Source organism: Nocardia vinacea NBRC 16497, from assembly GCF_000308835.1.
Classification (GTDB): Bacteria; Actinomycetota; Actinomycetes; order Mycobacteriales; family Mycobacteriaceae; genus Nocardia; species Nocardia vinacea.
Genome location: NZ_BAGN01000069.1, coordinates 1 through 57,494, shown reverse-complemented (window position 1 = coordinate 57,494; position 57,494 = coordinate 1). Strand labels below are relative to the sequence as shown.

At 65.5% G+C, this 57,494-nt stretch carries 53 protein-coding genes and 1 tRNA gene; 26 read left to right on the top strand and 28 right to left on the bottom strand.

What is annotated here, in order from left to right; all coding sequences use genetic code 11:
• Positions 1-325 precede the first annotated feature (325 nt).
• On the top strand, positions 326-1,468 hold the full coding sequence (locus ON44_RS08265; protein WP_040687609.1) for a M48 family metallopeptidase: 1,143 nt from the start codon (positions 326-328) through the stop codon (positions 1,466-1,468).
• Between the two features lie 8 nt (positions 1,469-1,476).
• Here ON44_RS08265 and ON44_RS08260 read toward each other — a convergent pair whose 3' ends face one another.
• On the bottom strand, positions 1,477-2,139 hold the full coding sequence (locus ON44_RS08260) for a mycothiol-dependent nitroreductase Rv2466c family protein (protein ID WP_051181738.1): 663 nt from the start codon (positions 2,137-2,139) through the stop codon (positions 1,477-1,479).
• A gap of 163 nt (positions 2,140-2,302) precedes the next feature.
• Here ON44_RS08260 and ON44_RS08255 point away from each other — a divergent pair, with 163 nt between their 5' ends.
• The 4 genes from ON44_RS08255 (at position 2,303) to ON44_RS08240 (ending at position 5,911) form a co-directional block, all read left to right on the top strand.
• Positions 2,303-3,526 carry an NAD(P)/FAD-dependent oxidoreductase gene (locus tag ON44_RS08255; RefSeq protein WP_040687606.1) on the top strand — a complete coding sequence of 408 codons (1,224 nt, stop codon included), beginning with the start codon at positions 2,303-2,305 and terminating at the stop codon, positions 3,524-3,526.
• 97 nt (positions 3,527-3,623) lie between these two features.
• Positions 3,624-4,022: a YciI family protein gene (locus ON44_RS08250; RefSeq protein WP_040687604.1), complete on the top strand. Its 399-nt coding sequence runs from the start codon at positions 3,624-3,626 to the stop codon at positions 4,020-4,022.
• Between the two features lie 9 nt (positions 4,023-4,031).
• Positions 4,032-5,270: an RNA polymerase sigma factor gene (locus tag ON44_RS08245; protein ID WP_040687603.1), complete on the top strand. Its 1,239-nt coding sequence runs from the start codon at positions 4,032-4,034 to the stop codon at positions 5,268-5,270.
• A 164-nt stretch (positions 5,271-5,434) separates the two neighbouring features.
• Positions 5,435-5,911 carry an NUDIX hydrolase gene (locus tag ON44_RS08240; RefSeq protein WP_040687651.1) on the top strand — a complete coding sequence of 159 codons (477 nt, stop codon included), beginning with the start codon at positions 5,435-5,437 and terminating at the stop codon, positions 5,909-5,911.
• 22 nt (positions 5,912-5,933) lie between these two features.
• Here the strand turns inward: ON44_RS08240 and ON44_RS08235 are convergent, their stop codons facing one another.
• Complete coding sequence (locus ON44_RS08235) at positions 5,934-6,770, bottom strand: phosphoribosylaminoimidazolesuccinocarboxamide synthase (RefSeq protein ID WP_040687601.1); 837 nt, start codon at positions 6,768-6,770, stop codon at positions 5,934-5,936.
• A gap of 139 nt (positions 6,771-6,909) precedes the next feature.
• Here ON44_RS08235 and pepN point away from each other — a divergent pair, with 139 nt between their 5' ends.
• Entirely contained in the window at positions 6,910-9,492 is a 2,583-nt protein-coding gene (gene pepN / locus ON44_RS08230) for an aminopeptidase N (RefSeq protein ID WP_040687599.1), read from the top strand.
• 54 nt (positions 9,493-9,546) lie between these two features.
• Here pepN and ON44_RS08225 read toward each other — a convergent pair whose 3' ends face one another.
• From ON44_RS08225 to ON44_RS08210, 4 genes are all read right to left on the bottom strand, one after another.
• Positions 9,547-10,011, bottom strand: a complete 465-nt coding sequence (locus ON44_RS08225) for a DUF5130 domain-containing protein (RefSeq protein ID WP_040687597.1) — start codon at positions 10,009-10,011, stop codon at positions 9,547-9,549.
• Positions 9,998-10,273 (bottom strand): aa3-type cytochrome oxidase subunit CtaJ, encoded by a 276-nt coding sequence (ctaJ, locus tag ON44_RS08220; protein ID WP_040687596.1) that lies wholly within the window; start codon positions 10,271-10,273, stop codon positions 9,998-10,000. Before ctaJ ends, ON44_RS08225 begins: the two co-directional genes overlap by 14 nt.
• A 207-nt stretch (positions 10,274-10,480) precedes the next feature.
• Positions 10,481-12,085 (bottom strand): glycoside hydrolase family 13 protein, encoded by a 1,605-nt coding sequence (locus ON44_RS08215; RefSeq protein ID WP_040687595.1) that lies wholly within the window; start codon positions 12,083-12,085, stop codon positions 10,481-10,483.
• Between the two features lie 135 nt (positions 12,086-12,220).
• Positions 12,221-12,625 carry a globin gene (locus tag ON44_RS08210; protein ID WP_040687594.1) on the bottom strand — a complete coding sequence of 135 codons (405 nt, stop codon included), beginning with the start codon at positions 12,623-12,625 and terminating at the stop codon, positions 12,221-12,223.
• A gap of 189 nt (positions 12,626-12,814) precedes the next feature.
• Here ON44_RS08210 and ON44_RS08205 point away from each other — a divergent pair, with 189 nt between their 5' ends.
• On the top strand, positions 12,815-13,522 hold the full coding sequence (locus tag ON44_RS08205) for an HNH endonuclease (protein ID WP_174415013.1): 708 nt from the start codon (positions 12,815-12,817) through the stop codon (positions 13,520-13,522).
• A gap of 92 nt (positions 13,523-13,614) precedes the next feature.
• On the opposite strand, the gene ON44_RS08200 is transcribed toward ON44_RS08205, so the two are convergent.
• Entirely contained in the window at positions 13,615-14,175 is a 561-nt protein-coding gene (locus tag ON44_RS08200) for a helix-turn-helix domain-containing protein (RefSeq protein WP_040687593.1), read from the bottom strand.
• A gap of 123 nt (positions 14,176-14,298) precedes the next feature.
• On the opposite strand from ON44_RS08200, the gene ON44_RS08195 reads away from it, so the two are divergent.
• Together ON44_RS08195 and ON44_RS08190 are read left to right on the top strand one after the other, a co-directional pair.
• Entirely contained in the window at positions 14,299-15,003 is a 705-nt protein-coding gene (locus ON44_RS08195; RefSeq protein ID WP_040687591.1) for an AzlC family ABC transporter permease, read from the top strand.
• Positions 15,004-15,061: 58 nt separating this feature from the next.
• Entirely contained in the window at positions 15,062-15,382 is a 321-nt protein-coding gene (locus ON44_RS08190; protein ID WP_245567063.1) for an AzlD domain-containing protein, read from the top strand.
• A gap of 282 nt (positions 15,383-15,664) precedes the next feature.
• On the opposite strand, the gene ON44_RS08185 is transcribed toward ON44_RS08190, so the two are convergent.
• From ON44_RS08185 to ON44_RS08150, 7 genes are all read right to left on the bottom strand, one after another.
• On the bottom strand, positions 15,665-16,330 hold the full coding sequence (locus ON44_RS08185; protein ID WP_040687589.1) for a DUF8185 domain-containing protein: 666 nt from the start codon (positions 16,328-16,330) through the stop codon (positions 15,665-15,667).
• A gap of 323 nt (positions 16,331-16,653) precedes the next feature.
• Positions 16,654-17,076: an acyl-CoA thioesterase gene (locus ON44_RS08180; RefSeq protein ID WP_281005058.1), complete on the bottom strand. Its 423-nt coding sequence runs from the start codon at positions 17,074-17,076 to the stop codon at positions 16,654-16,656.
• 41 nt (positions 17,077-17,117) lie between these two features.
• Positions 17,118-22,055, bottom strand: coding sequence for an NAD-glutamate dehydrogenase (locus ON44_RS08175; protein WP_040687585.1), 4,938 nt, complete (start codon positions 22,053-22,055; stop codon positions 17,118-17,120).
• A gap of 1,005 nt (positions 22,056-23,060) precedes the next feature.
• The gene (gene ettA, locus ON44_RS08165) at positions 23,061-24,737 is read right to left on the bottom strand and encodes an energy-dependent translational throttle protein EttA (RefSeq protein ID WP_040687582.1); all 1,677 of its coding nucleotides are present in this window, start codon (positions 24,735-24,737) and stop codon (positions 23,061-23,063) included.
• 77 nt (positions 24,738-24,814) lie between these two features.
• Positions 24,815-25,342, bottom strand: coding sequence for a single-stranded DNA-binding protein (locus tag ON44_RS08160; RefSeq protein ID WP_245567062.1), 528 nt, complete (start codon positions 25,340-25,342; stop codon positions 24,815-24,817).
• A gap of 158 nt (positions 25,343-25,500) precedes the next feature.
• Positions 25,501-26,448, bottom strand: a complete 948-nt coding sequence (locus ON44_RS08155) for a threonine/serine dehydratase (protein WP_040687580.1) — start codon at positions 26,446-26,448, stop codon at positions 25,501-25,503.
• Positions 26,449-26,489: 41 nt separating this feature from the next.
• On the bottom strand, positions 26,490-28,529 hold the full coding sequence (locus ON44_RS08150; protein WP_040687579.1) for a bifunctional copper resistance protein CopD/cytochrome c oxidase assembly protein: 2,040 nt from the start codon (positions 28,527-28,529) through the stop codon (positions 26,490-26,492).
• Between the two features lie 220 nt (positions 28,530-28,749).
• Between ON44_RS08150 and ON44_RS08145 the strand changes: the two genes are divergently transcribed.
• Positions 28,750-28,826: transfer RNA gene (locus ON44_RS08145), tRNA-Arg, on the top strand.
• Positions 28,827-29,322: 496 nt separating this feature from the next.
• Here ON44_RS08145 and ON44_RS08140 read toward each other — a convergent pair.
• Positions 29,323-30,549, bottom strand: coding sequence for a helix-turn-helix domain-containing protein (locus ON44_RS08140; RefSeq protein WP_040687578.1), 1,227 nt, complete (start codon positions 30,547-30,549; stop codon positions 29,323-29,325).
• A gap of 200 nt (positions 30,550-30,749) precedes the next feature.
• On the opposite strand from ON44_RS08140, the gene ON44_RS08135 reads away from it, so the two are divergent.
• Positions 30,750-31,250, top strand: coding sequence for a hypothetical protein (locus tag ON44_RS08135; protein WP_040687577.1), 501 nt, complete (start codon positions 30,750-30,752; stop codon positions 31,248-31,250).
• Positions 31,251-31,771: 521 nt separating this feature from the next.
• Here ON44_RS08135 and ON44_RS08125 read toward each other — a convergent pair.
• The gene (locus tag ON44_RS08125; protein WP_051181735.1) at positions 31,772-32,656 is read right to left on the bottom strand and encodes a helix-turn-helix domain-containing protein; all 885 of its coding nucleotides are present in this window, start codon (positions 32,654-32,656) and stop codon (positions 31,772-31,774) included.
• 103 nt (positions 32,657-32,759) lie between these two features.
• Between ON44_RS08125 and ON44_RS08120 the strand changes: the two genes are divergently transcribed.
• Genes ON44_RS08120 through ON44_RS08110 form a run of 3 tightly spaced genes read left to right on the top strand, consistent with a single transcriptional unit; the run spans position 32,760 to position 35,070 of the window.
• Entirely contained in the window at positions 32,760-33,803 is a 1,044-nt protein-coding gene (locus tag ON44_RS08120; protein WP_040687645.1) for a zinc-binding dehydrogenase, read from the top strand.
• Complete coding sequence (locus ON44_RS08115; protein ID WP_040687572.1) at positions 33,800-34,246, top strand: nuclear transport factor 2 family protein; 447 nt, start codon at positions 33,800-33,802, stop codon at positions 34,244-34,246. Before ON44_RS08120 ends, ON44_RS08115 begins: the two co-directional genes overlap by 4 nt.
• Positions 34,243-35,070 (top strand): SDR family NAD(P)-dependent oxidoreductase, encoded by an 828-nt coding sequence (locus ON44_RS08110; protein WP_040687570.1) that lies wholly within the window; start codon positions 34,243-34,245, stop codon positions 35,068-35,070. The genes ON44_RS08115 and ON44_RS08110 overlap by 4 nt, the downstream gene beginning before the upstream one ends.
• A 150-nt stretch (positions 35,071-35,220) precedes the next feature.
• Here the strand turns inward: ON44_RS08110 and ON44_RS08105 are convergent, their stop codons facing one another.
• The gene (locus tag ON44_RS08105) at positions 35,221-36,648 is read right to left on the bottom strand and encodes an amino acid permease (protein WP_245567060.1); all 1,428 of its coding nucleotides are present in this window, start codon (positions 36,646-36,648) and stop codon (positions 35,221-35,223) included.
• Between the two features lie 85 nt (positions 36,649-36,733).
• Between ON44_RS08105 and ON44_RS08100 the strand changes: the two genes are divergently transcribed.
• Entirely contained in the window at positions 36,734-37,684 is a 951-nt protein-coding gene (locus ON44_RS08100; protein ID WP_040687568.1) for an FAD-dependent oxidoreductase, read from the top strand.
• 228 nt (positions 37,685-37,912) lie between these two features.
• The gene (locus tag ON44_RS08095) at positions 37,913-38,506 is read left to right on the top strand and encodes a hypothetical protein (RefSeq protein ID WP_040687566.1); all 594 of its coding nucleotides are present in this window, start codon (positions 37,913-37,915) and stop codon (positions 38,504-38,506) included.
• 26 nt (positions 38,507-38,532) lie between these two features.
• On the opposite strand, the gene ON44_RS08090 is transcribed toward ON44_RS08095, so the two are convergent.
• From ON44_RS08090 to ON44_RS08075, 4 genes are all read right to left on the bottom strand, one after another.
• Complete coding sequence (locus tag ON44_RS08090) at positions 38,533-38,928, bottom strand: hypothetical protein (protein ID WP_040687565.1); 396 nt, start codon at positions 38,926-38,928, stop codon at positions 38,533-38,535.
• Positions 38,929-38,968: 40 nt separating this feature from the next.
• A complete protein-coding gene (locus ON44_RS46585; protein WP_157187079.1) occupies positions 38,969-39,577 on the bottom strand; it encodes an Rv1733c family protein in 609 nt (202 codons plus the stop codon).
• 149 nt (positions 39,578-39,726) lie between these two features.
• Positions 39,727-40,206, bottom strand: coding sequence for a DUF4383 domain-containing protein (locus ON44_RS08080; RefSeq protein WP_051181731.1), 480 nt, complete (start codon positions 40,204-40,206; stop codon positions 39,727-39,729).
• Between the two features lie 151 nt (positions 40,207-40,357).
• Entirely contained in the window at positions 40,358-40,732 is a 375-nt protein-coding gene (locus ON44_RS08075) for a VOC family protein (protein ID WP_245567059.1), read from the bottom strand.
• A 118-nt stretch (positions 40,733-40,850) separates the two neighbouring features.
• On the opposite strand from ON44_RS08075, the gene ON44_RS08070 reads away from it, so the two are divergent.
• Entirely contained in the window at positions 40,851-41,510 is a 660-nt protein-coding gene (locus tag ON44_RS08070; protein ID WP_218007535.1) for a L,D-transpeptidase family protein, read from the top strand.
• Here ON44_RS08070 and ectB read toward each other — a convergent pair whose 3' ends face one another.
• Positions 41,511-42,803 (bottom strand): diaminobutyrate--2-oxoglutarate transaminase, encoded by a 1,293-nt coding sequence (gene ectB, locus ON44_RS08065; protein ID WP_051181729.1) that lies wholly within the window; start codon positions 42,801-42,803, stop codon positions 41,511-41,513.
• A gap of 151 nt (positions 42,804-42,954) precedes the next feature.
• Here ectB and ON44_RS08060 point away from each other — a divergent pair, with 151 nt between their 5' ends.
• The 3 genes from ON44_RS08060 (at position 42,955) to ON44_RS08050 (ending at position 45,627) form a co-directional block, all read left to right on the top strand.
• Positions 42,955-43,809: an ABC transporter permease gene (locus ON44_RS08060; protein ID WP_245567058.1), complete on the top strand. Its 855-nt coding sequence runs from the start codon at positions 42,955-42,957 to the stop codon at positions 43,807-43,809.
• 67 nt (positions 43,810-43,876) lie between these two features.
• Positions 43,877-44,635: an ABC-2 family transporter protein gene (locus ON44_RS08055; protein WP_085998497.1), complete on the top strand. Its 759-nt coding sequence runs from the start codon at positions 43,877-43,879 to the stop codon at positions 44,633-44,635.
• A 128-nt stretch (positions 44,636-44,763) separates the two neighbouring features.
• On the top strand, positions 44,764-45,627 hold the full coding sequence (locus ON44_RS08050; RefSeq protein ID WP_245567057.1) for an ABC transporter ATP-binding protein: 864 nt from the start codon (positions 44,764-44,766) through the stop codon (positions 45,625-45,627).
• A gap of 36 nt (positions 45,628-45,663) precedes the next feature.
• On the opposite strand, the gene ON44_RS08045 is transcribed toward ON44_RS08050, so the two are convergent.
• On the bottom strand, positions 45,664-46,338 hold the full coding sequence (locus tag ON44_RS08045; protein ID WP_040687636.1) for a DUF4389 domain-containing protein: 675 nt from the start codon (positions 46,336-46,338) through the stop codon (positions 45,664-45,666).
• A 167-nt stretch (positions 46,339-46,505) separates the two neighbouring features.
• The gene (locus ON44_RS08040; protein ID WP_040687635.1) at positions 46,506-46,826 is read right to left on the bottom strand and encodes a hypothetical protein; all 321 of its coding nucleotides are present in this window, start codon (positions 46,824-46,826) and stop codon (positions 46,506-46,508) included.
• A gap of 399 nt (positions 46,827-47,225) precedes the next feature.
• Between ON44_RS08040 and ON44_RS08035 the strand changes: the two genes are divergently transcribed.
• Positions 47,226-47,762, top strand: coding sequence for a DUF4254 domain-containing protein (locus ON44_RS08035; protein WP_040687554.1), 537 nt, complete (start codon positions 47,226-47,228; stop codon positions 47,760-47,762).
• Here ON44_RS08035 and ON44_RS08030 read toward each other — a convergent pair whose 3' ends face one another.
• From ON44_RS08030 to ON44_RS08020, 3 genes are read right to left on the bottom strand one after another with little or no spacing between them, the layout of a single operon-like run.
• A complete protein-coding gene (locus ON44_RS08030) occupies positions 47,763-48,029 on the bottom strand; it encodes a hypothetical protein (protein WP_245567056.1) in 267 nt (88 codons plus the stop codon).
• A 42-nt stretch (positions 48,030-48,071) separates the two neighbouring features.
• Complete coding sequence (locus tag ON44_RS08025) at positions 48,072-49,220, bottom strand: fatty acid desaturase family protein (protein ID WP_040687552.1); 1,149 nt, start codon at positions 49,218-49,220, stop codon at positions 48,072-48,074.
• Between the two features lie 21 nt (positions 49,221-49,241).
• Positions 49,242-50,300: a ferredoxin reductase gene (locus ON44_RS08020; protein ID WP_040687551.1), complete on the bottom strand. Its 1,059-nt coding sequence runs from the start codon at positions 50,298-50,300 to the stop codon at positions 49,242-49,244.
• Positions 50,301-50,483: 183 nt separating this feature from the next.
• Between ON44_RS08020 and ON44_RS08015 the strand changes: the two genes are divergently transcribed.
• Entirely contained in the window at positions 50,484-51,104 is a 621-nt protein-coding gene (locus ON44_RS08015; RefSeq protein ID WP_245567055.1) for a TetR family transcriptional regulator, read from the top strand.
• A 115-nt stretch (positions 51,105-51,219) separates the two neighbouring features.
• Here the strand turns inward: ON44_RS08015 and ON44_RS08010 are convergent, their stop codons facing one another.
• Entirely contained in the window at positions 51,220-52,611 is a 1,392-nt protein-coding gene (locus tag ON44_RS08010; RefSeq protein WP_051181727.1) for an MFS transporter, read from the bottom strand.
• Positions 52,612-52,716: 105 nt separating this feature from the next.
• Between ON44_RS08010 and ON44_RS08005 the strand changes: the two genes are divergently transcribed.
• From ON44_RS08005 to ON44_RS07990, 4 genes are all read left to right on the top strand, one after another.
• On the top strand, positions 52,717-53,322 hold the full coding sequence (locus ON44_RS08005; protein WP_040687546.1) for a PadR family transcriptional regulator: 606 nt from the start codon (positions 52,717-52,719) through the stop codon (positions 53,320-53,322).
• Positions 53,323-53,331: 9 nt separating this feature from the next.
• Complete coding sequence (locus ON44_RS08000) at positions 53,332-55,362, top strand: NADPH-dependent 2,4-dienoyl-CoA reductase (protein ID WP_040687544.1); 2,031 nt, start codon at positions 53,332-53,334, stop codon at positions 55,360-55,362.
• A gap of 241 nt (positions 55,363-55,603) precedes the next feature.
• Positions 55,604-56,407 carry a mycolate reductase gene (gene cmrA / locus ON44_RS07995; protein ID WP_040687542.1) on the top strand — a complete coding sequence of 268 codons (804 nt, stop codon included), beginning with the start codon at positions 55,604-55,606 and terminating at the stop codon, positions 56,405-56,407.
• 284 nt (positions 56,408-56,691) lie between these two features.
• Positions 56,692-57,494 (top strand): diaminopimelate decarboxylase family protein (locus ON44_RS07990; RefSeq protein ID WP_245567054.1); only part of this gene is annotated, 803 nt, incomplete at its 3' end.

Genomic DNA, 57,494 nt, shown 5'->3' with positions numbered 1-57,494 from the left:
ACACCATCGATTCGGGATTGTGCTCCCTCGTGGCAACGGGCCCGCAACGCGATCGTTGGTGGCAGAAGTTCACCGCCGGTAAAGGACCGGTGCCGACGACCCGCTCGGCCAGCCTGTGCCTGCCCGACCCGGTGATCGTGGCGCCGAACCATTGAGTCGAAACGATGCGGCGTCCGTGCGGATATCGCACCATCGGGCCCAGCATTAACACCACTGGCCGCCACGGCGAATCGACAGGTATGTCAGCGGTGTTCGCGGCCACCGGTTGCCGACCGCACGGCAACAGCCCGAACCTCGTCCCCAGCAAATGAATAGAGTTCTTCGCATGCAGCCGCACGACTCCCAGCCGCCCCAGCAGCCGGGCGGACCCGCCGATCCCTATCCCGCTCTCGGCGGATGGGCGCAGGCTCAGGACGCGACCGGCACACCGAACACTTCGCCGCAGTACCCATCGTCGCCGCAATACCCCGCCGCGCCGTACCCCGGATTCCCCACACCCCACTACGGGCCCGCGCCGTACGGATACGGTGTGGCTCCGGTCCCGCCCGGTACGCCCCCGCAGCGGCAGCCGCGCGGCCTGTCCCCGTACGGCATGCCCGCACGGCACCCGTGGGAGATTCCGCTGCTGGTCGTCGTCTGTGTGATCACCACGTTCGCGATGCTGATCGCGGTGGCGGTGTGCATCGATCTCGTGCTGGATGGGAAGCAGCCGAATATCTACCTGATCATCCTGGTCTTCGCACCGATCGTGGTGTGGTTCCTGCGCGGTATGGGATACGCGGCCATGCGGGTCAACGGCGTCAAGATGTCGCCGACCCAGTTTCCGGAGGGCTATCAGCTGGTGGTCGAGGCGGCGGCCCGATTCGGGCTGGCCAAAGTGCCGGACGCATACGTCGTGCTCGGCAACGGCCAGATCAATGCCTTCGCCTCCGGTCACGGGTTCCGGCGCTATGTCGCGGTCTACAGCGACCTGTTCGAAATCGGCGGCGCCGCACGCGAACCCGAGGCTCTCGCCTTCATCATCGGTCACGAGGTCGGACATATCGCGGCCGGGCATACCTCGTACTGGCGTCAGCTCGGCATGTTCGTGGCACCGTCGCTGCCCATCATCGGCAGCTCGCTGATCCGGTCCCAGGAGTACACCGCCGACAACCACGGCTACTGCAACCGGCACGTCGGCGCACCCGGCGCCATGGGCACCCTCGCCGCGGGCAAGTACCTGAACAAGTTGGTCGGCTTCGATGAGATGGCCGATCGGGCCGCGGTCGAGAAGGGCTTCTTCGTCTGGATCAGCAATGCCATGTCCTCGCATCCGGTGCTGACCTGGCGGATGTGGGCCCTGCGCGACCGCAGCAGGCACGGCAAGCTGTTCTGGCGACCGAACCGACCGACTGGTACGCCATCGGCCGGTCCGTACCCGAGCAGCTACGGCGAGGTTCCGGCGTTGCCGCCGAAACCCGTGCCGTAGGTCCGCGGTCAGTCGAAGGACGGATCCTCGGTCCTGGTCCGCTTCAGCTCGAAGAAGTGCGGGTAGTCGGCCAGCGTGACCGCCGCGTCCCACAGCTTCCCGGCCTCCTCGCCACGCGGAATCCGCGACAGCACCGGACCGAAGAAGGCATTGCCGTTGATATGGATGGTCGGGGTGCCGACATCCGGGCCGACCTTGTCCATGCCTTCGTGATGGCTCTTGCGCAGCGCCTCGTCGAATTCGGCGCTCTCGGCGGCCGCGGCGAGTTCGGCGGGCAGGCCCACCTCGGCGAGCGAATCCGCGATCACCGCGGCGAGGGTTTCCTTGCGCGAGTCGCGCGTGTATTCCTCGCGACGGTTGTGGATGCGGGTGCCCATCGCGGTGTAGAGCGGAGAGAGCACCTTGTCACCGTGCTCCTGGGCGGCGGCGATGGCGACCCGGACCGGACCCCAGCCGGTGGCGAGCAGCTCCTCGTACTGCGGCGGCAGTCCCTCCTTGCCCTCGTTCAGCACCGACAGGCTCATCACGTGGAAACGCGCCTCGATATCGCGGACCTGCTCGACCTCGAGAATCCAGCGGGAGGTGATCCAACACCAGGGGCACAGCGGGTCGAACCAGAAATCGGCAACGTTCTTGGCGGTCGTCTCGCTCACAGACCTGTTCCTCTCCATCGCACGCTCGTAACGCGCGGATTCGCCGCGCCACTATCCGTGGCCAACCACGCGGGCGCGCGATTCGTTCCCGGACCGGACGCCCGATTTTCCGAAAAGGCGGCCCGGGGTCCCAGTAGGGTGACACGCAGGCGTCCGGTTCCCTCCCGAAAAGGAGTCCGTAATGACCTCTGATCAGCATTTCGTCATCGTCGGCGGCGGGCTGGCCGCGGCCAAAACGGCGGAAGCACTGCGCGACAACGATTTCGCCGGAACCGTGACGCTGATCAGCGCCGAGGATTACCTGCCCTATGAGCGACCGCCGCTGTCCAAGGAACATCTGGTCGGTAAGAAATCGCTCGAGGAATTCACCGTCGATCCGGGCCAGTGGTATCGCGATCACCATATCGACGTCCGGCTCGGCACCGAAGTCGGCGCGATCGATCCGAGCGCGAAAACCGTGACGCTGCCGGATGGTTCGACACTCGGCTACGACAAGCTCGCACTCGCGACCGGCTCGACACCGCGCCGCCTGCCGATTCCGGGCATGGATGCGCGCGAGGTGTACACGCTGCGCACCATCGGCGATTCCGACGCTCTGATCGAGCTGTTCGGCTCGGCCCGGCGACTGGTCATCATCGGGGCGGGCTGGATCGGGCTCGAGGTCGCCTCGGCCGCGCGCGCCGCCCAGGTCGAGGTCACCATTGTCGAATCCGCGGAACTGCCGCTGCTGGCGGCGCTCGGACCCGAGATGGGTCGGGTCTTCGCGGATCTGCACCGCGACCACGGCGTCGACCTGCGATTCGGTGCACAGGTCGAGGCGATCACCACTCATCAGGGGGAGGCGGATCTGGCGACCGGTGTCCGACTCACCGACGGCACCGTGATCGAGGGCGATGCGGTACTCGTCGCGATCGGCGCGCGGCCGAATATCGAACTGGCCGCCAACGCGGGACTGGCGACCGACGGCGGCGTACTCGTCGACGCGAGCCTGGCCACCAGTGACCCGGACATCGTGGCGGTCGGCGATATCGCCGACGCGCAGCATCCGGTGCTCGGGCGTCGAATTCGGGTGGAGCACTGGGCGAATGCGCTCAATCAGCCCGCCGTCGCGGCGCAGACCATGCTCGGCAAGTCGGCTTCCTACGAACGCCTTCCGTACTTCTTCACCGACCAATACGACCTGGGCATGGAGTACACCGGATATGCCGCGACCGGTGAGTACGCGCAGGTGGTCGTGCGCGGTGATGTGGGAAAGCGCGAGTTCGTCGCGTTCTGGCTCGATGCCGAGAACCGGGTGCTGGCGGGGATGAATGTGAACATCTGGGATGTGACCGACCGGATCAAGGAGTTGATCGGCCGGCAGGTCGATCCGGAACGGCTCGCCGATACCTCCACGCCACTGTGATGCAGATCACTATCGAGGATGCGTCGGATCGGCGCACCCAGCTCCGACCGCATCACGAGTGCGCCGCCGGGGCGCACCGCAGGCTAGGAGACCGGAAATGAAGTACATGCTGCTCAAGACCTATGGGCCCGCCGCCAACTGCGACGTTCCGATCACCGAGTGGACGCCGGAGGAGATCAAGGCGCATATCGATTTCCAGCGGGCGCTCGGCGCGGAGCTGGCCAAAACCGGTGAACTGGTCGACGCGCAGGGCCTGGCCGGGCCGGACGAGGCACGACTGGTCAGTTCGGACGGACGATCGTCACCGGTTGTCACCGATGGACCGTTCCCGGAGACCAAGGAGTTCCTGGCCGGATATTGGCTTGTCGATGTGGAAAGTCCGGAGCGTGCGCTGGAGATCGCCGCCCAGGCGTCGGCGGGCCCGGGGCCGGGCGGCAAGCCGATCGGCGAGTACATCGAGGTGCGCGCGGTGATGGGTGCCCCGGCAACCGAGTAATAGTTGTCCATGCACGGAGCACTGCCCATCGAGGACCTGTTGCGCGAACTCGCGCCACAGGTCCTCGGCACGCTGGTACGCCGATTCGGTGATTTCGACACCGCCGAGGACGCGCTACAGGAGGCGATGCTCGCGGCGGCGACCCAATGGCCCGACGATGGGCTACCGGATAATCCGCGAGCGTGGTTGATCCAGGTCGCGCAGCGGCGGATGGCCGATGTGGTGCGCGCCGAAGTGGCCCGGCGACGTAGAGAGACAACGGTTTTCGAGCGCGATGTGCCCGATGCCGAGGCCGTCGATCGTGACGATACGCTCGCGATGTTCTTCCTCTGCTGCCATCCGGCGCTGTCGTCCGCGAGTGCCATCGCGCTGACATTGCGTGCGGTCGGCGGGCTCGGCACGGCGGAGATCGCCAATGCCTTCCTGCTGCCGGAAGCGACCATGGCGCAACGGATTACGCGTACGAAGAAGAAACTGTCCACCCTCGACCGCCCGTTCGCCCGGCCCGGTGATGCGCAATGGCATGAGCGGCTCGGTGCGGTACTGCATGTGCTGTACCTGATCTTCAACGAGGGACACACCAGCACCGCGGGACCCGACCTACAGCGGACCGACCTCTCGAACGAGGCGATCCGCCTGACCAGGTCGATCCATCGACTGCTCCCCGACGACACCGAAGTAACCGGGCTGCTCGCGCTCATGTTGCTCACCGACTCCCGGCGCGCCGCCCGCACCGGAGCGCACGGTGAATTGATTCCGCTCGCCGAACAGAACCGCGCACTGTGGGATCGCGAGCTGATCACCGAGGGCATCACCTTGACGACCAGCACACTCACCTCGGGCCTCACCGGCCCCTACCAGATCCAGGCCGCGATCGCCGTACTGCACGCGCAGGCGCTGCGTGCCGAGGACACCGACTGGCGTCGAATCCTGGCCCTGTACAACATGATCGAGCGCATCTCGAAGAACCCGATGGTCACCCTCAACCGCGCCGTCGCCACCGCGATGGTGCACGGCCCGGCCGCCGGGCTCGAACTCGCCGACACCCTCGAAGACCAACTGGCAGACAACCACCGCCTCGACGCTGTCCGCGGCCACCTACACGAGATGGCAGGCGACTTCCCTGCAGCCATAACCTGCTACACCCACGCCGCCAACCACACCACCAGCCTCCCCGAACGCGACTACCTCACCCTCCGCGCCGCCCACCTCCGCCACCAACCGGACCGCTTCTCATCGAAGTCGTGAATCACTTGCCGCACATACGGTTCCGACACCCACATCGACATCGCGATCAGTGGCACCGGCTGCCGCTGAACCGCGGCCTCAGCGCTCTGACGAAATCCCGCGCCCTCGCGGATCGGCCGTGTCTTGTGCGCACCCAGGCGGCGGCAGGCGGCAGACTGCTCGGTGTGGCAGGCAAATTCAGTGCTGGGATTCTGTTGTTCCGTCGGACCGCCGGTGCTACCGAGGTGCTGATCGGGCATATGGGTGGGCCGTTCTGGGCGCGGAAGGATGCGGGGGCGTGGTCGATTCCGAAGGGTGAGTACGAGCCGGAGCACGAGAGCGCCGAGGTGGCCGCGGCGCGTGAGTTCCTCGAGGAACTCGGGCTGCCGGTGCCCGAGGGCGAGCGGGTGCCGTTGGGCGAGGTTCGCTACGGCAGTGGCAAAACCACCAAGAACCTCACCGTCTGGGCTGTCGAGGGCGATCTGGACCCATCCGCCGTTGTCCCCGGCACCTTCGAAATGGAATGGCCGCCCAAATCCGGCCGCCTCGCCACCTTCCCGGAAATCGACCGCGCCGAGTGGTTCGACCTCACCACCGCGCACGACAAACTCGGTGCGGGCCAGCGGCCCTACCTCGACCGGCTGGCCGAACACCTCGCCTGACCGGTCCTGCCCGGCGAACAGATCAGCGGGGAGTGCTACTCCAGGTCTGCCCAGTGATGAGTTCGTATGCCTCCATGTACTTCTGCCGGGTGGCATCGACGATCTCGGCGGGGATCTCCGGCCCCGGATACTCCTTGTTCCAGCCCGTGGAGGTGGACCAGTCGCGGACGAACTGTTTGTCGAAGGAGCGTTGGGGGCGGCCGGGTTCCCATTCGGCGCCGGGCCAGAAGCGGGAGGAGTCGGAGGTCAGTACTTCGTCGCCGAGGGTGAGAATGTCTCCGTCCCAACCGAATTCGACCTTGGTGTCGGCGACGATGACGCCGCGCACGGCGGCGTGCGCGGCACCCCGGGTGTAGATCCGGAGAGTCAGGTCGCGTAGTTGCTCGGCGACCTCGCGGCCCTCCTGATTCACCACATCCGCGAAGGTGATGGGCTCGTCGTGGCCCTCGGAGGCCTTACTGGTCGGGGTGAAGATCGGCTCGGGCAGTATGTCGCCATCGCGCAGACCGCGCGGCAGCGCGACGCCGGAAACCGTCCCGGTGCGCTCGTATTCCTTCAGCCCCGACCCGGTCAGATAGCCGCGCGCGATGCATTCGACCTGCACCATCTTCAGCGGCTTGACCCGGATGCCGCGACCGGCGAATTCCGCGGGCACATCGGTCGCGGAGACCACATGGTTGGGCACCTCGGTGAAGTATTCGAACCACCAGTTGGACAGCTGGGTCAGCAGTGCGCCCTTATCCGGGATCGGCGTCGGCAGCACCACGTCGTAGACCGATACCCGGTCCGACGCCACCAGCAGCAGGGTGTCGCCGTCCTCGTAGAGGTCGCGCACCTTTCCGGCGTGGATGTGCTTCACGTCGCAGCTCCGATCCTGGTCGATAGGGTTCATTGGGAAAAAGTCCCGCGCGGGCAACCTTACCGAGGTGGCATTGTGGTGAGTGCTGTGCCCGCCGGGGGGCCGCCCGTACATGTTCTTCGAACCACGAAGGAGTCCAATGTCCGCACCGAACCTGACTCGCGACCAGGCGATCGAACGCGCCTCGACAGTGCAGGTCGAGAACTATCGCATCGAGCTCGACCTGACCGATGGGGCAGGGCAGCCGGGCGAGCAGACCTTCTTCTCCCGCAGCACGGTCACTTTCACCGCGACCGCGGGCGCGAGCACGTTCATCGATATCGTCGCCCGCGGGGTCCGCTCCGCCGTGCTCAACGGCACGTCGATCGACGTCGCCGACTACGACGAAGCCAAGGGCATCACCCTCACCGGTCTGGCCGAGCGCAACGAACTCGTCGTCGAGGCCGACTGCGAATACTCCAATACCGGTGAGGGCCTGCACCGGTTCGTCGACCCCACCGATGACGCGGTCTACCTGTACTCGCAATTCGAAACCGCCGATGCCAAACGCATGTTCGCCTGCTTCGATCAGCCGGATCTCAAGGCCAGCTTCGATATCAGCGTCACCGCCGCACCGAGCTGGAAGGTCATCTCCAACGCCGCCGCGGTCGATACGCTCATCGCCGATCCCGGTAAGCACCTGTTCCGCACCACCCCGAGGATGAGCACCTATCTGGTCGCACTCATCGCGGGCCCGTACGCGGAATGGACCGACGCCTACACCGACGATCACGGCACCATCCCGCTCGGCATCTACTGCCGCTCCTCGCTCGCCGAACATATGGACGCCGAGCGCCTCTTCACCGAGACCAAGCAGGGCTTCGGCTTCTACCACAACAACTTCGGTGTGCCGTACGCCTTCGGCAAGTACGACCAGCTGTTCGTCCCGGAGTTCAATGCGGGCGCGATGGAGAACGCCGGTGCCGTTACCTTCCTGGAGGACTACGTCTTCCGGTCCAAGGTGACCCGTGCCTCCTACGAGCGGCGCGCCGAGACCGTACTGCACGAGATGGCGCATATGTGGTTCGGCGATCTGGTCACCATGAAGTGGTGGGACGACCTGTGGTTGAACGAATCGTTCGCGACCTTCGCCTCGGTGCTGTGCCAGTCCGAGGCGACCGAATACACAAGTGCCTGGACCACTTTCGCCAATGTGGAGAAGTCCTGGGCCTACCGGCAGGACCAGCTGCCCTCCACTCACCCCATTGCCGCGGATATCCCGGACCTGCATGCGGTCGAGGTCAACTTCGACGGAATCACCTATGCCAAGGGCGCTTCCGTGCTCAAGCAGCTCGTCGCGTATGTCGGTCTGGAGCCGTTCCTCGCGGGTCTGCGCGCCTACTTCACCGAACACGCCTACGGCAACGCCACTTTCGACGATCTGCTGTCGGCGCTGGAACAGGCCTCGGGCCGTGATCTGTCCGGCTGGGGCGCGCAGTGGCTCAAGACCACCGGCTTGAATATCCTCCGGCCGGATTTCGAGGTCGACGCCGAGGGCAATTTCACCTCGTTCGCCGTGGTGCAGGAGGGTGCGGCACCCGGTGCGGGCGAACGTCGCGTCCATCGCCTCGCCGTCGGCGTCTACGACGACCAGGACGGCAAGCTGGTGCGCACCAAGCGTGTCGAGCTCGATCTCGATGCCGCCGAGCGCACCGACGTACCAGAGTTGGCCGGCGTGCCACGCGGCAAGTTCGTGCTGGTCAACGATGACGACCTCACCTACTGCTCGGTGCGCCTGGATGCCGATTCGCTCGACGTGCTGGTCAACCGCATCGCCGATATCGCCGAACCGCTCCCCCGCACGCTGGCCTGGTCGGCCGCCTGGGAGATGACCAGGCAGGCCGAATTCCGGGCCCGCGATTTCGTCGCCCTGGTTCAGCGCGGCATCGGCGCCGAATCCGAAATCGGTGTGGTGCAACGACTCCTGATGCAGGCCAACACCGCGATCGGCAGCTACGCCGATCCGGAATGGGCCACCACCACCGGCTGGCCCGAATACGCCAACCGCCTGCTGGAACTCGCCCGCGAGGCCGAGGCGGGTTCGGACCACCAACTCGCCTTCGTCAACGCACTCACCGCCGCCAAGCTGTCGGATTGGCACACCGAGGTGCTGCGTGAACTGCTCGACGGCGATCCGGCGAAGGTCGGTCTCCCGGGTCTGATCGTCGACACCGATCTGCGCTGGCGACTGGTCACCGCACTCGCCGCCGCCGGTGAGATCGACACCGAAGGGCTCGCCACCCCCACGATCGATACGGAGTTGTCCAACGATCCGACCGCGGCGGGTAAGCGGCACGCCGCGGCCGCGGCGACGGCCCGTCCGATCGCCGAGGTGAAGGAGCAGGCCTGGACGACGGTGATGTCCGACGATTCGGTCCCGAATATCACCGCCCGCTCGATCGTCGGCGGCTTCGCGCCCAATGGCCAGGGTGAGCTGCTGACGCCGTACGTGGAGCGCTATTTCGCCGAGGTCCCCGACGTCTGGGAGCGCCGCTCCAGCGAGGTCGCGCAGACCGTGGTCATCGGGCTCTATCCGGCGTGGGCGATCAGCGAGGAAGCCGTCGCGACGGCGGACAAGTTCCTCGCCGATGACCATCCGTCCGCGCTGCGCCGTTTGGTGAGCGAGGGCAAGGCGGGCATCGAACGCTCACTGCGCGCCCGCACCTTCGACGCCCAGGACTGAAACACAAACGGCGCGTTCACCTCAACCGAGGTGAACGCGCCGGATGTGGAACGATCAGCGACCGATGGCGGCGGCCATCACGCGAACCGCGGAGATCAGGCCGTCGATGAGCTGGCCCTGCCGGAACGAGCTCAGTGCGGCGGTGACGCCGAGCTGGCAGACGCGGTCGTTGGCGCGATCGGCGACCTCGTGGCCGGAGCGCACCTCGATGGCCTTGTCATTGGGCGAAACCGCGATGAGCACCGAATGCGCGGCCTCGGGGGTCGCGGGGAAGACCGCGTCCGCACCGGTGGCCGGATCCGCGCCGAGATCGCCGATGTAGATGTTGAAGCGCACCTTGGTCGCGCGGGTCGCCTCGGTGAGCACGTTGTCCATGGCGAGCCGCTCGTCATCGCTGAACGGGGCTTCCTTGAACACCGCGCCGGCCTCGTGCACACCCGAGACGCGGCCGCTGCTGGTGACCACCGAACCGTGCGGCAGTTCGGATTCGACTACCGCCGGCCAATTAGAACTTGCCACTTGCCCGGCCTCCGATCAGCTCCACGTCGGTGGATTCGATTGCCACATGGTGCCCATGCGACGACTCAGCGTGGTGACCCGATCCGGTCACCTCGTCGGTAGCACTCCACAGCACGGGAGGCTGGGTCCACTTCTGACCGAGATCGAAGTGGACCGGCTTCTCGCCGGGCAGTGGCTTGCCGAGAAACGACAATCCGGCGATCGCGCCGTAGATCACCAGCGGGATGCCGAGGAAGATCAGCACTGTCTCGAGAATGCTCATGCCTGCGCCTCGCTGACGCTCGGCTCCGTCATGCGCATAGCGCGCTGGCTCATGGTTCGCTCGCTTCGCTCACTCACAGGATCAAAGGTAGACGATCCTCTGTAGTAGTTCGCGCTCTGGTCGAACTCGTGTTGTCCGCTCACGACTGCGCCTCGCCGGCGGTCGGCTCCGTCCTGCGCGATGCGCGCTGTGATTCGGGGCGCTCGCTCACACCAGCCAGGCGGCGGCATTCGCGGGCAACTGTCCGTTCACCGGTGGGGCGCTGACGAGCAGTACATCGCCCGGCGGCAGGGAGATCGGCACGGGGGATGCGTTCAGCACGCAGACCAGTCCACCCGGTCTCCGGAAGGCCAGGCAACCCGACGGACTGCCGTACCACTCGATCCGCGGACCCGCGAATTCCGGCCGGACACCACGTAATTCGATCGCCAAGCGGTACAGCGACAGTGTGGAGCCCAACGCCTCCAACTGCGCCTCGACCGAGGACGACGCCCATTCCGGCGGTATCGGCAGCCAGGACTGCTCGGCCGTGGTGAAGCCGAACGGCGGCGCCGAGCCCTCCCATGGAATCGGCACCCGGCAGCCGTCGCGTCCGCGCTCGGTATGTCCTGAGCGTTCCCAGACCGGATCCTGCAGCACCGCCTCGGGCAGATCGTCCACATTCGGCAGTCCGAGTTCGGCGCCGTTGTAGATGAAGACGGCACCGGGCAGCGCCAACTCCACCATGATCATCGCGCGAGCCCGCGCCACCCCGACCGGACCGCCGCCATAGCGGGTGACCTCGCGCTCGATGTCGTGGTTGGACAGGGTCCAGGTGGGCGAGGCACCCACCGGCGCGACGGCCGCGAGCGAATTGTCGATGGCGGCCCGCACCGGATCGGCGGCGAATTCCGTCTCGGCGAGACGGAAATTGAAGGCCAGGTGCAGTTCGTCCGGTCGGACGTACTCGCCGAATCGGGTGTTGTCGTCGACCCACACCTCGCCGATCGAGACCGCGTTCGGATACTCGTCCAGCACCTTGCGGATGCGGCGGTGGATCTCGTGCACATCGGGATTGTTGAAGCGCGGATCGCTGTCGTCGTGCACGAGCATCCTGGTCTCGACGCGCACCATATCGGGCAGGCCGTCCGGTTTCGCCATGCCGTGCGCGACATCGAGGCGGAAGCCGTCGACTCCGCGGTCGAGCCAGAACCGCAGCGTCTGCTCGAAATCGGCGGCGACCTCGGGATTCTGCCAGTTCAGATCGGGTTGCTCACGCGCGAAGATGTGCAGGTACCACTGACCGGGGGTGCCGTCGGCCTCGGTGATTCGGGTCCAGGCGGGTCCGCCGAAGATGCTCGGCCAGTTGTTCGGCGGCGTGGCGCCGTCGGGACCGCGGCCGTCGCGGAAGATGTAGCGCTCGCGTTCATGGCTGCCGGGTGCGGCGGCCAGCGCCGCGGCGAACCACGGATGCTGATCACTGGTGTGGTTCGGCACCAGGTCCATGGTGACCTTGAGATTGCGGTCGTGCGCCTCGGCGATCAACTCGTCCATCGCCGCCATACCGCCGAACAGCGCGTCGATATCGCGCGGATCGGCGACGTCGTAGCCGCCGTCGGCCATCGGCGAACGCATCACCGGACAGATCCACAGCGCGTCCACCCCGAGTAGTTCGAGGTAGCCGAGCTTCTCGCGAACTCCACCGAGATCGCCGATCCCGTCACCGTCGGAGTCCGCGAAGGATCTCGGATAGACCTGGTAGAACACGGCCGACCGCCACCAAGGTTGGGCGGTGCGATCCACCGACGCCGGTACGGCAGGTGTATCAGTCACATCCGCAATAGTGCCAAAGATTTTCGGTAAATTCGCCCAGGCTCAACTGTGTTCTACGACATCCGGCAAATTTTCAGCGTTGCATAACCCGAGCCCGAAACCCTGGCGCTGACCCGGGAACCGGACGAAATGATCTCACCAAGCCGCATTCATCAGCGAATTTGCCGCCATCTCCAAATAGTCGAGCAATGCCTTGCGATGTTCATCGTCCAGAATTTCCGGTTCGATTTCCGCCACGCCGATGTGCATGCAGCGCAGCCACGCGTCGCGCTCCACCGGACCGATTTTGAACGGCATATGCCGCATCCGCAGCCGCGGGTGCCCGCGTTCGTCGGAGTAGGTGCGCGGCCCGCCCCAGTACTGCTCCAGGAACATGCGCAGGCGCCGCTCGGCCGGTCCGAGGTCCTGCTCCGGATACAGCGGGCGCAGCACCTCATCGGCCGCCACCTCGCGATAGAACGCCGCGACGATCCGCTGGAACGTCTCCGCCCCACCGATCGCCTCGTAGAACGACGTGGCTGTCTGCTCGCCGGAACTCATCAGGTCCTCTCGATCGGGGCAATGTGCCGCCGTCCATTGTGCCCGCGTTACGAACGGGCGGCCCTTCAACCACAGTTCATCCGACATTGTGCGAAATCACCGTGCAATAGCAGGCGTTCCATGGTCAACTGGGTGGCAGTCTCTGCCGAGATACCACATGATCTTGAAAACAACGAAACCGGGGTCACCATGAAGCAGCGGCACGGCCGATCACATGAGGCCAGGACGCACCGACAACTCCAGCCCGCCGACGTCCACAATCGTGGGTCGGGGGCTACTCCGCTGCACATCTTGTCCGACCACCATCCGGGTGCCCATCGCACCGGTGAGCCTGCTCACCACATCGCACACCTCACGCCCGTCCAGACCGAGGCCGCCAACTGGTTGAAGCGCCGGGTGCTGCTTCTGAATGCCACCTACGAGCCGCTCACCGCACTGTCCGCGCGCCGCGCCGTCGTACTTCTCATCTGCGATAAAGCCGATACCGTCCACCACGACCCCGAGGGTTCGGTGGTGCATTCCGCCGAATCCGCCGTCACGATTCCGTCCGTCATCCGGCTGCGCAGCTATGTGCACGTGCCTTATCGCGCGCGCGTACCGATGACCCGTGCCGCCCTCATGCATCGCGACCGCTACCGCTGCGGCTATTGCGGTGGGAAGGCGGAGACCATCGACCACGTCATCCCGCGCAGCCGCGGCGGTGAACATTCCTGGGAGAACTGCGTCGCCAGCTGCGCGCCGTGCAATCACCGCAAGGCCGACAAGCTGCTCAGCGAGCTGGGGTGGACGTTGCGTTCGCCGCTGGTTTCGCCGAAGGGGCCGCATTGGCGACTGCTGTCGACCACTGCGGAGCTGGATCCGGTGTGGTTGCAGTATCTCGGTGAAGGCGCGGCCTGAAGCTTCGAGGTATGCGCGGGCCCCGAGTGGCTTTCGCATGGCCTGGGCGAGATATGGCGCGACCGGAGGGATTCGGACGAGCCGACCGGGAATCACGTGTATTCGACGACCAGCGTTGCCCAGGTGTCGCGTTCGAGGGCCTCGAAAATGTGCGGTGCGTCACCGGGGTAGGCGATGTAGTCGCCGGGTGTCAGTTCGACCGGTGCGTCGATCGGGCCGACGAGCGCGCGTCCGCTGGCGAGGAGCACGTGCTCGACCACGCCCGGGATATGCGGCTCCGATTTGCGCGCATGACCGGGTTCGGACGTGATGCGGAACAGATCGCGGCGGGAGTTGGCCGGACCGGCCGCCAGCAGCGTTGCGCGGTACTCGGACTCGGCGGCGGCGACCACCGGCCCCTCCCCCGCGCGGATGACGTGCACGGTGGGCCGCGGCGGGTCGAGCAGCCGCGAGAAGGGCATATCCAGGGCGACGCACAGCGCCCACAAGGTCTCCAGGCTCGGATTGCCGGTGCCGGATTCCAGTTGGGACAGTGTGGATTTCGCCACACCCGCACGGTTGGCGACCTCGGTGAGCGATAGCCCGGCGCGGGTGCGCTCGCGGCGCAGGGCAGCGGCGATCACCGCCTGTGGCGTCGTCGGACTCTGCTCCATTTCCGCTCCCGTCGACTAGGTGAATGGCAGGCCGGCGGAGCCGGCCGGAGTCGGTGAGTACAGCTGACCGCCCAACAGAGAACCATATTGACGAATCGTCCCGCCATGTTCACTATAAGCAACATGCGTTCGATATGGCGAACACTCGATCGGGACACACTCTCCGGAATCGCGGCGGTACTGCTCGCGGTCGGGCTGATCGGTGTTTCCTACGGTGCGACCGCTGTCACCTCCGGTTTTCCACTGTGGGTACCGATCGTGCTCGGGGTCGTGGTGCTCGCGGGCGGCGCGGAGTTCCTGTTCATCGGAATCATGGCCGCCGGTGGCAGCCCGATCGCGGCGGTGCTGGCTGGACTGCTGGTCAATGCCAGGCATCTGCCGTACGGACTGTCGGTGCCCGATGTGGTCGGCACCGGATGGCGGCGGCGCATCGGCGTACACGTGATGAACGACGAATCCGTCGCGCTGGCACTCGCCCAGCCCGATGTAGCGCGTCGGCGGGCCGCATATTGGGTGAGCGGGTTGGGTGTGCTCATCGCTTGGCCGGGTGGTGCGGCGGTCGGTGCGCTGATCGGCACGGTGGTGCCCGATACCGGTGCGATCGGGTTGGACGCGGTGTTCCCGGCGGTGCTGTTATCGCTGATCATGCCCGCCTTGCGAGCCCGCGGCACGCTGCGCGCGGCTCTGATCGGGGCGAGTGCGGCCGTGGCGAGTGCGCCGTTTCTACCCGCGGGAATGCCTGTGCTGGTTGCGCTTTCGGGACTGTTCTTCGCTATCTCGAGGAAAGGCGACAGCAAGGCCGAGCCTGGAGAGACGCAGGCGGCATGAGCAAGCGATTCGTCGGCGGAGCACATCCGGCCGAACCGAGGACCGTGGAGGCGCAGACGTGAATACCCCGATCCTGCTGGTGGCCATGTCCGCACTCTCGGCCGGAACATATGCCTTCCGTTCATCGGGCCCGGCGCTGCGCAACCGCATCCGCTTCCCAGAGCGAGCAACCGAACTGCTGGAGATCGGCGCGGTCGTCCTGCTCGCTGCGATGGTCGCCATCACCACGGTGCCCACGGGCACCGGCCACCTCGGATTCGCCTTACCCGCAGGGGTTTTGGTCGGTGGCCTGCTGGCGTGGCGCAACCAGCCGATGCTGGTGGTCATCCTGGCCGCGGCGGGTACGACCGCCCTGCTGCGCCTGGTCGGCGTCACCTGACCCCGCCACACTGCTGGTCGCGGGTGCACACCCGGTACACAGGGTGCGCATTTACGACAAAGGGTGCGCAGACACGTCTTTCAGGACCATCCATCCAACAGGATCCCGAATCCCAAGCGGGTGAGCGGGATAGCACTGCCTGGTCCGGGACCACCACCGGCAAATGCCGAATGCGATCAGCCGCACCCTCTCTCGGGACCCAACCCGTTTCGGTGCCGACGGTACGAATCCCGACAGGGGCGCCGGACTTCCCACGACCGGCACCGACGGCTGCGGTCGGGGTCAGCGGGGAGTCAGCGGGATGCCGCCGCCGCGACGCCGGGCGACGGAACCGTAGCGGGCGTCGATGCGGAGCCACGTCTTGGTGGCGCGGACTCGGACGATTTCGGCGGGTGCGATGCGGCGCGAGTCGGCCTTGTCACCGGAGTGCGGGATGAAATCCATTGCGGTGAGGGCGAATACGACCCGCATCGGGACCTGCACCTGGGCGAGACCCGCGGAGACGGTGAGCACCGTCTGGTCGAGCAGGGAGGCGGGCGGGCCGTGATTGCTGCCGTGTTCCTTGGCCAGTGCCGCGCCCTGTTCGGCGAGTTCGACGAGAGTGCGCGCGGGCACATCGTCGACGTGTTCGAAGCCCACATCCGGCGGCAGCGCACCGCGCCATGCCGAATCCATCGAGTAGCCGAGGTCGATCGGACTAGCGGACGGCAGACCGGCCAACACCAGATCGGCGCCGACGGTGACATCGTCGACACCGAGCTCGGCGACCACGGTGCGTACCGCGAGTGCCTCGAAACCCGTTGCCACCCAAGCGGATACGTACCGTTCCCCGCGACGGCGCAGACGCACCACCGCCGCGGGGTCCAGCCGAACGGCTCGGCTCAAGAAGGTCGCCAGATTCTCCCGCTCAGCCGGATCGGCAACATCCAGAACGCGCTGTCCCGACATCAGTGCTCCCACATCACCACATCGCAGCCGGATCCGGCCGCCACACGGCGAGCGTGGTCAGCCCTCGCCCCGGCACGACCGCTGTACAGCCGGATTCAGCCATCACCACACGACCGTCGATTCCGAATCCACAGTTCGACGACCGAGACCTGCCACAACTTGCGCGGTTGGGCGGATCTGCATGAGCAGATCCTGGGCCAGGTAGTTCTCGACGAACTCCACGACCGATCCATACCCCCTGCGAGTTCGACCCGAAGACCGAGTCGGCGCGGCTGCCGGTCCCAGCGATCCGAATCCGCCGCCCGAGCGATCCGGGCAAGCGTTCACTCTTTCCACTCGGCGAGGTAATCACGTTCGGTATCGGTGAGCCGACGCAGGCGCTGCGAGCGCATATCGAAGGCCGCGATCTGAGTGGAGGCGATCACCGCGGGCGGCGAGTCCGGGGCCGCGCCATTGGCCCGGACCTCGTAACCGATGGTGAAGTCGACCGCACGCAGCTGCTCGATCCACATGGCGATATCGAGCGGGGTGTCCTCGTGACGCAGCTGGCCACGGTAGCGGACCCGAAGGTCCGCCAGCACGCAGCCCTCACGCAACGGCGCGGTCGGACGTCCGTCCTCGAACAGCCACGGAATCCGCGCCTCCTCCAGCAGCGTCACCATGCGGGCATGGTTGACGTGCTGGAACACGTCCATGTCCGACCACCTGACGTCTACCTTGGCGTGGAAGCGCTTGGGCAGCAGCAGGCTGCCACCAAGCGCGCTCCCATTACCGTTGAACGAACTGGTCAACGCGGTACCTCCGATTGGGCGCCCACCCCGCTCACCATGCTTCGCACTTGCCGCGCTGCAACCGACAGCGTGGCGAGATCGTGGGTTCCGGACTCGAACAACTCCGACAGCGCTGCCCGAGCGCGCCCGAGCCGGGACTGGTTCTTCGACTCCCAGTATGCAATCTTCTCGTCCGCTGTCTCCTCCGGGTCGCCGCCGGAGAGCACATCGAGGGTCAGCGAGCGCAGCGATCCGTACATATCGTCGCGCAGTGCGAGCCGGGCCAGCGCATGCCAGCGATCGCCGCGTTCCAGGTGGCTGACCGCCTGCAACAGCCAATCGATCTTGAGGTGATCGTTGAGCGCGTAGTACAGCGAGCCGACCTCGTCGCCGCTGCGATCGGTGATATCTGCGATATCCAACACATCGAGCAGCGGGAACAGGTTCAGCAGCCCGAAGACCTCGGTGGCGAGGTCGGTCGGCGCGCCGCGCGCGATCACTTCGGCGGACTGATCGGTCAGCGTCGAGACGTGATGCCCGCGCAACCACCCGGGCACCTGCGGCGCCAATTCCCGCACGCCCCGGCTGTACCGGTTGATCTCGGCGCCGACCGCGATCGGCTGCGGACGGTTGCTCAGCAACCAGCGCGAGGCGCGGTCCAGCGTGCGCTTGGTCTCCAGTTCGAGTTCGTCGCGCACCGATACCGGGGCGTCGGTGTCCCGGATCCGCGCCCACATATCGTGCAGATCGAAGATCTCGCTGGCCGCCGCGAATGCGCGCACCGCGTCGGTCGAGCTGGCGCCGATCTCCTCGGTCAGCCGATGGGCGTAGGAGATGCCGCCGTAGTCGACCATCTCGTTCACCACCATGGTGGTGGTGATCTCACGACGCAGTCGGTGCCGCTTGATGGCGGTGCCGAAACGCTCGCGCAACGGTGTCGGGAAGTACTCCGGCAGCCGGGTGGCGAAGTACGCGATATCCGGCAGATCGGTTTCCAGCAGGTCGGCCTTGAGCGAAAGCTTCACATGCGCCATGAGATTGGACAATTCAGGTGACGCGAGACCCGTGCCCTCCTCGAACCTGCGCTTGATCTCCACCTCCGAGGGCAGCGCCTCGAGCTCGCGATCCACCCCGCGACGCGCCTCCAGATCTTCGATGAGCCGCTCGTGCACATTCAGCATCCGGGGCGCCTCGGCCCGGGAGATGCCCATCAAGAAGTTCTGGGAGACATTGTCCTGCAACACCATCTGGGCGACCTCATCGGTCATCGAGGCGAGCAGCGGATTGCGTTCGGCTTCGGGCAGTACGCCCGCGCTGACCACGCCGTCGAGCAGCACCTTGATATTGACCTCGTGGTCGGAGCAATCGACCCCGGCGGAGTTGTCGAGTGCGTCGGTGTTCATCTTGCCGCCGTTGCGGCAGAACTCGATTCGGCCGAGTGCGGTCGCACCCAGATTGCCGCCCTCGCCGATCACCTTGACCCGCAGCTGATTTCCATTGACGCGCACCGTGTCATTGGACTTGTCGCCGACCTCGGCATTGGTCTCGGTACTCGCCTTGATGTAGGTGCCGATGCCGCCGTTCCACAGCAACTGCACCGGTGCGAGCAGGATCGCCCGTACCAACTCCGGCGGTGACAGCGCGACCACATCATCGGCCAGCCCCAATGCCTTTCGCGCCTGCGGGCTGATCGGCACCGACTTCACGGTGCGATCCCAGACGCCACCGCCGGTGCTGATCAGCGAGGTGTCATAGTCGGCCCAGGACGAGCGCGGCAGTGCGAACATCCGCTGCCGCTCCCGGAACGACGTCGCCGCGACGGGATTCGGATCCAGGAAGATATGCCGGTGGTCGAACGCGGCTACCAGGCGGATGTGCTCGGACAGCAGCATGCCGTTGCCGAAGACGTCGCCGCTCATATCACCGACCCCGGCGACCGTGAAGTCGGTTGTCTGCGTATCGATATCCATCTCGGCGAAATGCCGTTTGACGCTCTCCCACGCCCCCTTGGCGGTAATGCCCATCGCCTTGTGGTCGTAACCCGCCGAACCACCGGAGGCGAATGCGTCACCGAGCCAGAAGCCGTAGCGCTGGGCCACATCGTTGGCGATATCGGAGAAGGTCGCGGTGCCCTTATCGGCGGCCACCACCAGGTAGGTATCGTCGCCGTCGCGGCGGATCACCCGCGCGGGCGGCAGTACCGCACCGGTCGCGCGGTCGACATTGTCGGTGACATCGAGCAGTCCGGAGATGAAGGTCCGATAGCATTCGACGCCCTCCGCGCCGAGTGCCTGCCGATCCGCGGTCGGATCACCGGTGGCGGCGGGCGGCTGCTTCACCACGAATCCGCCCTTGGCACCGACCGGCACGATCACCGCGTTCTTCACCGCCTGCGCCTTCACCAGGCCCAGGATCTCGGTGCGGAAATCCTCCAAACGGTCCGACCAGCGCAACCCACCGCGCGCCACCGGACCGAAGCGCAGATGCACGCCCTCGACCCGCGGCGAGTACACGAAGATCTCGAATTGCGGCCTCGGCTTGGGCAATTCGGCGATCTCGCGGGGTTCCACCTTCACCGAGACGTACCCGCGCGAATTGCCCTGGGCATCGGTCACGTAGTAGTTCGTCCGCAGCGTCGCCTTGACCAGCGAGAGGATCGCACGCAGGATCCGGTCGGCGTCCAAGCTGACGACCTCATCGATGCGGCCGCGGACCCGGGTCTCCAACTCGGCGGCGTGCTCGGCCGATTCGGTATCGGGATCGAACCGCGCCGCGAACAGATCGACGAACAGCCGCGCGATATCCGGGTAGGCGAGCAGCACCCTGGTGATATTGGCCTGGCTGTACGGGAAGTCGGCCTGCTGCAGGTACTTCGCGTACATCCGCAGGATCGATACGGCCCGCCACGTCAGCCGGGCGCGCAGCACGAGTTCATTGAGCCCGTCGGCTTCGCCACGCCCGAACCAGACCGCTTCGAAGGCCTCGGTGAACCGGTCGTGCAGCCCACGCTCCTCCGATTCCAGCGCATCGGCTCTCGCCGAAGACTCCAGCAGTTCCGCGTCCAGATCCCGGTCCAATGAACTGCGCAGCAATTCCGGCCTGGCCAGCAAGCCGAAGTCATAGATCCAGCGTTCCCCGCCGTCATCGCCGAGCACCGGATCCAAGAGAATCTGATACGGCCGCTCGTCGACCACCTCGACACCGAGGCTCTGCAGCACCGGCAGCACCTGGCTCAGCGAGATGCCGCTGCCGCCGATGTAGAGCGTGAACCGCCACGAACCCGGCACCGAATCCGCACGGCGATACAGGTGTTGGTCGATGGAACCCGAAGCGAGGCCCTCCAGCCGGACCACATCGGCCAGTGCGCGCTCGGCGGCGAAATCCTGTTTGTACGCCTCCGGAAATGCCTCCGCGTAGCGCTGCACCACCCCGGGATCCAGCACGGTCGAGGTGCTCACCGCATCGTTGAGGCGGTCGTCCCAGGTGTGGGTCGCCTCGGCGAGCAGGTTCTGGATGCGCAGCCGATTGGCTTCGGAGGTGTCGGCCTGGGCCACCGATTCGCGCGGCACCCCGAGCTCGGACTCCGGCATGCGCACCGTGAAATACACACTGGCCAGCTCACTTTCGCTGACCCGCGCGGAGTAGTCGATGGAGACACCGCCCAGTTCGCGCACCAGGATTTCCTGCATCTCCAACCGCACCCGCGTGGTGTAGCGATCCCGAGGCAGATAAACCAGGCACGCGACGAACCGGCCGTAGCCGTCCGCGCGCAGGAACAGCCGAACCTGTCGGCGCAGACCGACATTCAGCACGGCGGTCGCGGTGCGACGCATGGTCTCGACATCGGAGGAGAACAGCTCGGTGCGCGGGAACGACTGGATGACCTCGAGCATGGCCTGTCCGGAGAACGAATCCAGATCGAAGCCGCTCTCCTCGATCACCGAACGCACCCGGCGCTCGATCACCGGGATATCCAGAACGTTCTCGTGCACTGCGGTCACCGTGAAGACACCGATGAACAGGTGTTCGCCGACGATCGTGCCGGCCTCGTCGAAGTCTGCGACGCCGATGAAGTACGGGTACACCGAGCGGTGCACGGTGGCGGGCACCAGGCCTTGGGTGAGCATGAGCAGCGGGCCGTCGCCGGCGTTGATCGGCACCCGGAAGTCGGTGCCGACATCGGGGCGCAGCACGCCGAGGCAGGTGCCGGGCAGCGGGTTCGAGATCGTCTGTCCCTGGTCTGCGCTGAGTTGGTAGCGGGCATAGCCGAGCACGGTGAAATTGCCACTGGCCAACCAGCGCAACAGATTCGCGGTATCGATCAGATCGGTATCGGGGAACGGCGCGTGGCCGGTTTTCGCCGCGACTTCCAGTTCATCGGCCAGATTGCTCTGCACCTGTTTGATGGCCTCGGTATCACCGATGACCTGACGCACGTCCGCGACCACATCCGGCATGGACTGCTCGATCCGGTCCAGCAGGGCCGCGCTGGTCGACGGGTGCAGTTGCAGATGCATCCACGATTCGCGCAGGCCATCGGTGCTGTTGCTGTCGACCTCGTGCGGCGCGGCGCTGGTCAGCCGTCCGTCCGGATCCCGCGTCACCTCGAAGATCGGGTGGATCACCTCGCTCACGCTGACGCCCATCCGGCTCAGCGACGAGGTGATCGACTCCACTAGCAGCGACATATCGTCGGTGACCAACTGCACCGCGGCGCCGAGGCCGGAGCCGTCATCGGGGTGATAGACCCGCACCAGCGCCCGCCCGACGGGGCGAGTCATCGCGAGTTCCATATGCCGCCGGAAAATCTGAGTGATCCCGGTGATCGCGCAGTCCACATCGCCCGCGTCGACGTGGCGGAAATACGCCTCCTCGAGGGTAGCGAGTTCACCGCGCAGCGACTGCGGCAAACCCGCGGCCCACGCCGCGCTGGACAATTCGGACGAGACCGTCATTTTTTCGCCAACTCCTCGGATTCGGTTCCGCAACAAAGTGACGCCGGTCCGAGAGTAGCTGTGCCATGCTGACGCGTGGGTGAAATCCCTTCTAAATGCAGGGTGTTCACCGATACCGCAGCGTTCGCCGCTTGATTGCCGAGGTGGTTGGTCCCGGCACAGCACCCGATCGGACCGACGACGTCAGGTAGACGCAATCGCGGTGGTAGCGACCCAATGCCCGGACTGCGCCTGCGCATGCACGCTCCCCACCATAGTCAGATCTTTGGAAGGGCGTGTGTCGACCGTATTTCCTTCGATGAAGACACTGCGCGATGCGTGTTCGCCGCAATTCCTTCGGCAGAACGACCCTTCGACGTGGTCATGCACAGATGGGATCGCCTCCACCCCGGTCCGCAACCCGGTGCGGTGGCTCGGCGCCGAAGGGTCTTCGGCAAAAGGGAACGTGGATTGCTCGGACTGCGCTTGCGCATGCACGCCGCCAACCGTATCCAGCGCGAGTGCTGCAGTGGCTCAGGCACACGTCACATCGTGACGTCGGATCTGACGCCTTATTCGCAAAGGGGATGAATCGCTAGGTAGTGAGCGCGATGCCTACATCGGCAAACAAGAGGCACGGTGCAGATCGCACCCGAACAACTCGCCGGCGCAACAGGTGTGCTCGGCCACGACCGAGCGGCCGACTCGAATGCCGAGCCCCCCACGGTCGCGGTACGCAAGCGATCGTCGCCGCAGCGGAACAGATCGCGCACCACGATCCAGCCGCCGCCCGCGACCTCATCCAAACCGGAGGCATCTGCCGCTTCGCCCCGACCGAAACATGATGTGGCGGCGCACCCTGCGGTAGTGGCGGAGGCGGCAAATTCAGCGCGGCCGGTGGACTCGACGGTGCCGGAGTGAACATCGGAGGTGGTACCTAGAGCCCAGCGCGGATGGGCGTCGGGCTGTCGCAAAGCCGTCCGACGGGGCAGTGCACTCGGCAACCGCCCCGCCGAACGCCGGGACTCAGTCGCGGGTGAGCTTGCGGTGCGTCACCCGATGCGGGCGGGCCGCCTCCGCGCCGAGGCGCTCGATCTTATTGGCCTCGTACGCCTCGAAGTTGCCCTCGAACCAGAACCACTTGGCCTCGTTGTCGGTATCGCCCTCCCACGCCAGGATGTGGGTGCAGGTGCGGTCGAGGAACCAGCGGTCGTGGGAGATGACCACGGCGCAGCCCGGGAACTGCTCGAGCGCGTTCTCCAGCGAACCCAGCGTTTCCACGTCGAGGTCGTTGGTCGGCTCGTCGAGCAGGATCAGGTTGCCGCCCTGCTTGAGGGTGAGCGCGAGGTTCAGGCGGTTGCGCTCACCACCGGAGAGCACCCCGGCCGGCTTCTGCTGGTCCGGGCCCTTGAAGCCGAACGCGCTGACGTAAGCGCGCGAGGGCATCTCCTGGTTGCCGACCTCGATGAAGTCCAGCCCGTCGGAAACGACCTGCCAGACATTCTTCTTCGGGTCGATGCCCGCGCGATTCTGGTCGACGTAGCTCAGCTTGACCGTATCGCCGACCTTCACCTCACCGCTATCGGGCGACTCGAGCCCGACGATCGTCTTGAACAGCGTGGTCTTACCGACACCGTTCGGGCCGATTACACCGACAATGCCGTTGCGCGGCAAGGTGAACGACAGATCCTTGATGAGCTGACGGTCGCCGAAGCCCTTGTCCAGATGCTCGACCTCGACGACCACATTGCCCAGGCGCGGACCCGCCGGGATCTGGATCTCCTCGAAGTCCAACTTCCTGTGCTTCTCGGCCTCGGCAGCCATCTCCTCGTACCGGCCGAGGCGGGCCTTGTTCTTGGCCTGGCGGGCCTTGGCGCCGGAACGCACCCAGGCCAGCTCTTCCTTCAGCCGCTTCTGCAGCTTCTGATCCTTCTTGCCTTGGACCTCGAGACGCTGGGCCTTCTTCTCCAGGTAGGTGGAGTAGTTGCCCTCGTAGGGGTAGGCGCGGCCGCGGTCGAGTTCGAGGATCCACTCGGCGACATTGTCGAGGAAGTACCGGTCGTGCGTGACGGCGAGGACGGCGCCCTGGTAGGAGGCCAAGTGCTGCTCGAGCCACAGCACGCTCTCGGCGTCGAGGTGGTTGGTCGGTTCGTCGAGCAGCAGCAGGTCGGGCTTGCTGAGCAGCAGCTTGCACAGTGCGACGCGGCGGCGCTCACCACCGGAGAGGTTGGTGACCGGCTCGTCCGGCGGCGGGCAGCGCAGTGCGTCCATGGCCTGCTCGAGCTGGGAGTCGACATCCCAGGCATCGGCGTGGTCGAGGTACTCCTGCAGCTTGCCCATTTCGTCCATGAGCTCATCGGAGTAGTCGGTGGCCATGAGTTCGGCGATCTCGTTGAAGCGATCCAGCTTCACCTTGACCTCGCCCAGGCCCTCCTCGACATTGCCGCGAACCGTCTTCTCCTCGTTCAGCGGCGGCTCCTGCTGCAGGATGCCCACCGTGGCACCCGGGGAAAGGAAGGCGTCTCCGTTGTTCGGCTGGTCCAGTCCGGCCATGATCTTCAGCACGCTGGATTTACCCGCGCCATTGGGGCCGACGACGCCGATCTTCGCGCCGGGAAGGAAGTTCAAGGTGACATCGTCGAGCACGACCTTGTCGCCGTGCGCCTTGCGAACCTTCTTCATTTGGTAGATGAACTCAGCCATACAGGGAAGCCTATCGGTGTGGGTATGGATGGAATGCAGCAGAGCCACCACTGTCGCCGGGGGTATCCGGCCTGCGGTCAAGCGTCGACGGGCTCGGTATCCGTGAGCCGGGGCGGTGCGGAAGTCAGGGACGCCGCGTCCTCCCCCGGTCCCTCCCCATCGACGCGTGCCCGATCATCAGCGCTGGATCGGTCACAACTATTCCGTGCCAGGGTACTGGGTCCCGACGCCGCGCCCGACACCGCGCGCCGGACCACCTGTGCGGTGCAGCGGGACAGGTCCGGCCCGATCGAGGTGGCGCGCATCTCGACATCACGCCGCTCCACGCCATCCCTGGCCCGGTACTCGTGGGTGCGCAGCTGACCGTAGGCGATCACCGGATCGCCGCGCCGCAATGAGGCGTCGACACCGACCACCAGACGACGCCAGCAGCTGACGGTGAGGTACAGGGTCCCGCTGTCGACCCATTCAGCCGTCTCCGGATTGAACCGCCGGGAATTACTCGCCATCCGGAAGCTCACGACCTGCTCACCATTGGCCAGATCGCGCTTGACCGGATGGGTCACCACGGTCCCGATCACGGTAACCATCGATTCGTACATCATTCCGCCCCTTTACATTTCGATCCGTCCGGCTCCCGGGTCCCTCACCGGGACGCCCTTTCAGCCTGACGGCTCCGCGCCCCCTCCGGCCGACCCGATTCCCGAATGTGGACAACCTCGCTACATGTGGACAGTCGCCGCTTCAAACATCCCCGAGCGAGTTAGAACACCCCCAGATCGGTGTTGGCGCCACACAGCACGATCACCGGCCGCTCACCCTCGGCAGGCACATACGCACCGCTCTGCACGGCGGCCAATGCCGTCGCCCCGGCGAGTTCCACCACGACGCGGAACTCGCGCCACAGATATTCGCGAGCGGTCGAGATGGCGTCATCGGTCACCAGCAGCGATCGGACTTCATAGCGTCGCGCGACATCCAGCGCGATATCCCCGATTCGATTGGCGCCCAAGGAATCCGCCGCGATGCTGCGGACGTTCACATCCACCGGACGGTCCGCTTGCAGCGCGGCGTTCAGTGTCGGAATGCCCTCCGGTTCGACACCGACCACCTGCTGGCGCCGCCCCAACGCCGCGGCGACCCCGGCGACCAACCCGCCGCCACCGACCGCGACCAGCACCGGCGGCCGCCCGCGCACCTGCTCCTCCAACTCCAGCCCGACCACACCGGCACCGGCGACCACGGCAGGCAAGTCGTAGGCGTGCAGTTGCAGCGCGCCCCGCTCTTCGGCAAGTTCGGTCGCGTATTTGTAGGCCTCGGCGTAAGTCGTTCCGTGCCACAGCACTTCGGCGCCGTAGGACCACATCGCGGCCACCTTGGTATGCGGCGCCGACTCCGGAACCACCACCGTGCACGTCTTGCTGAGCCGAGCAGCAGCCAGCGCGGCCGCGATCCCGGCGTTACCACCGGAAGCGATCACCACATGGTCGACCTGAGCCGACGACTCCAACAGCGCGTTGAAGCTGCCGCGCACCTTGAATGTCCCACCGTGCTGCAGGTACTCGAGTTTCAGCGTGACCGGAACCGGCCCGTTCGGTCCGACGATCGAGGTGTGGAATACCGGCGTCTTGCGCACCTGACCGGCCAGCCGTCTGCGGGCCGCCCGCACGTCGGATCGATATACCCGCCGGGCGTGCCTGTTCTCGACCATCGCGGTACTCCGCTCACTCACGCTTGCACCTCGATGGGAGCTCAATGACGTATTCCTCGATCACGCTTGGCCAGTTCGGCGAACATGGCATTGTGGGCGGCCAACTCCGCGTCGTGGTCGCGATCGGCGGCCCGGTCGGTCCGTTTCGCGAGTTTCGCATCGCTGCGTGACCACTGTATGAGCAGTGCCAACATCACCACGACCAACGGCACCTCACCGCTGGCCCACGCCAGGCTACCGCCGGTGCGCTGATCACCGAGCAGATCACTGTTCCAGCCGAGGGCAAGACTGCGGAAGAACCAGCCACCCATCACGGTGGTCATGCTCATCAGCGCGATGCCGAAGAAGGCGTGGAAGGGCAGGGACCCGAACACCATGCCCAGCTTGGTCAGCGGCTGCACCTGGCGCGGCTTGGGGTCGATGCCGATGACCACCCAATAGAACAGATAGCCACTGAGCAGGAAATGCAGATTCATCATCAGATGCGCCGCGTGGGAGTCGACGAACGAGTCGTAGATGCCGCCCATGTAGAGGGCGTAGAACCCGCCGACGAAGATCACCGACGCGACGATCGGATGGGTCAGAAAACGCGAGACCGGATTGTGCACCGCGGCCAGAATCCACTCCCGCGGCCCGGGAACGCCACCGCGCCCGGCCGCGGGCAACGCCCGCAGCGCCAGGGTGACCGCACCGCCGAGCGCGAACAGAATCGGCGCAAGCATCGATAACGCCATGTGCTGCCCCATGTGCACGCTGAAGACCGCGGGCGAGTATCGCCCGACCCCCGACGAGGTGGCGAAAAGCAGGATTGCGCAGGCCGACAACCAGGCGATGGTCCGCCCGACCGGCCAGGCATCGCCCCGCGCGCGCAACCGCCGCACCCCCAGCAGGTACAGCACGGCAAGCACGATGGCCAGCGTGCCGAAGATCAAGTCGAAGCGCCAGTCGAACAGTATTCGCGAGGTCGTCGGCGGACCGTCGAGGTTGTAGCCGAGCTCCACCTCGGTGGGTGTCGGCACGCTGGTCGGCGGCGGTGGCGGCGTGCGCCCCAACCCGACGGCCAGACCCATGGTCGCCGCGAAGATCAGCACCTCCAGCCCACCGAATCGGATGAGCGCGGCGCGGTCACGCGGATTCGCGGCGAGCGCCGGAAGGCTGGCGCGACGCTGCAGATATCCGAATACGCCGAGCACTACCAGTGCACCGGCCTTGGCGAGCACGAGTCGGCCGTAGGTGGTGGTGAACAGATCGCTCCACGGCACCCGCACCCAGGAATTGATCACACCGCTGACGCCGATCACGACGAAGGCGATGGTGGCGGTGAGCGAGAACCGCCTGGCCGCGACATCGGTGTGTTCGCCACCGCGCATCGCATGCGCGAGCACCGCGAACAAGCCGCCGACCCATACCGCCGCCGAAACCAGATGCAGGATCAAACTGTTGGTGGCCAGGTCGTGCGCACCACCCGCGGACGAATGCCCGGTCAGCGCCAGCGGCATCATGGTCACGATCGCGCCACCGAACAGCACCGGGGCCCATCCCCAACGCAGCGCGAGTCGGCAACCCACCGCGACGATCAGCGCGAACACCGCCGTTGTCCGCCATGCCTGGGCCAACTCCACCTGACCGATGGCGTGCCACAACTGCTCCGGCCGCCAGATCCGCCCCACCGGCTGTCCGGTGGTGTCCGACACTGTCAGCGGTATCAGCAGTACCGCGCAGCATGCCCAGGTCAATGCGAAGTTCGAGGCGCGCCGCAGTGCACGATATCCGCCGACATCGAGCAGCCCATTGGCCTGCGGCGGTACCAGGAATGCGGCGAGCAGCAGCGAGCCGACGGTCAGCGCCGCGGACAGATCGGCGAGTGCGCGCACCGCGGGCAGGCCATAGGTGGTCAGCGGTCCCGGATCCGGAATGCCGAGCAGACTCAGCGCCTGCGCCGCCGACAGTCCGACGATCATCGCGGCGACCACCGCAGCGATCGCACCGGCCAGCACCGTCAATGTCGCGAAGGTCGCCCCGGAGCCCGGCTTACCCGCTTCGAGCTCGGGTGCGACGGACGAGTCCTGCGGTGACGACATGGCACTGAGCGTAGTCGGCCCTTAATGCGTGGCCCGGCGGGGTTTGGGCGGATATGGTTGCTGACGAATCGGAGGTGCGATGTCGCTCATGCCGCGACTCGCTTGGCCCACACCGTAGGTGGCTGAAATGTTGCTGAAGCTAAGAACCTAGCCATCTGGACGGTCGCTATACTTGGCGCGCTGGACAGTACGGCCAATGTCGGCCATGGTGGAACCCACTGCCTCCGTAGCTCAGTTGGATAGAGCAAGGGCCTTCTAATCCCTAGGTCGCAGGTTCGATTCCTGCCGGGGGCGCCACGCAGCCCGTCCGTTCGCATTTATGCGGGCAGACGGGTACCGCGCACGTCGTCTCACCCTCTGTCGACCGTACGCGGATCCATGTCCGAGGGGTCGTCCCCCGGTCACGCCAAGGAACTCACCGATTCAGTTGTCACGTCTGTGACCGATATCCCATCCGAATAGCCCGAAGTATGCAGAGGTCACGGCCTGCCGTGAGATAGGTACCACACCAGAGCAGCCCCTAAACGGGGTAAATCAGACTTCTTCAGCGACTCACCAAGCCCCAGCCGGTATTTCTAATGAGACGGTTCGGAGTCCGCCGCAATCTGGATGGCCTCCAGCACGTTTCGGCGGTGCCTGGGAACCAGCTTCCGGCCAGTCCTTGCGGTCAGACATTGTCCAGGCGGCGGGCGCCATCAAACCGGACGACGTGTCGAATGGTGTGCCAACAGCCACGCCGAATGGATCGACGGCCCTATAGCTGCGCGGGAACAGGTACCTGAGCGGCTGGCGTCTAGCCGGCAACGCCGACGCGCTGGCACAGTTCCCGGACATCGTCGCGCATCCCTGACGGAGGGCGCTTCGCTAGGGCGTGCAGCATCTCGCGGGCATAGCCGTTGTACCGAATCGTTTCGGACGCGGTGCGCTCCGACTTGTCGAGCATGGCAAGGACGGCGGTCGACTCGTCGCGCTGGAAATGGGCGCGGGCGACCTCGATGAAATGGCGGCTCCGACGCGGCAGCGAGACTATCCGGTCAGCATCGAATTCGTTGGACGCACGCAACGCTTCCCCGGGTCGGCGCAGCTCTACTCCGAGCGTGGTCGCGTGGGCGGCCATCACCGGCATCGAGAACGAGGTCTGCACATGCCGATACCCCGCGCCTAGCTTGCGAGCAGTCCGGTCGGCGCGTTCCCAATGTTCCCAGGCTTCGCCGTAGCGTCCGCGGCGCGCGTGCACATAGGCGATCTCGGCCTCGAGAGCACCCGCGATTCCGCGCCAATCGTCGGCGGTCTCGTCCCTGTCCAGGTACGGCGAGATTCTGTCTATCGCGTTGCGCGCCAACACTATCGCCTCGAACCAGCGGCCCGAGTCCCGCAAGGCCTGCACCATTGCCCACGCGCTACACGCGATGATGTATGGGTCGTCGGCTTCGTACGACTCGTTCAGCGCACGGTCGGCGACGAGCCAAACCAGCTCGGGCGCAGGCTGATACGCGACGTAGAAGTCAGCGAGTTGATAAACACCGGCCAACACCCGCCGGGCGGCTCGGCGTTCGTCCCCGGTCGAGCGAGCCGCGCGCTGCGCATCCCTGATCAATCCGGGCAGTAGCGCGCCGAGCTGACTGCGGTGATCCGGGCTGGCGTGACGCACACGCCACGCCTGCCGCAGCCGCTCGGCCACGTGCTCGGCGCTTACCGGTCGTTCGGCTGGGCTCAGCCGGAAGTCGGTCAGTGCCGCTTGCACTTCGTTCAGTGCGGAGTGCCGCTCACCAGCGAACACCGACACCGGTACGGCATGGTCGTTGCCGGTCAGCTCGGCCAGGTCTTCGAGCTCGAGGGCTCGCGCGATCCGCAAAAGCATTGGCAGCCGGGGAGTTTGGATGCGTCCGTTCTCTACCGCCTTGAGCCATTCGGCCGACCGGCCGACCAGTCCCGACAGTACGGGCCGTGACATACCGATGCGCTCACGCTGCCACTTGATCCGCTCGCCGACTGGCGCGCTGTCGTCAGGGCTGTACATCGCCTCACCCCTTCACCCGGTTGGTTCGAGTGGTTCCAGCGTAGCCGGACGTGGGCGCATCGGCGGGGGTACAAACCGTACCCGACCACCTAGAAACGGGCACTTAGCGTGCTTCCCAGCCCCGCCGTCGGGTCGATGCCGCACCCTCGGCACCTCGGCGGCGGGAGCCAACCAACCGGAGGACGTAAAGGGGGTACGCAATGAAAGAATCAGCGCGACTCGATGACGAGGACGCCCGGAAACTGGCGATTGCACCGGAGGACAGTCCGCGATATCTCGAACGCGCCGATGGAGCATGGTCTCTCGTCGACGACGAGGGATGGGAAGTCGAACCGGAAATCGTCGCCGACCGCAATGACATCGGTAGCGGGACCGAGCGGCAGATATTCGTTGCGCCGCAGCCGTTGTGCGATTTCGCGGACGTGGAGCTGGCACACGCGCTGTCGCAACAGCATCGCGCGTGCCGTATCCATCAGTGCGTGTGGAAAGCGGCGGCCCAGCACACACTCGTCATGGCCGGTCGACTGGTCCCGCAGTCGATGAGCCCGCGCGAACGCGCCGCCGTACGGGGTATCGACTACCCACCGACACCGGGGACCGACAAACCGCGACGGGGCGGCCCCACACTGGAGACGTTACGAGAGGTACTGGACCGGCTCGAGTCCCTGGCGCACGACCCCGACGATGCGCGCACCCGATAGCCCACATCCGCGAACGGACATGTACCGCACCGAGGTGGACGGCTGGCTGGCCGAATGGCGAATCGACCGCTCTCGGATTCGAATGATGTTGGTATGCAACGGGTCCGAGGAGCCCTTGGTTTCGTTCACCCCAGCATCCGCCCCCGACCTCGTGCAGATGCGCGAGCAATTCCCCGCACTATCACGGTTGTGGGATGCGATTCGACACGCGTATTGGACGGAAGTTGTTCGCCCAACGAGACATCCGCGAGAACGGTACTAACTCAGGCCGAAGAATTCATGGAGATCGGCGGGGATTGCGGTGCGATCGGGTTGGAATATCTCGATCAGCAATCTGTCGGGTCCTCCGGCTATGGCGTAGGAGGCGGTCGGCTCGCGTCGGATGCTCGTGACCGAAACACCTTGGGCGCGCAGGTGTTCGACGAGGGATTCCAGTTCGTCGGTGGCGAGGTGGCAGACAGGCGCGCCGGCCGATGATCTTGGCCTGAGAACGATTCGATGGCGTCTGGATGGTCGAAACATCAGTCTTCGGTTGACTGAATTCTCGAATCGACCGAGGCGGTCGCCTGAGTCAACCGTGTGCCGATCGCCTCGATCTCGACGGTGGACAGCGCACGCAACGGATGGACGCTCACGAGTAACGCGACCCGACGCCGGTGGTCGAACACTGGCGCGGCGATGGTAATCACGGGTTGCGCTTCGCGTGCGGGGTCGTCTTCGGCGACGAAGCCGATGGTGGCGAATTCGGCGAGCAACTGCTCCAGGATCTGCTGCGCACGGGGCGGGAGACTGTCCCCGCGCAGCGTACCGACCAGGTACGCGTTTTGCGCCAGAGCCGGTGTGGTCCAGTCGATATCGAATCCGCGCTCGCGGGTACGGGCGAGGACCCGCTCGAGGCGCTGCTGGACCGCGGCGTCGGTGGTCGTGGCGCGCCGGATCCACGCACGTTGTTCGTCGGGGGTGTCCCATGCGGCGAAGGCGACACCGAACGGCGGAGCGTAGGGGATCCGGTCTCCCGGAATGCCGGCGCCCTGAGGCGTGTCGCCGCCCTCGATCGCGGTGATCATCAGCGCGTCGTCGACCCGCTCGACCACGGCGGCGGGGTAGCCGACGTCGCGGCTGACGGCGAGCGCCGCAGCGCGTGCGGCGTGCGTCAGCGGCCGCGCGGTATCGGCGTGCGCCGCCACTACCGCCAGCGCGGGCCCCAGCCAGTAGGTCTTGTCGACGGGATCGCGGCTGGCCCAGCCACGATCGCACAGCGTCATCAGGATCGCGTGGGCAGTGCCCTGGGTGAGGCCGAGTTCGCGCGCGATATCGGAAAACCGCAACCGGGTGGCACCGGCCCGCGCCAGCAGCTCGACGACATCGAGTGCCCGGGCTGTCGGGGCAGAGGTTGCTCCAGGAATGGCCTTGACTCCTCATCGCCACAGTACATAGCATTCATCGAATTCTCGAAAGACTATCTCTAGTATTCGAGAATCGCAAGCGAAGGAGCATCGGGTGCGTGCGGTGGTTTTACGACAGGGACGGCTCGGTATCCGAGAAATCCCGGACCCGGTGCCGGGGCCCGGCGAATTACTTGTCAAAACGCTGAGTACGGCGATCTGCGGGTCCGATGTGCACTTCATGGACCACCCCGAATTAGGTATCGAAGATCCGACGGGCCGGTCGCTGTATGCCGCCGATCGCGACATCGTCCTCGGGCACGAATTCGTCGGCGAAGTCCTCGCCCACGGGCCGGGTTGTTCCGATCGGTTCCCGGTCGGTGCCCGGGTGACGTCGATACCGATCCGACTGGTGAACGGTGGGGCCGACGGCACGCGGATCATCGGGCAGCACCCCGAAGCGCAGGGCAGTTTCGGTGAGCTGGTCGTCATCTCGGAGGCGATCGCGAGACAGGTGCGCAGCGATGTCTCCGACGACGCGGTCGCGTTGACCGACGCCTTCGCGGTCGGCGAGTTCTATGTGCGGATCGCCGATGTGCGGCCCGACGAGATCGCGATCGTCATCGGGGCCGGGGCGATCGGCTTATCGGCCGTTGCCGCGCTGGCGGGCCGCGGCGTCGAGCCGATCATCGTGGCGGACTACAACGGCGAACGCCGGGCCCTGGCCCGCGACGAGTTCGGTGCGCACATCCTGGTCGACCCGGCCGAACGCGCACCGTTCGAGGTATGGCGGCAGGTCAGAGCCGAACGCAACCTGTGGGGCCCGGCCGTGGTGTTCGAGTGCGTCGGCGTCCCTGGCCTGCTCCAGAATCTCGTCGAATCCGCGGACATGGGCACCCGCCTGTATTGCGCCGGCGGCTGGTACACCGGTGACACGCTGGACGTCACCACCGCGACCCGCCGAGGCGTCTCGATCCAATTCGGCGGCGGACCGATGCCACAGGACTGGTACGGCACGCTCGACGCCATCGCCTCGGGCGGACTCGACCCGCTGCCGAGCATCGGGCAGATCATCACCCTCGACGAAGTCCCCGACGCGCTCGATCGGGCACGCAGATCCGAGGGCCCGCCACGCGTCATCGTCCACCCGAACGGAGCCCCCGCATGAGCGAATACGAAGACCGCCAGGACATTTCCGATGTGCTGGTGCGGTACGCGACCGGAATCGACCGGCGCGACTGGACACTGTTCCGCACCGCGTTCACCGACGACTGCGAACTCGACTACGGCAACATCGGCACCTGGCACGGCATCGACGCGGTCACCGAGTTCATGACACAGTCGCACGCGGCGGCGGGCCACACCCTGCACCGCCTGAGCAACCAGGCGATCGCCGTCGACGCCGACACCGCCGAAGCGCGCACGTATGTCGACGGACTGATCATGGCCCCCGACAACGATTCCGGCGTCAATGCCGTCGGCTACTACGACGACCACCTCGTGCGCACACCCGACGGCTGGCGCATCGCGCGTCGCCGCTTCACCGTCGTACGCATCAGCTCGGTCGGAATCGTCGCGAACGTGAGCACGGCCGGAGGCGATGCAGCATGAGTTTCGCGGACAAATACGGTCCTTGGGCGCTCGTCGCCGGTGCGTCCGACGGGGTCGGCGCCGCCTTCGCCGAGCGCATCGCCCGCGACGGTGTCAACGTCGTCCTGCTGGCCCGCCGGCAACACGTGCTCGACCAGGTCGCGGCCGGAATCGGGAAACGCACCGGCACACAAACCCGCACGCTCGCAATCGATCTCGCACAAGCGGGCGCGGCCCAGGTCGTCGCCGACGCCACGCAGGATCTCGACATCGGCCTGCTGGTGTACTGCGCAGGCGCCGATCCCCGCTTCGAGTCGTTTCTGACCAGCCCGGTCACCGCCGCCGAATCGCTGGTGCAGCGCAACTGCGTCGTCCCGATGCAGCTGTGCCATCACTACGCCCCGGCTATGGTGCGGCGCGGACGCGGCGGAATCGTGATCGTCGGCTCCGGCGCGGGACTCGCCGGAGCACCGAACATGGTCGCCTATGGCGCCAGCAAGGCTTTCGACATGGTCTTCACCGAAGCGCTGTGGGCCGAACTGCACGACAAAGGCATCGACGTGCTCGGATTGATCCTCGGCAAAACCGACACACCCGCCCTGCGCCGCCTGGAACACCATCGCGGTGTCCTCGCCTCGGAAAACGAAATACCGACCGACGCCACCCCGGCAGACGATGTCGTCACCGAGGCGTTCGACAACCTCACCAACGGACCGACCTGGATGGTCGGCGAACAAATGCGTGCCGCCGTCCAGATGATGGGCTCGATCTCCCGCAACGACGCCGTCAAATTCATCACCCAGGCCAGCGCCGACACCATGAGCCGGCACGACCCCCTCGAATGATCAGACCGCAGCCGATCAGGCGACACCCCGACAGGTACACCCGAGGCATCGATGACCTCGCCGTTGCACGCTGTTGCGGAGACATATTCGACGATCAGCGCTGGGGCAGCGATGACCGGCTTGACGACATCTACAACACAGACGGCGTTCCTAATGCGACGGTTCGGAGTCCGCCACCGTCTGGACCTCCTCGGTGGTGCTTCGGCGGCGCCTGAGGAACCAACCTCCGACCAGCACCGGAACCATGATCAGCGGTACGGCGACGATCGCGCTGCGCTGTTCTGCGCTCCCGCTGCTCGCCATCAGCGCCACTACACCGGCGAGGAATACCAAGGTGGCGATGCTGGTGTACGGGGTGCCGATCAGGCGGAACGCGGGGCGGGCCACGCGGCCGTCGCGCCACCAACGCCACAGCTGCAATTGGCACAGCACGATTGCCGCCCAAGCGGTGATCACACCGAGGGCAGACATATTCAGCACGATCTCGTATGCCTGCTCGGGGACCACCGCATTGAGTCCGACGCCGGTCAGGGCGATCGCACCGGTGGCCAGAATTCCGACGTACGGAACACCATTCGCCGACAGCTTGGCGGCGCGGGCGGGGGCGCTGCCGTTCATCGACATGGAGCGCAGGATTCGGCCCGTCGAGTACAGGCCCGCATTGAGGCTGGAGAATGCCGCCGTCAGCACCACGAGGTTCATGACGGAATCCGCACCCTCCACACCGATTTTGGCGAAGAACGTGACGAACGGACTCTGCCCCGCACGGAAGGCGGTGTAGGGCAGCAGCAGGCTGAGCAGGACCAGCGAACCGACGTAGAACACGGCAATGCGTGCGATCACCGAGTTGATGGCGCGCGGCATGATCTTCTCCGGATTTTCCGCCTCTCCGGCGGCGGTGCCCACCAATTCCACTGCGGAGTAGGCGAATACGACACCGGTCGTGACGACGACCAACGGCAGCAACCCGGTCGGGAACAGCCCGCCGTGGTCGCGCAGGACACCGGGCCCGGTACTTTCGCCCGCGATCCGGAAGCGGCCGACGAGGAAGACCGTGCCGATCACCAGAAAGCTCACCAGCGCAATAACTTTGATCAGCGCGGCCCAGAATTCCAGCTCACCGAACCAGCGCACCGACACCAGATTGATGGCCACCACCACGGCCAGCGCGATCAGCGCGATGACCCACTGCGGAATCGCGCCGAAGGCCGACCAATAGTGGACGTAAGTGGCGATGGCGGTGATGTCCACGATGCCGCTCATGCACCAGTGGAAGAAATACATCCAACCGACCGCATACGCGAGCTTCTCGCCGTAGAACTCGCGGGCGTAGGAAACGAACGATCCCGACGACGGACGGTGCAATACCAGCTCGCCCAGCGCGCGGAGCACGAAGAAGACGAACACTCCGCATACGGCGTAGACCAGAACCAGTCCGGGACCGGCGCTGGCCAACCGACCGCCCGCGCCGAGGAACAGTCCGGTGCCGATGGCACCGCCGATCGCGATCATCTGTAGCTGACGTGGACGAAGACTCTTCTGATACCCGGCGTCCTCGTCGTGCAATACGTCAGTCACCGTGGCCTCCAGCGCTCCCCGAATCGTATCGCTGAACAATGTATCGTCAAATAACGGCACACTCAATAGTGTTAGAATTATCGCTGTGCGAGCGGTGGTAGTCGGATCCGGAATCGTCGGTCTGTCAACGGCATACGAGCTCCTGCGCGGCGGGCATCACGTCGTGGTGGTGAGTGCGGATCCCATCGACTCGACGACGTCATTTCTCGCCGCCGCGGTGTGGTTCCCGACCGCGGCAGGGCCGACCGATCGCGTTGCCGCCTGGAGCGCCGAGACGTTCGCCCATCTGGCGCGACTGGCACACGAGGATGTACCGGGCGCCCGCATGTGTGAGTCGCTCGCCGTCTATCGGGACGAACCGGCGACACCGTCCTGGTCGGCGGCGGTACGTGCGTTCCGACGGGCGCGGCCGGACGAACTCCCGCCGCACTACCGATTCGGGTTCCGGTTCGCGGTACCACTGCTCGAGATGCCGATCTTCCTGCCGTGGCTGGAATCCCAGGTTCGCCAGGCCGGCGCATACTGGGTTCGGCGGACGGTCCGGAGTCTGGACGAACTCGATGACCTGGCGCCCGATGTCATCGTCAACTGTGCGGGCCTGCGCGCCGGTTCACTGGCCGACGACGCCGCGGTCTACCCGATCCGCGGCCAGATCGTGCGCATTACCAACCCCGGCGTCTCGGTGTCGGTGCGCGACGAAGCACATCCACTGGGGCGCGCCTACGTCCACCCCCGTACCCACGACTGCATCCTCGGTGGCTCACTGGAGACCGGAGCATGGGATCAGACCCCCGATCCGCAACTGACACAGTCGATCCTGCGCCGCTGCCGAGATCTCGTACCGCAGTTGACCGGCGCCGAGGTCATCGAAACACTCGTCGGACTGCGGCCGGGTCGCGCCGAAGTCCGCCTCGAAATCGCCCAGGCCGACTCGACAGCGATTCCGGTGATCCACAACTACGGCCACGGCGGCTCCGGCATCACGATCGCCCACGGTTGCGCCCGCGAGGTGTCGGCGCTCATCGAAACGCTGTGAGCCAGGCCGAGGTAAGTGTGGATCCGGACGGCTCATCGGCGTAACCGGGACCAACTGTCCCTGCCCAAGAGCCGGGTATCGGTACACGACTCGTTTCAGAACGCGACTGTGAGATAGCAAACACCGCGACGATGGCGCATCCGGTGAACCAAATGGTCGTGGTCGCTCGTGGTACGGGGGACGAGATGCGGTGTGCACCTTGCCGAATTGCGACGAAGGGTTCGAAAGATGAGTTCAGCCAAACGTTTTCAGCGTGCCACCGTGCCGGTAGCGGCCGCCGCTGTCGTGCTCGCGGGTCTGCTCAGCGCCTGTGGCGACGAGAAAGCCGCCCAAGCGGTGGCACAAACGTCCACTGCCGCGGCCGCGGTGCCCGTCGCAGGCCAGGCGCCCGTGGTAGCGAAAACGCAAGGCTGGCTCAAGATCTACGACGGCACAGCCCCAGCCGGAACCGCCAATGCGGTGCAACTCCGGGTGACCAGCAATCCTGCTGTCGGACAGTATGTTTCGGACGGAACCGGCCGATCGCTGTACCGGTTCGACAAGGATACGGCGAATCCGTCGGTATCCAACTGCGCCGGGCAGTGCGCCGTCACCTGGCCGCCGCTGACCGTGACCCGCGATCAAGCCCTTTACGCCGCGGGCGTCGACCCCCAACGTGTCGGATTCATCGAACGTGCCGACGGCACATGCCAAATCACCATCGGTGGTTGGCCCGTGTACTATTTCTCGAAAGACACCAAGCCGGGTGATCTGCTCGGGCAGGGTGTCGGCGGAACGTGGTTCGCGGTGGCCCCGAACGGCGGCAAAGCTCTGAGCAAGTGATCGAACGCTAGAACCGTTCGAGTATCTCAGCCGTCGAGTTCCAGCAATTCCCAGGACAGCAGATCCGCCAGCCCGGGATCTTCGGCCCGCCATGCGCAATACACCTTGTTCACGAGATCCATTCCGGCGAAGCCGTACAGACCGGTAATCCTGGCACGGTAGTGCTTGTCCGGACCACCGTCCCGGAACTCGACGTCGTAATCGACATCGACCTCTTCGTCGAGGTCCGGGTCCTGGTCACCGACGTAATCAAGGTGGATCTGGAAATAGAATTGCTCCGACGGCTCGCGATCCAGCCTTTCCACGATCGCGAACGGCCAGCGTGCGTTCAGGTCCGCGAACAGGTCGTGCACCTGGGTGTCGGTCGGATCGGTCAGGGTCCGTCCGCTCGCATCGAATGCTCGAAGTATCGGTGCGCTCACGCGAGGGATCGTAGTCCGCAGCCCGGTTCCGCCGAGCGCATCACAGGCTGTCCTGACCGGTGGGATGGCTGAATTGCCGCCATTCCCGGTCCAAGCGGAGGTGGCGGCGATGGTTCAGGGCCCAGGCGGTGGACCAGACGACTGCTGCTGCGCCGCACCAGATTTCGAGCAGAACGGCGATACCGACACCGATGCCGTGCACGGCGGCGGCACTGGACCGTTCGGGAGGGGTGGTCGATGTTCCGTCCGGTCCCAGCCAGACGGGGACGGGCCGGCCGGGTTCCGCGCCGTCGGGAACACCGACGGTCGCGGTACCGGACTTGCCGGCGTGCGTCCAGGACACCTGCGCCTCGAACTGATCGCGCACCGTTCCGTTGCGATCCGCTATCGGGGCGGCGACCCGGGCGGGGGTGCCGACAATCGTCCCTGTCACAACGACTTTCGTCGCGTTTTCGGTATGGATCCGCTCGGATGCCGAGCTATAGGCCGCGGTACCGGCCGCCGCCGCGATCGGCACGGTGATCAGCAGCACCAGGACGGCCAGGATACGGACGAACCCCTCCGCACGATCGGAGACCCGCATCAGCGGACTGGGATTCCAGGGCTGCATCCGCCAGATCCGTACCGGCCAGGTCGGCAACTCCGACACCTCCATCACCTCCTACGACGGAGCCCGCGAGCAACCGCGACTCCTACCCCGGGCATTCCTCCGAGCCGCCAGTTGACGCAGCGGCGGAAACCCGGAACATGGACAAGCCCCGCACGGCACACATCCGAGCGGGCTTCATCGGCTCCTACCTACTGAATCGACGGACGCGGGGACCCGGTTACGCCCCGGCTGCCCGACCACCCGAGCGCCGCCCCGACGGCGACCATGCCGACGCCGAGGGCGAAGTGCAGCCAGTTGTCGGCGGTGTTCACCGGGACGAAGTTCGCATCGCTGTGCTGGTCGATGACCAGCCCGTACAACCACAGCACCAGGTAGATGATGCCGCCGCCGAGCAGGAAGGCCCGGGATGCGAGCGCTGTGCGCGATGCCAGCAAGCCGACTACGCCGAACAGCAGGTGGACGATGTTGTGCAGGATCGAGACGTTGAACACCCCGAGGAGTTGGGCGTCGGAGCTGTGTCCGGCCCATTCCATGCTGTCGTAATTCGTGGTGATGCCCGGTATGAAGCCGAGCACGCCGACCACCAGGAACACCGCGCCGACCGCCGCCGCCGCGATGCGCAGCGGCGTCCAATGCGCGGCTGAGGTTTGCGCGTGATGCGCGGCCATGGTGACTGCCTCTCCCGAATCAGGCGTCCGAACGGGCGCCCGCTTCGTGCGACTGATTTCCATGACTGCCGGTTTGTGGCAGTCACCTGCGTCATACCCGTGCGCTGCGTAGACAAACGAAAAACCCGCAGGTCCAACGCGCAGACAGCCGCTACAGCCAAATGAGACAGAAGGTGTGTCCGACGGGGTCGGCATAGACACGGAACTGCTTGTCCTCGTCGGCCTGCACCAATCGCGCGCCGAGCGCGACGGCTTTCGGCTCGGCCGCTTCGATCTGGTCCACCAGCACATCGAAATGCACCTGCTGGGACGCTTCCGGATCCGGGAAACGCGGTGGTCGATACTGCGGCGCGTATTGGAACGCCAAGCGCCTGCCGCCGGGTTCTTCGATGACGACCCAGGTGTCATCCGGCGCATCGGTCAGTTCGGCACCGAGCAGCCGGGCATAGAACTCGGCCAGCTTGGGCGGATCCGGGCAATCCAGCACGACCGTGCGCAGACTTCCGACCTTGCCTTCGGTCATCATCCGACCTCCTGTATGTCGCGGGAATGCTCATCGCGTACCCGCGCGCGGACACTCGAATCCGCCTGCGGTGGCAAGGACGGAATCTGCGTTAGGGTCGACGCCCGTCGGGAGGTTTCATTTGTCGAAACGCATAACGCTGCTCATCGTGCTGCTGGCCGGCGTCGCCGCGTGCACCAGCACACCCAGGTCCGATCTGCCCCTGCCGTACCACGGAGACGCGGACCAAGTTCTCACCGTCGTCGCCGAGCACGCCGCCGATACCAATGCGACACTGACTGCGTGGCAGCGCATTTCAGGTGGCTGGCGCGCCGCTATCGGTCCGCTGCGGGCCTATGTCGGGCGCGACGGCATCGGCCGAGCCAGCGAGGACTCCGCGCATACTCCCGCCGGTGTGTGGACGCTGAGCGAGGCGTTCGGGATCGCGCCGAACGACGGGACCCGACTCCCCTATCGCCAGGTCGGCGCACAGGACTGGTGGGTCTCCGATACGGGCTCACCGAGTTACAACCACTACGCGCAATGTGCCAGCGGCACTTGCGAATTCGATGAGCAAGCCAGCGAGAACCTGGGCCAGGCAGGTCCGGCGTACGAACACGCCGTGGTGATCGACTACAACCGTCAGCCCGTCGTCGCGGGCGCGGGCTCGGCCTTCTTCCTCCATGTCGAGACCGGACGTCCGACCGCTGGGTGCGTATCGATCCCCGCTGCCGACCTCGAGGCCGTTATGCGATGGCTGGATCCGAGCGCGCACCCGGTGATCAATATCGGCAGCAAGTGACTATTCGCAGATCTCCTCCACCGCACCCGCGAGCAGCGACAACCCGCGATCCAATTCTTCCTCGCTGATTGTCAACGGCGGCATCAGCTTTACCACCTCGTCGGCCGAACCAGAGGTCTCCACGAGCAGCCCGCGCTCGAAGGCGAGTTGGCACACCTTGCCTGCGCGCGACGCTTCCTCGAACGCGATGCCGTGCACCAGCCCGCGCCCGCGCGTCGAGACACCGGGGAATGCCGCCGCGATTTCGGCGAGCGCGCGTGCCGTGCGCTCCCCTTTGGCCACCGTCGAAATCTCCAGCGCGCTATCGGACCAGTAGTGCTCGAGCGCAACCCGCGCGGTAACGAATGCCGCATTGTTGCCGCGAAAGGTGCCGTTGTGCTCACCGGGCGCCCACTGATCGAGTTCGGGCTTGAAAAGCACCAGCGCCATGGGCAACCCGTACCCGCCGATGGATTTCGACAGCGTCACGATGTCGGGAGTGATGCCCGCGAACTCGAATGAGAAAAACCCACCGGTCCGTCCGCAACCCATCTGCACATCGTCGACGATCAGCAGAATTCCGCGCGCTTCGCACAATTCGGCCAGCTGCCGCAGCCATTGCGAGCGTGCGACATTCACCCCGCCCTCGCCCTGCACGGTCTCCACGATCACCGCGGCGGGCTTATCCAAACCAGAGGACGAGTCGTCCAGGGCCCGCCGCATCCAGCGCAGGTCGTCGGCCGCGTCGAGGAAGCCGTCGTAGGGCATGGGCATCGTATGCGGCAGTGGCACACCGGCGGCCGCGCGTTTGGCGGCATTGCCGGTCACCGATAACGCGCCGAGCGACATCCCATGGAAGGCATTGGTGAAGTTGAGAACGGTCTGGCGTCCGGTGACCTTGCGCGCCAGCTTCAACGCGGCCTCGACGGCATTCGCGCCGGTCGGACCGGGAAATTGCACCTTGTAGTCCAGACCACGGGGCTCGAAGATCGTGTCGCGCAGGGCCTCCAGCAGCCGTCGCTTGGCGATGGTCGACATGTCGAGGCTGTGCATGATCCCGTCGCCGACGATGTAGTCCAACAGTGCCCGCTTCAGCACCGGATTGTTGTGGCCGTAGTTGAGTGCGCCCGCGCCCGCGAAGAAGTCCAGGTAGTCCTTGCCGTTCTCATCGCGCAGCCAGGCCCCGCTGCCGGTATCGAAGACGGTCGGCCAGGCCCGGCAGTACCCGCGCACATTCGACTCGAGCGTCTCGAAAACGGTCAATGCGGTGTTATTTCGAGCGACCTGCGAGCAGTCGCTAGCGGCGACAGTCATCGACGATCCTTCCTGTCGTGCGCGAGCGCCCACGGGGCAAATCTGAAGTGACTGTGTTTCTAACATTGGTGCAGCGGGTTTGTCGCACTTTTCCAAAAATCGCGCGCTTACCTACCGCGCGTCCCCCGACGCACCGTAGAGTTAACCGTTTGTGCGCGGCAGAGTGGAGGGCAACAGATCGCAGCTCGCCGCACTGCACGCACTTCGGACCGCGCGGCTGTACCTCTACCTCGTCCGAGCCGGTTTCCGGCGCCAATCCCAGTACAAACTAGCGATGTTCGCCGGCCTGTTCACCAACTGCGTCTTCGGATTCGTGCGCGCGGCGGTGATGGTGGCCGCGGTGCGCGCGTCCGGCGGCTTCAGCGGTTACGACGCGGGATCGATCGGCGCCTACGTCTGGCTGTCCCAGGCCCTGCTCGGCGCGACCCAATTCATGGGACCACCACTGGAATTGGTGGACCGGGTCAAGAACGGCGATATCGCGATCGACTTCTTGCGTCCGGTCGATGTCCAATTCAGTTATCTCGCCATCGATCTCGGCCGCGCGTCGTGCACGATCCTGCCGCGCAGCGTGCCGAGCGTACTGGTCGGCGTGTTCACCTTCGGGCTCGTCATGCCCGGCACACCAGGCCCCTACGTACTCGGGCTGGTCAGCGTGGTCATGGCCGTCTCGTTGTCATTCCTATGCCTTTTCGCCGTCGGATTGATCGGATTCTGGGTAGTGGAAACCCGCGGGCTCCGAGTGCTATACCAGATTTGCGGCACGTTTCTGGCCGGGCTGTTCGTGCCGGTCCACATGTTCCCGGCATGGCTGCGCACCATCGCGCATGCCACCCCGTTCCCGTCGATCCTGCAGTCTCCGATCGACATCCTGTCGGGGCGGGTCGTGGGGGAGGATGCCGTGACGGTCGTTGCCGCACAAGTGTTCTGGGTGCTCGCGGTCGGAGCGGTGGGCCGGGCACTGCTGGCGGCCGGGCGCCGCAGGCTGGAGGTGCAGGGTGGCTGAGCCCCCGTATACGCCCGCACCGGCCGGTACCTGGTTCACCCCCTACGCGGCGGTGCTGCGATCGCGGATGCGAGCCCAGCGCGCATACCGATTATCCTTCGCCAGTGAAGTATTCAGCGCGTTCCTGATCGGCATCGTCGAATTCGCCGAGGTGTGGGTCATCTACCACAATGTCCGGATGCTCGGCGGGCTCGATCTGGACGGCGCGCTCCTGCTGTTCGGCCTGAGCAATTCCGGATTCGCACTGGCCCAAGTCCTGTTCGGGCACCTGGATTCACTGCCGACACTCATCCGGCTCGGAGTGCTCGACGCCTATCATCTACGACCCCAGCCACTCCTGTTGCAGCTCATCACCAGCGACATCTCGCTGCGCCGATTCGCACGCGCCTCGGTGGCGATCATCGTGCTCGGACTCGGCCTCGTTCGCAACGATCTCGATTGGGGTCCGCAAACTCTCGCACTGCTGGTGACAACCCTGCTCAGCGGCATCGCCCTGTTCGGCGGCCTGTTCGTCTGCGCCGCCGGCGCGCAGTTCTACCTGATCGACGGTGCGGAACTGACCAACAGCTTCACCTACGGCGGCTCCTTCGCCGCCATGCAACCGGCTTCGGTATTTCCGACATCGCTGAAACTGGTATTCGGCTTCGCCATCCCGGTCGCCTTCACGGCGTATCTACCGACCATCGCACTCCTGCACCTACCCGGCCCACCGCTGCTGCCGTCCTGGCTGGCCTGGTGCGCACCGTTGGCGGCGCTGTGGGTGTGGCTGCTCGCGTTGGGTTTGTGGCGACTAGGCACTCGGCACTATCAGGGAGGCGGCGGATAAGCGTGGCGGACAGCGAGTTATCGAACTCGATCATCGAGATCGAGAACCTGACAAGGCAATTCATTCTGTATCGGAGAAACGGGCAGCGCTGGCGACGCAGCCGCGAAACGCTCACCGCGGTGGACCGGATGACGTTTCGCATCGAACGCGGTTCGGCGGTGGGTTATATCGGTGCGAACGGGGCGGGCAAGTCGACCACGATCAAAATGCTGACCGGCATCCTGGTTCCCACCTCGGGCACCGTGCGCACCTGCGGCCTGGATCCAGTGCGGCAGCGGCGCGAACTCGCCGCCCGGATCGGGGTGGTGTTCGGACAGCGCTCCCAGTTGTGGTGGGATCTGCCGCTGCGCGAATCATTTTCGATTCTAGCCGCGATCCATCGGTTGGAATCCGATGTCGCGCAAAAACGTACCTACGAGTTGGTCGAACAACTGGAGATGGCCGAGACACTCGACACTCCGGTGCGCCAGCTCTCGCTCGGCCAGCGCATGCGGGCCGAGGTCGCCGCGGCGCTGCTGCACTCCCCCGAATTGGTCATCCTCGACGAACCGACCATCGGCCTCGACGTGCTGTCGAAACAGCGACTACGTGAGTTCCTGCGCGCCGAACGCACCGAGCGCGGCACCACGCTGTTGCTCACTACGCACGATATGGGGGATATAGAACGGCTCTGTGACCGGGTGCTCGTCGTCGACCGCGGCAGTCTGGTGTACGACGGTTCACTGACCGGCCTGGCGGTGCGGGTGGGTGCGCGGCGGGTACTGGTCGTCGATCTGGCCGAACCGACCCGCGATCTCGACGATCTGCCGAACGCCGAACTGGTGAACAGCGAGGGCGGGGGCATGCGCCAGCGATTGGCCTTCGATGCCGAATCGACCACCGCCGCACAGGTTCTCGCCGCCGTCTCCGATCGAGCCGAGGTGCGCGACCTGTCCATAGAGGAGCCGGACATCGAGGACGTGGTCCGGCGGATATATGAATCCGCCTGGTGACCGCCGCCGCTGTCCGGCTCCCGATTCGGTTGATATTCAGTTGTTTTCGGGTTCGCGAGCGCCCTGGTCGAGTCGGAACGGCGGGTATTCGTCACGCATCAGCGAGGCGTAGGCGCCCACCCGGATGGACCACCGGTGCAGGCCGAGCAGGAAATCGAACACCGCCTTGGGGTATACCGCCGTGAACAGCAGTGCCACCACTGCGACCAGCACCAGCACATTGGCCAGCGTGAATCCGCCCCAGCCGTACTTGCCGCCCATACCCGCACTGAATATCGCACCGACGATCAGGTAGTGCGGAATGGCCAGCAGCCACCATTTCACCAGCACCAGGCCACGACTCAGCTGCTCGGGATAGTCGATTTCCAGATCCGCCGGATAATCCGGATCCGACTGCAGACTGAACGGCGGATACCTATCGGTGCCGAGCACCGAGTAGGCGTAGAAGCCGACCCGCCACCCCCAGCGCATGACGCCGACATTGAAGTCGAACAGTGCGCGCGGATAGTTACCGGTGATCAGAATCGCGAAGAACGCGACCACCGAGACGATCACGTACGCGATGTACAGGAATACCAGAATAATGGCGTGTGGAATGGCCAGGATCCATTTGACCAGCCACATCCAGCGCGATAGCGCGGGATCGAGATCTCCTCGGACACGAACCGGATTGGCCGCGGTAGCGACGGCGACGGTGTTCTCGGGCTCCATGATCGATGCTCCTTCCAGGTGCTTCGATGCCTCGACAACGAGTGGAATGTCCCGATTGTCCCGTATCGGCCTTCCGGTCAGACCACGTTCCGATACCGACACGCCAACGAAAAGGTGGCCGCCGTCGTGGCGAATCGCGCAGTGCCGCAACGGCCCTGCCGCAGGCCTCAGCCCGGCGCCTGCCCCTGGGCCGAGTACAGACTGACCTCACCCTCCTCACCGAGAAAGGCGTTCACCAGCATGATCTGCCCGGCCTCCAGCTCGTCCGGATCGGGGGCGCTGGTGGTGATCGAGATCTGCGGAATCACCGCCCAGTTCACGACATAGCGTTCGGGCGGTCCGTCGTCGTCGGACAGGCGCGCGAGCCGAAACACCGACACCGTCTTGCGGAGGATGAGCGTGCGCACGACCTCGGCGATTCGCTCCGGATCTTCCAGCGCGAACATGAACCCGAACGTCAACTCGGGCGACGACACATAGGCGGGCACAAACACCGAGGCTAGTCGATCGAACGACGTCGTGCGCGCGCCTCGCCGGAAGTGGTTGCTGCCCATGCGCTCAGCGATTTCACTAAGGTAGGAAAGTCGGCGGTTATGTGACCGATCCGTAACGGATCATAACGATTACCCGGCAGCTCATCTGTTTCTACACCATTCTATTGCGCCGATTCGACTATCGCGCTTTCCTGAAAAGGTCCCGATTTTCTCGGGCCGTCTTCCTCATCGCATCGTCGCGGATTTCCCGGTTTCTTTGCCGTGCTGGTGGACTGTATGGAGGGCGATCCGGGTGCGGGGCTGCGCCGGAGCCGAGGGGTGCCCCTCCCCGAAATCCTCCTCGGCCCTGGCGCATCCAAATACACACCCATCGCCACCGCAGGGGCGTGCATCATGACCACCGAATACGCAGCAGGTCGTATCGAAGCCGAGGAGTTGCCATCGCCATCGGCGCTACTGCGCGCATTTCGCGAACCCCACGATCCGAATCAACACCGGCACCCTGTCCTGGCCGCGGGACGCGCACTGGTCGAATGTCATGAACACAGGCGCAATGCCCTGCAGGCGGCGCATGCGCCGGACGCGCCGAGCGGCCGCGTAGCACAGTGCCTGCAACTCGTCGACGACCTCGACGCACACCGAACCGAGCTGGTCGGCCATATCGACAATTGGGTCGCCGGCAATGTGGAGCACCGCACCGGCGCCTCGCTGCACACCGAGACGCTGGGCGCAGTCATCGATCGAATGGCGGCGAAATGGGTTGCGGCACAACATGCATTGGGTATGTCGGCACCGGTCGAGCCGCCGCATCCACTGCAGTTGGACGATGACGCCCAACTGCAGTGGAGCCGATTGGCCGAACTGGCCGACGGGTACAAGGACCTGATCACCGATGTGACCGAGCACCGGCGCAGGCTGCCGGTGTGGTGATCACCGAGGGTTTTCCACCTCCGGGTCGATCACCTCTGCCTCGACGACCGACGCGCCCGGCTCGACCTCCGCGTCATAGGACACATCCGCGTCGTCGACGAGATCGCTCCCGCCCTGCGCCGCGGCATCCTTGCGCGCGGCGGCCGCGGCCTCGTTCATCTCGATGGCGTCGGTGATCCACTCACCGATCTCCCGGGTGACTTCCGCGACGGTGCCGGTAATGATATTCGCAATATTTCCGACATGTCGTGCGCCAGAGGAGGTCAATTCTTGAATTAGATCCTTGTTACTTTCGAATTTTCCGATCATTCACACGCCCACTTCGGTTGTGTTCCGCTGTCGCATCACGATAACACCGGGCGTGGACTCCTTCCCGACCAAGAACGGCGGCAATGCCAGCTTGAAAATCTTCAGCCAGACCGATCCGACTTGCTGTCCGAGCGAACCGGTGTTGTACGGCAATCCATACTTCTCGCACAGTTCCCGAACCTCCGGCGCGATCTGCGGATAGCGGTTCGCAGGCAGATCCGGGAAGAGGTGGTGCTCGATCTGATGCGACAAATTCCCGGACATGATGTGGAACAGCTTGCTGCCGGAGATGTTGGCCGAGCCGAGCATCTGCCGGACGTACCATTCGCCGCGAGTCTCCTCGGCGGTCTCCTCTTCGGTGAACGTCTGTACGCCCGTGGGGAAGTGGCCGCAGAAGATGATGGAGAAGGCCCAGAGGTTGCGCACCAGATTGGCGGCGGTATTTCCGGCGAGTGTGCTCACGAACAGCGGACCGGTCAGTGCCGGGAAGACGAGGTAGTCCTTGAGCACCTGCCGACCGGCCTTGCGCCACTGGCCCTTCAGCAATCGCTTGATGTCCGACCAGCTCTTCTTGCCCCGGATGATGTTCTCCACCTCCAGGTCATGGCCCATCACGCCCCATTCGAACAGCACCATCAGCGCGAAGGCGTAGAGCGGCTGGCCGAGTCGTAGCGGATTCCACTGCTGACTCTCGTCCATGCGCAGGATGCCGTAGCCGATGTCGCGGTCCATGCCGTGGATATTGGTGAAGGTGTGGTGCATGTAGTTGTGCGAATGCTTCCACTGGTCCGCCGGGCAGACCGTATCCCATTCGAACTCACGGGAATTCAGGCCACGCTCGCGCATCCAGTCGTACTGGCCGTGCATGACATTGTGCCCGATCTCCATGTTGTCCAGGATCTTCGACACACTCAGCGCAGCCACCGCGGCCAGCCAGAACGGCGGCAGGAAGCCGAGATACATCAGGCCGCGCCCGGCGATCTCGAAACCGCGCTGCGCCTTGATGATCGAGTAGATGTATTCGCGGTCGGCATCACCGAGATCGGCGACGACGCGGGCGCGCAGGTCGTCGAGGGCCCGGCCGAGTTCCTCGACCTGGTCCGGGCTCAGCACCAGCGGGCCGTCTTTCGTTTCGGTCAGAATTGTCATTGCTTCGGTCCCCTTGCTTTGTCAGATATCAATGTCGACGTCGCCGACGGGCGCGTTGATGCAGAGCTGGATGGACTGATCCGGATCGCTGTCGGTTTCGCCGGTGCGCACATTGCGGGTGCAGCCGCTGCGCCGAACCGCGGTGCAGGAGAAGCAGATACCCATCCGGCAGCCGTACTCCGGTGTCAGCCCGGCGGCCTCGGCCTGCTCCAGCAGGACCGCACCGTTGTTCTCGGCGCTGCGTCCGCTGGCCGAGAAACTGACCGTGCCGAAGGCCTCGTCGGTGTCGACGGGGGTGCTGGACAGGGTGAATTCCTCGGTGTGCAGCCGCGCGTCCAACTGCTCCGCCTCGAAGATCTTGTGCACCGCGTCCATCAGGCCCTTGGGCCCGCAGACGTAGGTCTCGCCGTCGGCGAACCATGGTGCGATGTATTCGAGTTGGTCGTAGTCGAAATGGCCGGAGCCATCGCCGGGATAGCGCAATTCGATGCGGAAGTTCTTGTACGCCTGTGCAATCGCCTCCAGCTCCGCCCGATGCGGCACCGTCTCCGGTGATTTCGCATAGTGCAGGAAGGCGAGTTCGCCCGGATAGCCCTCGTCCGCCAGCGTGCGCAGCATGGACAGCACCGGTGTGATGCCGCTGCCGCCGCTGATCAGCAACACCCGCTCGGGGCGCGGTTCGGGCAGTTGGAAGACACCGGCGGCCGGTTCCAAGCTGACCACCATGCCGGGTACGGCGTTGCGGTAGAGGTATTGCGATACCAGGCCGCCCGGATGCGCCTTGACCGTCAGTTGCAGGTGCCGGTCGCGCCGACCCGCCGGATTGACCGGTGAATAGCACCTGGTGTGCCGGATGCCGTCGATCACGACGCCGATCTGCACATATTGCCCCGCGACGTGACCGCGCCACTGCCGGGTGGGGCGCAGGGTCAGCGTCACCGAACCCGGCACCGAGCGGCGGACGTGGGTGATCTCCGCCCGCAACTCCCGAACAGTCAGCGTGGGGCGGACGAGTTCCAGGTAGCGGTCGAGTGGGTGCGGTGTGGTCAGGGTTTGCACCAGGTCGATGAGTCCCACCATGCGGTTGCCTCTACTTTCGGGCCGCGGCGTACTCCTGAACCCTCATCGGCGAAGATTTCAGTGCACGCCTGTACACTCAACTAGTGTGACCGATGGACCGGGTCCAGTGTCAACCAGGAACTGATGTGACCCGAACTACATCCTAGGAATAGACGAATGGTGAACGGCTGTATGCTCACTGTGATGACCGAGACCGCAGCTACCCGGGGCGAGCGCAAGGAGCGCACCAGGCAGGCCCTGCTCGACGGCACGCTCGCGCTGGCCGCCGAACGCGGCTTCGGTGCGCTGAGCCTGCGTGAGATCGCCCGCTCCGCGAGCATTGTGCCGACCGCGTTCTACCGGCATTTCGCCTCACTCGACGATCTCGGCGCGGCTCTGGTCGACGAGGGCATCCGGGCGCTGCGCCTGGCGCTGCGTCAACTGCGCCGCACGCCCGACGCCCGACTCTCGGAGACCGTGCGGTTTGTTTTCGATCAGGTCGCCACCAAACGCGAACTCTTCGGCTTCATCACCCGCGAACGCCGCGGCGGCTCGGCCGCCCTGCAACATGCCATCGCACTCGAACTGCAATTGATCGTCCGGGAACTGGTCGTCGACCTGTCCCGTATCCCGGACCTGGACTCCTGGTCCCCCGACGACCTCGAACTGGCCGCCGACCTGATCGTCTCCACGGTCGCCGACTGCATTGCCGACTACGTCGCCGCCACCCCGCGCGACCAACCCGCGATCATCGAGCGCACAATCCGCCAGGTCCGTCTCATCGCACTCGGCATGGCCGCCTGGTTACCGAGCAAAGAGCGCTAGCCGGCTTCCGGATCGAGTGCGAGCACCGAGCGGCCACCGTCCACCGGGACCACCGCCCCCGTTGACTAAGCTCGCACCCGCCGAAATGCTGGACAGCCGACCTCGCGGCACGACTCTATTCGGCGGGCTCAACGGCGCGATCCGGCTTGCGGACCGGGAGCAACGCCACCAAACCGACGGCGAGGACTACCACAATGCCGACAATGCCCGCGCGGTCGGCGTCGAACGCCCAGACGAAGAAGCCGAAAAGCGCTGGGGCGAGGAAGGATACGGCGCGGCCGGTCGTGGTGTAGAGGCCGAACATCTGGCCCTCGCGACCGGGTGGGGCCAGGCGGGTGAGGAAGGAGCGTGCGGCGGATTGGGCGGGGCCGACGAAGATGGTGAGCAGTAGGCCGAAGACCCAGAACATGGCCGGCCCGGACACGATCAACAGCGCGATGCCACAGATCACCATGGCGATCAACGAGACCACGATCACGATCTTCGGGCCGACGCGGTCGTCGAAACGACCGGCGGTGACCGCGCCGAGTGCCGCAACGACATTCGCGGCAATGCCGAACAGCAGCACGTCGGAGTCGGCGATGCCGTAGACCCGCACGGCCAGGATCGCACCGAAGGTGAATACCCCGGCCAGACCGTCGCGGAAGATCGCACTGGCGATCAGGAAGCCGACGGTGCGTCGATCCACGGCCCACAGCTCGCGCAGATCCCGCCACAGCACCCGGTACGAGCCGAGGAATCCGGCCTTCGCCGCACCGGGATCGGCATTGGTGGGCGGTAATTCGGGTACAGCGAACAGCACCGGCAACGCGAAGGCGGCGAACCAGACCGCGGCCAGCACCGCGACCAATCGGATATTCGTACCGTCATCGATGGGCACGCCGAGTATGCCGCGGTTGTCACCGTGACCGGAGATGAAGCCGAAGTAGCTGATCAGCAGGATGAAGATGCCACCGAAATAGCCCATGGCCCAACCGAGTCCGGAGACTCGACCGACATCGGCCGGGGTGGAGACCTGGCGCAGCATGGCGTTGTAGGGCACGCCCGCCAATTCGAAGAATGCGGAGCCGAAGCCGAGCAGGACCAGACCGAACCAGAAGTGGTGGTAGTCGTCATGCACGAAGAACATCAGCGTCATAGTCAGGATGGTCAGCGCGGTCAATACGCCAAGTGAGCGTTTACGTTTCGCGCTCGCGTCGAAGCGCTGGCCGCTGATCGGCGCGGTGAGTGCGACCACGAAACCCGCGATGCCGAGGGCCCAGCCGAGCCATGCGCTCGGTGACACCCCGCCCGGTAGATCGTCACCGACTTTATCGGTGAGGTACACCGAGAATACGAAGGTCAGGATCACTGCATTGAATGCCGAGGATCCCCAGTCCCACAACCCCCATGCCACCACCTGTCCGCGCCCGGCGGCCTGCCCGACAGTCGCCCGCGCGTCAACCTCCGGCTCATCCGTCACCCGGCCACCACCCTCATCGAATCCGCTGCGTGATGCGGCGCTCATGGGCGCAGCCTAGTGCGGATTTCGGTGGCGGGCGGGCCAACACTCGATACCGTGCCGACTATGCACTCAGTTGCATAGTACCGGGCGTAACGATAACCTGGCGTCATGGCACTCGAACACGCGCTGCTGGTATCGCTGACCGAGCGCGCCGGTTCGGGTTATGAGCTGGCGCGCCGCTTCGACAAGTCCATCGGCTTCTTCTGGCGGGCCACCCATCAGCAGATCTATCGCGTGCTCAAACGCATGGAGGAATCCGGCTGGATCAGCAGCGAGGCCGTGGCCCAGGAGGGCAGGCCGGACAAGAAGGTCTACTCGGTCAACGAGGCGGGCCAGGCAGAGCTGGCGCGCTGGATCGCCGCGCCGACCGATACCTCCATGCCGCGTAACGAACTCGGCGTGAAGGTCCGCGCCGCAGCGCACGGCGATATCGGCGCGCTCTGCGATGAGGTCGTCCGACATCGGGAACAGCACAATCAGCGCCTCGAGCTGTTCCGGCTCATCGAGAAACGCGATTTCGGGGGGTTCGGGGGGTCGCCCCCCGGTGGACAGAGCCCCGCTCCGGATCAGCTCTCCGGTACCCCGCTGCACCAGTACCTCGTGCTGCGCGCGGGCATCCGCGTCGAGTCCGGATTCGTCGAATGGTGCGACGAAGTACTGCAAGCCCTGCAACCGGCGTGCAACAGCCCCGCACGCGGACCCGAAGAAAGGTAAGACTCAGCGATGAGTTCGTTCCCCCATCTTTTCGAGCCCCTCGATCTCGGCTTCACCACGCTGCGCAATCGGGTGATCATGGGGTCGATGCATACCGGCCTGGAGGATCGCGCCTGGGATACCAACCGGCTCGCCGCCTACTTCGCCGAGCGCGCCAGCGGCGGTGTCGGTCTCATCATCACCGGCGGCTACGCCCCGAACCGCACCGGCTGGCTGCTGCCGTTCGGCGCCAAACTCACCAATAAGTCCGAGGCCTACCGGCACCGGGTGATCACCAAGGCCGTGCACGAAGCGGGCGGCAAGATCGCCATCCAGATCCTGCACGCGGGCCGTTATTCCTATATGCCGGGTAGCGTTTCGGCATCCTCGATCAAGGCTCCGATCAACCCTTTTCGGCCGCGCAAGCTCTCCGCGCGCGGGGTCGAGCAGACCATCGACGACTACGCCCGCTGTGCGAGGCTGGCCCAGTTCGCGGGCTACGACGGTTGCGAAATCATGGGCGGTGAAGGCTATTTCATCAACCAATTCCTCGCGCCGCGCACGAATAAGCGCACCGACAAGTGGGGCGGGTCGCCGGAGAACCGGCGTCGGCTCGCGGTGGAGATCGTGCGCCGCACCCGCGCGGCCGTTGGGCCCGACTTCATCATCGTATTCCGTTTGTCCATGGCCGAATTGGTCGATAACGGGCAGACTTTCGACGAAATCGTCGCGTTGGCAAAGGAACTCGAAGCCGCGGGCGCGAGCATTCTGAATACCGATATCGGCTGGCACGAGGCGCGCGTGCCGACCATCGTCACCTCGGTGCCGCGGGCGGCCTTCGTCGAATTCACCGCGAAGATCACCGAACAGGTGAACATTCCGGTCTGCGCGTCCAACCGGATCAATATGCCCGAGATCGCCGAGGAGATCCTCACTCGCGGTGACGCGCAACTGGTTTCGCTGGCACGGCCGTTCCTCACCGATCCGGAGTGGGTGAACAAGGCTGCCGCCAACCGGGTCGACGAGATCAACACCTGCATCGCCTGCAACCAGGCCTGCCTGGACCATGCGTTCCAGCACAAGACCGTATCCTGCCTGCTGAACCCGCGGGCGGGTCACGAGACCGAGCTGAAGCTGCTCCCGACTCGGCGCACCAAGCGCGTCGCCGTCGTCGGCGCGGGCCCGGCCGGACTGTCGGCGGCGGTCAATCTCGCCGAACGCGGGCACCGGGTGGACCTTTTCGAGGCCGACGACAAGATCGGCGGGCAGTTCGATATCGCCCGCCGTATTCCGGGCAAGGAGGAGTTCAACGAGTCGATCCGCTACTACACCAGGATGCTGGAGGTCACCGGAGTGACCGTGCATCTGAACAAGCGGGTCACCGCGGCGGAGCTGCTCGAGGCCCGCTACGACGAGATCGTGCTGGCCACCGGTGTGCGCCCGCGCATTCCGAATATTCCCGGCATCGACCACCCGATGGTGCTGTCCTATGCCGAACTGGTCCGTGAGGAGCGGCCCGTCGGCAAGCGCGTCGCCGTTATCGGTGCGGGCGGCATCGGCTACGACGTGAGCGAATTCCTCACTGTCGAAGGACATCCCACCCTCAAGCTCGACGAGTGGAAGGAAGAGTGGGGCGTCGACTCCGCCGACGAACAGGTCCGCGGCCAGCTCACCAAACCCAAACCGGCACCAGCCGCGCGTGAAGTCGTTCTGCTGCAACGCAAGTCGACTCCGTTCGGCAAGGATCTCGGCAAGACCTCCGGCTGGGTGCACCGCGCGGCGCTGAAGGCGAAAGGCGTCGAGCACGTCGGCGGCGTCAACTATGAACGCATCGACGACAACGGTCTACACATCAGCTTCGGCGAGAAACGCCAACGCCCCCAACTGATCCCGGTCGACAACGTCATCGTCTGCGCAGGCCAGGAATCCGTACGCGAACTCGAAGAACCCCTGCGCGCCGCCGGTGCCAACATCCACCTGATCGGCGGTGCAGACCTCGCCGCCGAACTGGACGCCAAGCGCGCAATCGACCAGGGCACCCGCCTGGCAGCCCGCCTGTAGCAACGCCACACGCCGAGCCGTCGCCCGCCGCGCACATTTCCCCCACGATTCCGTGCGCGGCGCGGGAGACGGAGCACTCCGCCACACCCTGTGGTGCGGTCCTGGACAGAACGCCCCTCCACCGCAGCATTCTCGACCTCGAGGCAGGGACATGGCCTGAGCGCCCATGCTCAGCGAAATCGTCGATTCGCAGGAATGGGCGGTGCGGGCACCTCGCACACGTATCCCCTAGGCTCCTCTCGTGAGCCTGCCCTCTCCTACCTCCGAAAATCGTGCGGTTGTTACCGGTGCCTCCTCCGGCATCGGCACCGCGCTGGCCGCTGAGCTCGCTGCTCGCGGGTATTCGTTGATTTTGGTTGCGCGGCGCGGTGAGGTGTTGACCGAGCTTGCGCAGCGGTTGACGTTGGCGCACGGGATTACCGCGGAGGTGCGGGCGGTCGATCTGGCCGATCGGACGGCGCGGGGGGCGCTGGTCGAGGAGTTGGCGGCCCGCGATATTTCGATCCTGTGCAATAACGCCGGCATCGCGACCTTCGGTGCGGTCGCCGAATTGGATCCGGCGTATGAGCGGGCCCAGATGGAGCTCAATGCCGTTGCGGTGCACGACCTCACCCTGGCCGTGCTGCCCGGCATGATCGCCAGGGGTGGCGGCGGCATCCTGATCAGTGGTTCGGCGGCGGGCAATATGCCGATTCCGAACAATGCGACCTACGCGGCGAGCAAGGCCTTCGCCAATACCTTCTCCGAATCGCTGCGCGGCGAACTGAAGAGCTCCGGCGTGCACGTCACCCTGCTCGCTCCGGGCCCGGTCCGTACCGAAACCCCCGATCCGACCGACGCCTCCATCGTCGATCGAATGGTGCCCGACTTCATGTGGGTCACCTCCGAATACACGGCCAAGATCTCGATCGACGCCTTGGCCCGCAACAAGATGCGCGTGGTCCCCGGCCTGATCAGCAAGGGCATGAGCGTCGCAGGCCAATACGGCCCCCGCGCCCTCACCGCCCCGGTCGCCGGCGCCTTCTACAAGAAGCTCGGCGGCTGACGATCCTGGGCGGTCAGCACCCGGCAGGTCGAAGGCACAGCCCATGCGCATGGCCTGCGACTCGACGCCGACCCGGTCGGCCGAGATCTGGGTGCCAGACCTGATCGGTCGCCGGCCGAACCATCCACCGACACCAAGACCGGCATCGGCCCAGTTCAGCGCGGACGCGGGCAGCATTACAGTGCCGATCAGCAACCCGTCAGGAAATGTTTCGGGTGCGTCAAGGATCCGTCAGCATCGCCCATGATCAGTATGAACCGGCGTAGTCCTGATATCGGCCCCGCATGCCGAGAAAGCGGGGGCACACCCAGGAGAACGACGTGACGCTGCTCGAGATCTTCCCGTCGCTGCGGTCGGGAATTCCTTCGCGCCTCGACTCCGCGGTCTGGCCGCAGGACACCCACTACGACGACGACGGCAAAATCACCCTCGGCGGGGTCGCCCTCGCCGATATCGCCGACCAGTACGGCACCGCCACCTATGTGCTCGACGAGCACGAGGTCCGCACCCGCTGCCGCGCCTACAAGAAGGCCTTCCCGGAGGCCGAGATAATCTATGCGGGCAAGGCGCTGATGATCCGCGCGGTCGCGGAATGGGTTACCCAGGAAGGACTTTCGGTCGACGTATGTTCGGCCGGCGAACTCGCCATCGCCATCGCGGCCGGTGTCGACCCGAAGCGAATCGTGGTGCACGGCAATGGCAAATCCTTTGACGAACTCGAAGCCGCCGTGCACAGCGGTGTCGGCCGGATCGTGATCGATTCGATGACCGAGATCACCCTGCTCTCCGCACTGGCCACCCGACCCCAACAGGTCCTGCTCCGACTCTCGCCCGGCATCGATGTGCACGGGCATCCGGCCGTGAAAACCGGTGTGCTGGACCAGAAATTCGGTTTACCGCTCGGCAGCGATATGGCCGCCGAGGCGGTCGAACGCATTATGCGCCAGCCGAATCTCGAGCTGATCGGCTTTCACTGCCACCTCGGTTCGCAGATCTACGATCCGGACCACTACGGCGAGGCGGTGCGCCGGATGGTCGCCGAAATGGCAAGGGTCCGTGCGGATCACGGTCGAATACTCACCGATCT

Excerpts from the sequence above, each read along its gene's own strand:
- ON44_RS08265 (WP_040687609.1), top strand. The coding sequence starts at position 326 with ATGCAGCCGCACGACTCCCAGCCGCCCCAGCAGCCGGGCGGACCCGCC.
- ON44_RS08260 (WP_051181738.1), bottom strand. The coding sequence starts at position 2,139 with ATGGAGAGGAACAGGTCTGTGAGCGAGACGACCGCCAAGAACGTTGCC.
- ON44_RS08255 (WP_040687606.1), top strand. The coding sequence starts at position 2,303 with ATGACCTCTGATCAGCATTTCGTCATCGTCGGCGGCGGGCTGGCCGCG.
- ON44_RS08250 (WP_040687604.1), top strand. The coding sequence starts at position 3,624 with ATGAAGTACATGCTGCTCAAGACCTATGGGCCCGCCGCCAACTGCGAC.
- ON44_RS08245 (WP_040687603.1), top strand. The coding sequence starts at position 4,032 with ATGCACGGAGCACTGCCCATCGAGGACCTGTTGCGCGAACTCGCGCCA.
- pepN (WP_040687599.1), top strand. The coding sequence starts at position 6,910 with ATGTCCGCACCGAACCTGACTCGCGACCAGGCGATCGAACGCGCCTCG.
- ctaJ (WP_040687596.1), bottom strand. The coding sequence starts at position 10,273 with ATGAGCATTCTCGAGACAGTGCTGATCTTCCTCGGCATCCCGCTGGTG.
- ON44_RS08210 (WP_040687594.1), bottom strand. The coding sequence starts at position 12,625 with ATGAGTTCCGGCGAGCAGACAGCCACGTCGTTCTACGAGGCGATCGGT.
- ON44_RS08205 (WP_174415013.1), top strand. The coding sequence starts at position 12,815 with ATGAAGCAGCGGCACGGCCGATCACATGAGGCCAGGACGCACCGACAA.
- ON44_RS08200 (WP_040687593.1), bottom strand. The coding sequence starts at position 14,175 with ATGGAGCAGAGTCCGACGACGCCACAGGCGGTGATCGCCGCTGCCCTG.
- ON44_RS08195 (WP_040687591.1), top strand. The coding sequence starts at position 14,299 with ATGCGTTCGATATGGCGAACACTCGATCGGGACACACTCTCCGGAATC.
- ON44_RS08185 (WP_040687589.1), bottom strand. The coding sequence starts at position 16,330 with ATGTCGGGACAGCGCGTTCTGGATGTTGCCGATCCGGCTGAGCGGGAG.
- ON44_RS08175 (WP_040687585.1), bottom strand. The coding sequence starts at position 22,055 with ATGACGGTCTCGTCCGAATTGTCCAGCGCGGCGTGGGCCGCGGGTTTG.
- ettA (WP_040687582.1), bottom strand. The coding sequence starts at position 24,737 with ATGGCTGAGTTCATCTACCAAATGAAGAAGGTTCGCAAGGCGCACGGC.
- ON44_RS08160 (WP_245567062.1), bottom strand. The coding sequence starts at position 25,342 with ATGATGTACGAATCGATGGTTACCGTGATCGGGACCGTGGTGACCCAT.
- ON44_RS08155 (WP_040687580.1), bottom strand. The coding sequence starts at position 26,448 with ATGGTCGAGAACAGGCACGCCCGGCGGGTATATCGATCCGACGTGCGG.
- ON44_RS08150 (WP_040687579.1), bottom strand. The coding sequence starts at position 28,529 with ATGTCGTCACCGCAGGACTCGTCCGTCGCACCCGAGCTCGAAGCGGGT.
- ON44_RS08140 (WP_040687578.1), bottom strand. The coding sequence starts at position 30,549 with ATGTACAGCCCTGACGACAGCGCGCCAGTCGGCGAGCGGATCAAGTGG.
- ON44_RS08135 (WP_040687577.1), top strand. The coding sequence starts at position 30,750 with ATGAAAGAATCAGCGCGACTCGATGACGAGGACGCCCGGAAACTGGCG.
- ON44_RS08115 (WP_040687572.1), top strand. The coding sequence starts at position 33,800 with ATGAGCGAATACGAAGACCGCCAGGACATTTCCGATGTGCTGGTGCGG.
- ON44_RS08110 (WP_040687570.1), top strand. The coding sequence starts at position 34,243 with ATGAGTTTCGCGGACAAATACGGTCCTTGGGCGCTCGTCGCCGGTGCG.
- ON44_RS08095 (WP_040687566.1), top strand. The coding sequence starts at position 37,913 with ATGAGTTCAGCCAAACGTTTTCAGCGTGCCACCGTGCCGGTAGCGGCC.
- ON44_RS08080 (WP_051181731.1), bottom strand. The coding sequence starts at position 40,206 with ATGGCCGCGCATCACGCGCAAACCTCAGCCGCGCATTGGACGCCGCTG.
- ON44_RS08075 (WP_245567059.1), bottom strand. The coding sequence starts at position 40,732 with ATGATGACCGAAGGCAAGGTCGGAAGTCTGCGCACGGTCGTGCTGGAT.
- ectB (WP_051181729.1), bottom strand. The coding sequence starts at position 42,803 with ATGACTGTCGCCGCTAGCGACTGCTCGCAGGTCGCTCGAAATAACACC.
- ON44_RS08055 (WP_085998497.1), top strand. The coding sequence starts at position 43,877 with ATGCGAGCCCAGCGCGCATACCGATTATCCTTCGCCAGTGAAGTATTC.
- ON44_RS08050 (WP_245567057.1), top strand. The coding sequence starts at position 44,764 with ATGACGTTTCGCATCGAACGCGGTTCGGCGGTGGGTTATATCGGTGCG.
- ON44_RS08045 (WP_040687636.1), bottom strand. The coding sequence starts at position 46,338 with ATGGAGCCCGAGAACACCGTCGCCGTCGCTACCGCGGCCAATCCGGTT.
- ON44_RS08035 (WP_040687554.1), top strand. The coding sequence starts at position 47,226 with ATGACCACCGAATACGCAGCAGGTCGTATCGAAGCCGAGGAGTTGCCA.
- ON44_RS08025 (WP_040687552.1), bottom strand. The coding sequence starts at position 49,220 with ATGACAATTCTGACCGAAACGAAAGACGGCCCGCTGGTGCTGAGCCCG.
- ON44_RS08020 (WP_040687551.1), bottom strand. The coding sequence starts at position 50,300 with ATGGTGGGACTCATCGACCTGGTGCAAACCCTGACCACACCGCACCCA.
- ON44_RS08015 (WP_245567055.1), top strand. The coding sequence starts at position 50,484 with ATGACCGAGACCGCAGCTACCCGGGGCGAGCGCAAGGAGCGCACCAGG.
- ON44_RS08010 (WP_051181727.1), bottom strand. The coding sequence starts at position 52,611 with ATGAGCGCCGCATCACGCAGCGGATTCGATGAGGGTGGTGGCCGGGTG.
- ON44_RS08005 (WP_040687546.1), top strand. The coding sequence starts at position 52,717 with ATGGCACTCGAACACGCGCTGCTGGTATCGCTGACCGAGCGCGCCGGT.
- ON44_RS08000 (WP_040687544.1), top strand. The coding sequence starts at position 53,332 with ATGAGTTCGTTCCCCCATCTTTTCGAGCCCCTCGATCTCGGCTTCACC.